We start from the raw sequence: 57671 nt of genomic DNA on the forward strand, positions 1-57671 counted from the left end.
CGAGATTTATGAGCGGGTTGACCACTTTATGAGCGGCTACTGGGATTTTTGAGCGTAAGGCCTGGTTCAGGCGTGCGGGAGCTGGGTTCAGGCGGTAATTCCAGTTTGCAGGCGGTCGGGAGCTGGATTCAGGCTATATGATTAATTTGCAGGCGCTCCTGAACATTTTTCAGGCGGTAAACACGATTTGCCGGCGATATCTCACTCAATTCAGGCGCTCCGCTAAAAGGCATAATAAAAACACGCCTACAAAGTAGGCGTGTTCTCTTTATTATGATGATAGCGACGATTTTACATCGTTTGTTGATTTGTTGTCTGGTGTTTCTTCAGCTTCTTCGTCTTTTACGCGTTCGATGTTAGCGCCGATTCCTGCTAATTTTCCTGCGAAGTCGATATAGCCGCGGTCTAAGTGTTTTAGTTCTGTCACACGTGTGTAGCCGTCTGCTACGAGTCCTGCACATACGAGTGCTGCTGCTGCACGAAGGTCTGTTGCAGAAACTTCTGCGCCTTGTAATTGGGATGGTCCTTCTACAATTACAGAGCGTCCTTCGATTTTAAGATGAGCATTCATGCGACGGAACTCTTCTACGTGCATAAAACGGTTTTCAAACACAGTTTCCGTAATAACACTAGTGCCTTCTGCTTGAAGCATTAAGGCCATCATTTGTGCCTGCATGTCAGTTGGGAAACCTGGGTGTGGCATGGTTTTTAGGTCAACAGCTTTTAGCTTTTCTGGTCCGATGATGCGGAGTCCGTCATCCTCTTCCTCGATGATGACACCCATCTCTTGCATTTTCGCTACTAAGGAACGTAGGTGTTCTTGCTCTGCACCTTTTACTAATACGTTTCCTTTTGTGATCGCTGCTGCAACCATAAAGGTACCTGCTTCAATTCGGTCAGGAATGATGTTGTGCTCAGCACCATACATCTTTTCCACACCTGTGATGCGGATTGTTTCTGTACCAGCACCAACGACTTTTGCTCCCATTTTGTTCAGGTAGTTGGCAAGGTCAACGATTTCTGGCTCTTTGGCACAGTTCTCGATGACGGTTTTGCCTTCAGCCATACATGCGGCCATCATAATGTTTTCTGTTGCACCTACACTTGGAACATCTAAATAGATGCGAGCACCACGTAAACGGTCCTCACCAGTGTAAGCCTCGATAAATCCATTCCCTACGTTAACTTTTGCTCCCATCGCTTCGAACCCTTTTAAGTGTTGATCGATTGGTCTTGAGCCGATAGCACATCCGCCAGGAAGAGCTACTTTAGCATGACCATAACGAGCAAGCATAGGTCCTAATACAAGCACGGAAGCTCGCATTTTTCTAACGTATTCAAATGGTGCTTCTGTAGTAAGCTCTCTAGATGCGTCGATTGTAACTGTATTCTGATCAACTGCTACATCTGCATTCATATATTTCAATACTTCACTTATCGTGGTTACATCGGCGAGAGCGGGTACATCTTTCAGGATACTTTTTCCTTCACTGGCAATTATACTTGCGGCGATGACAGGCAGAACAGCATTCTTAGCACCTTCTACTTTCACAGTGCCAGATAATCGGCTGCCACCGCGGACGATGATTTTTTCCAAGTTCATTCCCCTCCGCGTCCATTTTCTCTATATTAATATTCACTCGTGATGATTGGCGTTCCAAATGTCAGGGTTGTCTTTCCGCCCATATCTTGTCGGAGGGCATATTGAACATTCATAATTCCCTTGTCCATATACGGAAGCGCCTGATTCCAATGACTTGTATAACCCGTGTTTGATATAAATTCATTTTCATTTAGTGTTTGTAGTTTTTCGATTTGTAGTCTTGATCTAAATTTTTCGAGCAATAAAACACCATCAATCTTACCACTGCTTTTAGTTGTTAGACAAGTGAAAATTGTGGTATTTTCTGCAAAACGTTCCGCTTTGATTGTAAGTAATCTAGGTGAAAAGTCTCTCCTTATGTCAGGATTCCAACTCTCTCCAGAAGCTTTGTACAGAACCTCAGCATAAGGTCTTACTTCTTTTGACGCAATTACTATAAATTGTTCGGAAATTCCACCAGCTTTTTGGCGGTTTAAAATATATTTATTTGATTTTTTTCCCTCTTTTTTTGTAAGCGTAAAATCAGGATATTGCGTCTGAAGCTTCTGTACATAGGATGGAATCTCTTCATGATGGATTTGTTTTTTCATGATTACTTCCCAGCTTTCAATTGGAACCTCATGTTGCTTAAGAAAATCGGAAATATCTCGGAGTGGTTGTAACGGCATTGCGTTATCCGCCTCCGCTGAAGCAAATAACTGCGCTTGAACCATGATCATCATCCATAAAATAATTGCTAGTTTTTTCATTTGTCCCGCTCCCCTTTAAAAAAATCTATCAACAGTATCGTCGGGTAACGAAACAAACATACAATTAAGTTATCGTCATCATTTGACATGGACGCTGGCTCTAAAAATCGTTTCCCTTGCCTAGAGTAAAAACTTCAGGTTTTGAGACCACTGCAGGTAATCTAAAAAGAAACGACTTACCGTTGTTCCAATTGCAATTGTGAGAAACATCATGAGTAAACGCGCTTCAAATACACGTCCTTTTTTTATGATTCCGTCTAAGTTTACGGCTTGTAGGATACGCCAAGTAATGATGATAAACACAATATGTGAAAGCATATTGGTTAGTGACTGATATCCTATTTCCTCCATATACTTCAACACCTTTCGACTTATTGCCAGGGAAATAACGACAAAGTTCACTAGTAAAACTCTGACATGGTACCTGGTAATTGTCAATCTACTCAGTGTTTTCTTTAGCTCTGTAAATCAAATACCTTTTTTCCGATGTAGTTAAACCTTAATTACTTCAAATTCGTAATATTTGTAATCTCTGGTCCACTTTTTGGCTTTTTTCCCTCTTACTAGTGGGGTTATGTATAAGACGTAGTGGTCTACTTTTTGGTTACTGCTTTCATCGAAATTTGTTCTGGTGTTTTGTGTATTAAATGTTCTGGAATAAGCTAGTGCGTATGGTTCCGTTGCTTTTGTACAGATCGGCGGGCTGTGGAACGGGTTGCTTTCCTGCTGCCCCACACGACGTGGGGTAGTTCGGTGTTGCTACAGGAAGTAGCGGATTTAACCGAACTTCATTGTTAACTTTAAAGCCTCCTCATTCGCAAGCTCTCTGCGGGGTCTCGTCACACCGTTCTTCCGCTGGAGTCAACCCGTTCCACAGCCCACCTTGGCCGAATGGTGAATAACGGAACCACAGCGATATTGAGATATCGACGCTTACGGACATTTATTTCCGATATTTGCTTTAAAACACCTTAAAAAAGACCAATTTGTCACAAATAAGGTATCTTATATCCGTAACGACTCTCGAAATTGCCTTTAAAATTCAAAATAAAGGAACAAATGTCCATAAGGGTGGAACTCACACAACTATGGTCCGTTAACCTTAATAAACGCGTGGGGGGAAGGAAACGGGAAACTCCAGTGGTAGCAAAGGGCTGACGAGATCCCGCAGAGAGCTTGCGAACGAGGAAGCTCGGCTGGTCTTCCACAGGAGGCTTGCCGTTTCAATGACCCCCACTATCTACACAAAAGTAACGGACACCTCTTAATCATCTCGAATCCGAATCTTCAACAATGGGGGACTTTTCCTGAGTTTGTAAGGATCAAAAAAACAGTGCGACTTCATTAAAGAAGCGCACTGTTTTCATTTATTTCCATAACGATCCTGTTAGCTCATTAAAATCAATATGCTGGTGATAAAAGTCCAGTAGGGTTCCTGGTAATACACCAAGAATGATGGTTCCTGCTGCGCAGATCACGAGTACTGCGGAGATGCTTTTCGGTAGTCGAATTCGCGTTTGAAATTCAGCGTGTCTGAAAAACATCTGAATGAAAATTCCAAAGTAATAAATATAGGAAATGACCGTTGCGATTAGCATGATCGCAACTAAGGTGAAGTTCCCTGGTTCTGTGAACAGGGCTCCTAAAAAGATATTTAGCTTCCCTATAAATCCAGCGGTACCAGGTATCCCTGCAAGCGATAGCAAGAAGATCGTCATTAATATTGCAAGGCCAGGTGACCGGTGAAATAGGCCGGAAAATATGGATAGGTCCTCTGATTCTGATTGTCTGATTAGGACTTGTAGCACTGCAAATGCTCCAAGTGTCATAAACATGTAGGCAATCATGTAGAACCACATGCTTTCAAATGCCATCGGGGATAAGGCGACAAACGGAACAAGAAGGTAACCGGCGTGCGCTATGCTTGAGTACGCAAGCAACCGCTTCATGTTTCGTTGCCTCAAAGCGATGGTATTTCCAATGATCATCGTTAAGGATGCGAGTACACCTATAAAAATGATCATGGACTCAAGGAAAGTCTCATTCAGTCTAATCCCTGCTATTCCTCCAAAAATGGACATGAAGACTCTAAGAATGATGATAAACCCTGCTGCCTTTGAAACAACGCTTAGAAAGGCTGTAACGGGTGTAGGTGAGCCTTCGTACACATCAGGCGTCCACATGTAAAAGGGAACGGTTGATATTTTGAAGGCCAACCCTACGAACGTAATGAGGAACGCCATAATGGCAAGCCCTTCAGCACTACTTTGCGTGATATTTGATAAATTTTGGGCAATCACGTTTAGCTGTGTGCTGCCTGTTAATCCATAAATGTAACTGAAGCCAAAGAGCGTAATTGCCGTGGAAATACCTCCATTAATGATATATTTCATCGCACTCTCATTAGAACGCGTAGATCTTTTTTGAATCCCAGCCAGAATATAAGATGGGATCGCGAGCATTTCTAAGCCAACAAATAGGGTGATGAGGTCCGCGCTCGATGCCATCATCATTCCACCTAGAAGGGCAATGAGAATAAGATAGTAAAACTCTCCTCGATACCCTCCTTCCCCCGCTTCCTTATAAGAGTGAGATAGAAGCAGAACCAGAAACGTTCCAGCTAACAAAACGAATTTGAAGCTGATTGAGAAAGGATCAAAACGGTACGTATCAAATAAAATCATGGAGCTCTCATGACCGAGTTGGGAGAGTAAGAAAACAAATGATAAGGCGATACCTCCCATAGCCAGCCACGCGAAATGATTTCGGTTAACTTCTTTTCTTAAAAACAAGTCTAAAAGGGATAACACCGTTGCGACGATTAAAATTGTAAATTCAGGAGCCATTAAACTCCACTCGAATTGAAGTAATGTATCGAGATCCATTTGTTACCCTCCCATCCCGATTAAAATGGTTTCTAGCGTCGTGCTAAGCATGTCTGTTAGAACAGTTGGATAGACACCTATTAAAACGATCATTCCAAGTAAAATGAAAACCGGCCAACCTTCAGTGCCAGATAAAGGTCTTAAATTTTCCGGATACGTGGGTCCTTCACCAAACGTAATGTTCAAAACAGCTCGGAGCATGTACACGGCTGTCAGGATCAACCCTAGTGTTCCTATCGCGGCAAGTATCGGTAAGGTTTCAAACAGGCCTAAGAATGCCATGAACTCACTCACAAAACCGCTCATACCTGGCAATCCTAGAGAAGCAAGTGCAGCTGTAAGCAACACCCCAGCGGTAACAGGCATCACTTTAGCTAAGCCTCCTAGTTTTTTCAGCTCCGTAGTGCCGGTTCGTTCGATTAATACACCAACAAGTAAGAAGAACAAAGCGGCAATCAATCCGTGCGATACGGTTTGAAAAATGGCCCCTTGCACACCCGCTTCATTTACCGCTGCGATGCCAATCAGTACGATACCCATATGCGATACACTCGAGTATGCCAGAATTCGTCTTAACTCCTGCTGAACTAATGCAATAAAAGCGCCATACAGCAGATTCACTATACCCAAAATGGCAATAAGAGGCGCCATGTTCTCGAATTCAGCTGGGAAAAATCCTAATCCAAATCGGATCAATCCATAAGCTCCAATTTTTAAGAGAACCCCAGCATGAATCATGACCAGTGCGGTCGGTGCGTACACATGCACCCGAACCATCCACGTGTGTAAAGGGATAATCGGTAGCTTCACTCCAAATGCCAGGAGCAAGCCGATAAACGCCCCCATACGAAACCCGTCATCTAGCTGTGGAACTATGGTCATTAACTCGGTCATGTTGCTCGTGCCAGTTTTGGCAATGAGCGCTACGAACACAATTAGGAGAGCAGCCGAGCCAAGTCCGTTATAAATCAAGTAACTATAGGCTGCTTTTTCGCGCTCTAACCCTCCCCATTTTCCGATTAACAAGAACATCGGCAGTAACGTTAATTCAAAAAAGATAAAGAACAAAATGAGATTTTCTGCAGCAAAAACCCCTAGAATTCCAAGCTCTAATAATAGACATAGGATGTAGTACGATCTCCATGAAGTTTTGACTTGGGTCCTTGCGATTACCATCGACAGTAACGAGATTAAAGTTGTCAGCAGGAGTAAAATGAGCGAAAACCCATTTACTCCAAGCTCATAGTTTATTGTGAATTGAAAAGCGTCTTGTCCTAGTGTCATCCAGGTGAGCTTTTCGGATAATTCATTGCCAGCGTGGAAGGTTTGGAAAACAATCAAGGATAATAAAAACGGTATCACCGCACCAATCACGCCAACCAGTTTTGCCATATTTGCATTATGTTTCGGCGTTATCGTAAGCAAAAGTATCCCTATGAGAGGAGAGAACACCAATAGTGACAGCCAACTCATTGAAACACCCCTCCTTGCATGACAGCTACAGCTAGGATAATAACAAGTCCCACAAATACAACGGCTCCGTATGTTTGCACCTGCCCATTTTGTAATTTGGATCCTTGTTTTCCGATTCCTTGTACAATTTCGCTACATAAACTCGCAATCACATTGACAATGTATTTTTCAAGAAACACCCCGAGATAGCCTAATGCACGAGCTCCATATCCTACAGTCATCTGATAAAATTCATCGACAAAATACCGGTTGTACATGACGGTATAGGCGATGGGAAAGGTGGAGGATAAGAAATCTCGTTCGAGTGACTTTTTGTGATAAATCACATAAGCTAAATAAATGCCCCCGAGTGACAACAAAATCGTTACGAGCATGATCCAGATCGGCCCTTCTGCATGGTGTGCCTCGACAAACCCATTCCCAGCAGTTAACCAATCCCCTAGAAATGTACCGAACCAAGGTGTATTAAGGTAACCCGCTACAACCGCTAATGCACCAAGTACGATCATCGGGAATGTCATCGATTTTGGAGATTCTTTTACTACATTGTTTGTTTTAGCGGGTGAGGTGAACACCATGAAAAATAGGCGGAACATATAAAAAGCGGTAAGAAAAGCCGCAATCAGTGCTAGAACAAATAAGACATAATGTCCTTCTCCCCATGCAGCGAGTAGGATCTCTTCTTTACTAAAAAAGCCTGATAAAAGCGGGAATCCACTTATGGCTAACGCTCCGATTAAAAATAAGGGCCCCGTCCATTTCATCTTTTTCCATAAGCCACCCATTTTCTCGATGTTTTGGGTGTGAACAGCATGAATGACACTACCTGCTGCCAAGAACAAAAGAGCTTTGAAAAAGGCATGCGTCATAAGGTGAAAAACACCAGCAACATAACCTGCAGACCCAAGTGCAAGCATCATATATCCAAGTTGGGATACGGTCGAATACGCTAAAACGCGCTTGAGATCCTTTTGTACCAAAGCAATTGTCGCAGCAAAAATGGCGGTAAAAGCCCCGATCGTTGCGACGACAAGCATGGCGGTTTCACTTGCTTCGTATAAAGGAAACAGTGTTGCCACTAAGTACACGCCTGCTGCTACCATCGTCGCTGCGTGGATTAGTGCTGAAACCGGAGTTGGACCTTCCATCGCATCAGGAAGCCATGAGTGAAGCGGGAACTGACCTGATTTTCCGATTGCTCCAACGAAAATGAGGATAGCGATCAGCGTGATCATCCCTTCTTCCATAGCTCCCGCTTCCACGGCTGCGAAAATCGAGGTTAACTCTAGACTTCCTGTCTGCCAAAATAGCAAAATAATTCCGATCAGTAGCCCAATATCGCCGATTCGCGTCATGATAAAAGCTTTTTTCGCAGCTTGTCTTGCTTCTTTTTTGTAAAAATAAAAACCAATTAATAAAAATGATCCGAGTCCAACGAGCTCCCAGAACATATAGATCTGAAGAAGGTTAGGCGACAGAACCAGCGCAAGCATAGCAAAAGTGAACAAACCAAGATAAGCATAGAACACGTTCAGGCGCGAATCCTCTTTCATATAACCCATGGAGTAAATATGTACAAGAAAACTCACTAACGATACGAGCACAAGCATCATGGCGTTTAGCGGGTTTACGAGGTAGCCAACCGTTAATTCTATATTCCCAATCGATAACCAACTAACTGATTTTATGAGGTTCCCTTGCGACATTTGTGCCAAGAGTACAACCCCAGAAAGAATAAGGGACACGCCTGATAACCCGATACCAATATAGCTACTTTTGTCTGTTACGGTCTGGCGTAGTAAGATCAAAAGTACAAAAGATAGTAGCGGGAAAACCGGAATGATCCATGCATATTCCAACATCCTTAACAGCCCCCTTCTGTATAAGGTTTTTTAATGCTTCATCGTATTCATTTCATCAACCTGGACTGTACGACGATTTCTATATAACGCGATGAGAATGGCTAATCCGACAGCCGCTTCAGCTGCCGCAATCGTAATTGTAAACAAGGAAAAAATCTGTCCTGTAATTGAAGGATTAATTCCGTATTTACTAAAGGCGACTAAATTAATATTTACAGCATTCAACATCAGTTCAATGGATATGAGCACAATGACGGTATTCCGCTTTGTCAGAGCTCCGAACAATCCGATACAAAACAGCATGAGGGCAAGCATGAGGTACACTGAAACAGGAACTGCACTCATTCTTCACTCGCCTCCTCCCCATCATCTCGTTTTGCTAAAATAATGGCGCCAACTAAAGCAACCAATAATATAACAGACACCATTTCAAACGGAATGATGTAATGCGAATACAACGCGATCCCGATTTGTTCTGTGTTATTAACATGTAGATTTTCAGCCTGCCCGCCAAAATTCACATCTCTAATAACTCTGTACATCACGAGAAAGAAAACAACTGATCCGATGCCAACCAGCACGTTTCGAGGTGAACTTTTGGTAGCTTGTTGTTTATCGTTATGTTTGGTAAGCATGATGCCGAAAATCATGATGATGGTAATCGCTCCAGAATAAATCAACACTTGAACGGCCGCTACAAATTCCGCTGAGAGTAAAACAAAGATGCCGGCAATCGATAAGAACGTCATGACAAGAGCCAACAGCATGTGGATGACTTTTGTCAGGTTCAACATGAGAATGCCACCTAATACGGAGAGCGTCGCCAGGATTAAAAAAGCAAAAACTCCCCCACTCATGGCTTATTCTCCTTTCGCTTATTTTCATCATGTTCGTCGAGGTATTGGAGGTCCTTAAAGAGATCATCTCTTGAGTATTCAGCGAGCTCAAAGTTATTCGTCATAATGATCGCTTCAGTTGGACAAACCTCTGTACATAAATCACATAGAATACAAATTTCAAAATTAATATCATACGTATCAATGATTTTGCCTTTTTTGTTCGGGTCTGGGTGCTTTTTCCCTGTAAGTTGAATGCAATCAGTTGGGCAAATATTCACGCACTGATTACAGACGATACACTTTTCCGGATAAAATTTTTGAATACCACGAAACCGATCCGGCATAGGAACAGGTTCTTCCGGATAGGAGTACGTCATTTTTTCTTTGGTTAGATTTTTCAAGGTGTATTTAAATCCTTTGGCTAAACCGAGCATGTTGTCTCACCACCCCTTTTAAAACCAAATTGAGTAAAGTTCTTTTACAATGGCAGATAAAAAGATATTTGCTAATGCAACTGGGAGTAGGATCTTCCAACCGAACTCCATCAGCTGATCCGCTCGAATGCGCGGTAAGGTAATGCGAATCCAGATAAATAAAAACACGACAATCATAAATTTGATACTGAACCAGAATGGATCTGGAATAAAGCCAAGCCCAGGAATCGGGTTCCATCCTCCTAAAAACAGGACGGTAATGAGCGACGCCATCGCGAACAAATACACATATTCGGAAAGCATGAAAAAGGCCCATCTGAACCCTGAGAATTCAACGTGATAACCCGCCACAAGCTCCGATTCCGCTTCTGGCAAATCAAAAGGTGTACGATTAAGCTCTGCGTTAGCGGCAATAAAGAAAATGATAAAACCAACTGGCTGAAGGAAGATGTAGGCTACGTGTTTTTGTGCTTCTACAATCTCTGTTAAGTTCAACGTTCCAGCAAAAAGAATGACACCAATCACAGACATAACAAGTGGGACTTCATAGGAAATCATTTGTGCTGCTGAACGCATTCCACCCATTAACGCATACTTATTATTGGATGCCCATCCTGCTGTCACGATCCCTATCGTGGAAATGCCTGATATCGCGATATAGTACAGTAATCCAACCCCTATATCAGAAAACTTAAATGTATCTGTAAAAGGAATAACGCTAAGTATGATAAAAGCGGGTGTGAATGCGATAACAGGTGCTAGAACGAATAGCGGCTTATCTGCAAGCTTTGGACGAATATCTTCTTTCGTAAGTAGCTTCAAAATATCTGCTACCGTTTGAAGCAAGCCAAACCGCCCACCAACACGGTTGGGTCCATGACGCAGTTGCATATACCCCATCACTTTACGCTCAGCTAGTATGGCAAATGTGACGAAGCCTAGTACTAGGCTCAACATGCCACCCCCTAGCATCAGTAAGTAGGCCATGTTTTCAAGCGTGGGAGTAGATTGCAAGAAGCTCTCGATCCATGTCATCAACCATCCACCTCCCCGAGGACAATATCCACGCCACCTAAGATCGTAATTAAGTTCGCCATATTTTCACCCTTCAGCAATTTGGGAAGGATCTGAAGGTTATAAAAAGATGGACGTCTGAATTTCACGCGGTAGGGTTCTTTTTTGCCTTGGCTATTGATGTAACACCCGATCTCACCGCGTGGCGACTCGATTCGAACGTAAGCTTCTCCCTTAGGGGCTTTGATAACTTTTGGCACCTTCGCCATAATTGGGCCTTCTTCAGGGATTTGCTCGACAGCCTGTTCGACAATTTTAAGCGATTCTTCGATTTCAGCCATACGGCATTCATAGCGACTCCAAGCATCTCCTTTTGTTCTCGTTATGACATCAAAATCAAAGCGATCATAGATGGAGTATGGCTCATCTCTTCTAAGGTCCCAGTCAACTCCAGTACAGCGCAGGTTCGCACCACTCAGGGCATACTCCAAGGCGTCCTCTCTTGTATAAGTCCCTACATCTTTAACACGGTTAAGGAAAATCTCATTACCCGAAACGAGGTCGTGATACCCTTTTAGCTGCTCCCGCATGTACGGAACAAATTCTCTTACTCTATCAACCCAGCCTTCAGGAGCATCCCATTTCACGCCACCAACACGCATGTAGTTAAACGTAAGGCGTGCCCCTGACAATTCATTCAGGAGATTAATAATGACTTCCCGCTCACGGAATGCGTAAAGGAATGGGCTCACGGCACCAATATCCAATAGATAAGTACCAAACCAGACAAGATGACTGGCAATACGTCCAAGTTCCATCGATAGGATGCGCAGGTATTCAGCTCGCTCTGGAATCTCAAGGTCCATCATGGTTTCCACTGCATGCACAATGACGTAATTGTTTGTCATGGCTGAAAGGTAATCCATGCGGTCTGTGTACGGGATGATTTGTGTGTACTGAAGATTTTCAGCAAGTTTTTCTGTCCCTCGGTGTAAATATCCAATCACAGGTGTCGCTTCCTTAATCATTTCTCCATCAATTTTGACAACCAGTCGGAATACCCCGTGCGTACTTGGGTGTTGGGGGCCGACATTCAAAAGCATTTCTTCGGTTCGAAGCAAGGGCTACACCTCCACATCATACGGTTCATAATCTTTTCTAAGCGGATAACCCACCCACTCTTCTCCAAGAAAAATTCGCTTGAGTTCAGGATGGTTTTTAAATTTGATACCGAGTAGATCATACGCTTCACACTCCGGCCAGTTCGCTCCTTGCCAAAGTGGGGTCAGCGAGTCAATTTCAGGTTGATCCCGGTCGATATTTACTTTTAGGGCTACAGGTTGTTTATTTTTGAATGAAAAAAGGTGAGTGTATAGTTCCATGTGGGTTTCAAAGTCGGTTCCATGTAGTTCTGATACATATTCGAACCCTAGCTGTTCATTGAATTTCAAAAACTCGGCAACTTGAAAATACGTTTCAGGCTTTGTGACCAAGGTTGGCACGTGCTTGGACAATCGGTTAATATAAAAATCCTCTAAAACGTGTTCTCCTAAGTGCTCATGGATGACTTTTGTGTATTTATCCAGGAGAGGTTGGTTGTGTGAAGGCTGTTCCTCAGACTCTTCGGATGGTTGTTTGGATGATTGGGACTGTGCTGCTTGAGCCTTTGCTTTAGCTGCAGCGGCTGCTTTCGCTTTTGCCTTGGCAGCGGCTGCGGCTTTGGCTTTATCATCTTCTGGAGCGTCTGATTGTGAGTCTTGTTTTGCTTTTGCGGCTGCTTTGGCCTTTGCGGCTGCTGCGGCCTTGGCTTTGGCGGCCGCCTTTTCTTTTTCTGATGCGTCTGGTGATTGTTCTTGGGATTTTTCTTTTGCTTTTTGTTTCGCTAGGGCGGCTGCTTTCGCTTTCGCAGCTGCGGCGGCCTTAGCTTTAGCGTCTGCTTTTTCTTTTTCTGGTGATTCTTGTGATTCTTCTTGGGCCTGCTCTTTGGCTTTTTGCTTGGCTAGTGCAGCGGCTTTGGCCTTCGCTGCTGCGGCTGCTTTGGCTTTAGCGTCTTCCTTTTCCTTTTCAGGGGAGTCTGGTGATTCTTCTTGAGACTGCTCTTTTGCCTTTTGCTTGGCTAGGGCAGCGGCTTTGGCCTTGGCTGCAGCGGCTGCTTTTTGTTTGGCAAGGTCTTTGTCCTCTTCCTTAGAATCTGATTTATTCATTTCAGCTGCTTTTTTCTTTGCTTCTTCTGCAGCTTTTCTTTTTTGTTCCTCGATAGAATCTTCATTTTGGGAAGCCGCTTCTTTTTCTTTTTTCTTTTTTAAAGCTTCTGCTTTAGCTTTGGCGGCAGCGGCGGCTTTCTGTTTTTCTAAATCTTTTTCATCGCTCATTCGCTCATCACCCTCTTCCCAGTTTTAGCTTCGTAGCGAATTTTTTCTTGTAATTTGTTGATTCCGTAAATAAGAGCTGCTGGGTTTGGCGGGCATCCTGGGATGTAGACATCTACTGGGACGATCTGATCCACCCCTTTTACAACAGAATAGGAATAGATATAAGGACCTCCCGCTGTAGCACATGAGCCCATGGCGATCACCCATTTTGGTTCTGGCATTTGGTCATAAAGTCTGCGCAGAACTGGGGCCATCTTTTTCGTAACCGTTCCTGATACGATCATCACATCTGATTGACGAGGGGATGTTCTGAAAAAGGATCCAAAACGATCGGAGTCATAATATGATGAGCCTACTCCCATCATTTCGATTGCACAACAGGCTAGTCCAAATGTCATTGGCCACAAGGAATTGCTTCTGGCCCATCCTTTTACTTGTTCAAGGGTAGCCATAAAAACATTTCTTTCTAACTCGGCACGTTCGTCCGGCGTGATTCCATCAAGATTTAATTCCATCGTAGCACCTTCTTTTTCCAAGCATAGATTAAACCGATCAAAAGCATCGTGACGAAAATCAACATCTCTATCAATGCAAAAATGCCTAGCTTGTCATACGCAACTGCCCATGGATAAAGAAAGACAGTTTCCACGTCGAAAATGACAAACATAAGGGCGAAGATATAATAGCGAACATTAAATTGTACTCTAGCATCTTGGAATGGTTCGATCCCACTTTCATAGGTGGTAGACTTCTGTGAGGATGGGTGGTTTGGGCGTAGAATCCGACCAGCGGTTAGCGCGACAATCGGTAAAATGATTCCTAAAATGAGAAACACAACGATAGCGAGGTGGCTGTTCCAATACGTATGTAATGATTCCATTGCACTCCCCCTTGAATTTAATTTTCAGAATTATCTGTAATCGTTTTCATTATAGCAGACCTCTGAAAGGGTGTCGATATTAGCATGATCCTTCTATGCATGTCTATGGTGGGAGAGTTGGAATTATGACTGTGTTTGGGTTTTTCTGGGGAGGGTTTGATAGATTTTGGGGCTTTGGTTATTTTCGAGGTGGGTGGGTGTTTGTTTCTCTGGGGTTGGGGTTGTAGTTGTTTTCGCTCGGGGTGGTGTTGGTTTCGCTCGGGTAAGCTTTGCTTTCGCTCGGGTGCGCTCGGGTTTGCTCTGCTTTCGATCGGGTGCGCTCTGCTTTTGCTCGGGTGCGCTCTGTTTTCGCTCGGGTTTGCGCTGCTTTCGATCGGGTACGCTCTGTTTTTGCTCAGGTTTGCGCTACTTTCGCTCGGGTTTGCGCTACTTTCGCTCGGGCGCGCTCTGCTTTCGATCGGGTTTGCGCCGCTTTCGCTTGGGTGCGCTCTGCTTTTGCTCGGGTACGCTCTGCTTTTGCTCGGGTATGCGCTGCTTTTGCTCGGGTTGGTGCTTTTTTCCCTCGGGTACGCTTTGCTTTCGCTCGGGTTTGCGCTGCTTTCGCTTGGGTACGCTCTGCTTTCGCTCGGGTATGCTCTGCTTTCGCTCGGGTATGCTCTGCTTTCGCTCGGGTACGCTCTGCTTTCGCTCGGGTACGCTCTGTTTTTGCTCGGGTTTGCGCTGCTTTTGCTCGGGTACGCTTTGCTTTCGCTCGGGTTTGCGCTGCTTTTGCTCGGGTACGCTCTGTTTTTGCTCGGGTTTGCTCTGCTTTCGCTCGGGTTTGCGCCGCTTTCGCTCGGGCGCGCTCTGCTTTCGCTCGGGTGCGCTCTGCTTTCGCTCGGGTGCGCTCTGCTTTTGCTCGGGTACGCTCTGCTTTCGATCGGGTATGCTCTGCTTTCGCTCGGGTTGAAGCTACTTTCCCTCGGGTTTGAGCTGTTTTTCTCTCGGGTATGCTCTGCTTTCGCTCGGGTATGCTCTGCTTTCGCTCGGGTTGAAGCTACTTTCCCTCGGGTTTGAGCTGTTTTCTCTCGGGTTTGCGCTGCTTTCCCTCGGGTTGAAGCTGCTTTCCCTCGGGTTGGTGCTGTTTTCCCTCGGGTTGGCGCTACTTTCCCTCGGGTTGAAGCTATTTTCCCTCGGGTTGGCGCTACTTTCCCTCGGGTTGAAGCTATTTTCCCTCGGATTGGTGCTACTTTCCCTCGGGTCTCAGCAATTTTCCCTCGGGTTGAAGCTGTTCTCCCTCTGGTCCTAGCTACTTTCCCTCCGCGCATCAGCACCTTTTCTCGTATTGCTGCCCAATAATGAAAAAAGCCTAAGCTAACAAAATGTCAGCTTAAGCTTTTTCTTTTACATCTATGCGGTTGATTGCACGTTGTAGTGCTAGTTCTGCGCGCATTAGATCGATGTCGGATGCGCCTGAGTTTACGCGACGTTCTGCACGTTCTTTTGCTTTTTGCGCTCGTTCGATATCGATATCGGAAGGGAGCTCAGCAGATTGTGCTAGAATCGTTACTTTCTCTGGGCGGACTTCAACGAAGCCTCCGTTTACAGCGATGATGTCGGCTGAGTTTTCGCTCTTCAGACGTACACCGCTAATTGTTAATGGTGCTACTAGAGGGATGTGTCCTGGTAAAATACCAAGTTCACCACTTTCCGTCTTACAGCTTACCATATCGTAGTTATTTTCTATAACTGGGCCATCAGGAGTGACAACACTCACAGTTAGTGTTTTCAAGTTTAACCCCCCTTGGGCTAGAATGAAGCGGCATCTGTTTAGACAAACGCCGCTTTATATTCTACTCGTTACTACATAGATTTTGATTTTTCTACTACTTCTTCAATACGTCCTACTAGACGGAATGCGTCCTCTGGAAGGTCGTCATATTTACCGTCTAAGATCTCTTTGAATCCTTTTACTGTTTCAGATACTGGAACGTAAGAACCTTTTTGTCCAGTGAACTGTTCAGCAACGTGGAAGTTCTGAGATAGGAAGAACTGAATACGGCGTGCACGAGATACTGTAAGTTTGTCCTCATCAGAAAGCTCGTCCATACCTAGGATCGCAATGATATCCTGAAGTTCTTTGTAGCGCTGTAGTGTACTTTGTACGTTACGTGCTACTTCGTAGTGCTCTTCACCAACAACAGCTGGGTCAAGCGCACGAGATGTTGATGCAAGTGGATCCACGGCTGGGTAGATACCTTGCTCAGAAAGTTTACGTTCAAGGTTTGTCGTCGCATCTAAGTGAGCGAATGTTGTAGCCGGTGCCGGGTCTGTGTAGTCATCGGCAGGTACGTAGATCGCCTGGATAGATGTGATGGAACCTTTGTCTGTAGATGTGATACGTTCCTGTAATTGTCCCATCTCCGTTGCAAGTGTTGGTTGGTAACCAACGGCAGAAGGCATACGACCTAGTAGGGCGGAAACCTCTAGACCACCTTGCGTAAAGCGGAAGATGTTGTCGATGAATAGAAGTACGTCTTGTCCTTCTTCATCACGGAAGTATTCAGCCATTGTAAGACCAGAAAGTGCTACACGCATACGTGCTCCAGGTGGCTCGTTCATCTGACCGAACACCATCGCTGTTTTCTTGATAACGCCTGAATCTGTCATTTCATAATAAAGGTCGTTACCTTCACGTGTACGCTCACCAACACCTGCGAATACGGAAATACCACCGTGCTCTTGTGCGATGTTGTTGATTAATTCCTGGATTAGTACGGTTTTACCTACTCCGGCACCACCAAATAGACCGATCTTACCACCTTTGATGTATGGAGCAAGTAAGTCAACAACTTTGATTCCTGTTTCAAGAATCTCAGTTTCTGTTGAAAGGTTTTCGAATACTGGTGCTTGACGGTGAATTGGATCACGACGTTGGTCACTGGATAGCGGTTCGTCAAGATCAATGTTTTCACCTAGTACGTTAAATACTCGGCCTAGTGTAGCTTCACCTACTGGTACGGAAATTGGTGCACCTGAGTCCACTACATCTAGTCCGCGAACAAGTCCTTCTGTTGAAGACATGGCTACAGTACGTACGGCGTCGTCACCTAAGTGTAGCGCTACTTCCAAAGTAACATCCATGCTTACTTCGGATTCGTTCTTCGCTTCATAACGGACAGTTAATGCGTTATTGATTTCTGGGAGATGACCGCTTTCAAACTGAACGTCAACAACGGGTCCCATTACTTGTGTAACGCGTCCTTTGCTCATGGATTTCCCTCCTAACTTACTTTCACGTTTACCCTGTTACTCGAGGGCAGCGGCTCCGCTGACAATCTCGGTAATCTCTTGGGTAATGGATGCCTGACGTGCACGGTTATATTTAAGCGTTAAGTCGCCAACTAACTCGTCAGCATTATCTGTTGCAGCTTTCATGGCTGTCATACGGGCAGCGTGCTCACTTGCTTTACCGTCTAACAATGCACCATAAATTAAGCTTTCAGCGTATTGAGGTAAAAGAACTTCAAGAATCTCTTCCTCATTTGGCTCATATTCATAAGAAGTCAATGATTGTCCTTCAGATGAAATGTTGGTTAACGGTAATAGTTGCGTAGCCGTAACCTCTTGTGTGATTGCACTTACGTAATGGTTGTAGTAAATGTGAAGTTCATCAATTTTCTCATCCGTGTAAAGCTGAACAGTTTGCTTCGCGATATCTGCAATATCAGCAAAGTTTGGCTGATCGGCCACACCAGTGATTTCGTGCTCAACTGGCATGTCACGTTTTTTGAAAAAGTCACGACCGATACGTCCAACAGGGATGGTGGTGTACTCATCCTTGGAGTTGTGACGATCTTGAATCGTTTGATAAACGTTTCTCAAAATATTACTGTTATAAGCTCCCGCAAGACCACGGTCTGATGTGATAACAAGGTAAGCTGTTCTCTTCACCTCACGCTCTTCAAGCATTGGGTGACTTGCATCAGTACCATTTGCAATGGAGGCTACAACTTCTTGGATTTTGTTCATATACGGAACGAAATTTTTTGCATTTTGTTCCGCCTTGTTCATCTTGGAAGCTGATACCATTTCCATCGCTTTTGTGATCTGCATGGTTTTCTTCGTTGAAGTAATACGAGACTTAATATCTCTAAGGGATGCCACGTCGTTTCACCACCCTTTCTTCAAAGGTTGCTAGCAGATTAATTTCTTAGGATACAACGAAAGTTTTCTTGAACTCTTCGATTGCAGCGTTGAAATCATCTTTTTCTGGTAGCTGACCAGTGTTTCGAATGTGTTCGTAAAGTTCAAGTTTATTTTTACCAATCCAGCTTTGTAGCTCAGACTCAAAGCGTGTGATGTCTGAAGTTGGAATATCATCAAGGTAACCATTAACTAGAGAGTAAATGATTGCTACCTGTTGTTCTACTGGAAGTGGCTCATGTAAGCCCTGCTTCAGAATTTCTACTGTACGCTCACCACGGTTCAGTTTCGCTTGTGTTGCTGCATCAAGGTCTGATCCGAACTGTGCGAATGCTTCTAGCTCACGGAATGATGCCAGGTCCAGACGAAGTGTACCGGCTACTTTCTTCATGGCTTTGATTTGTGCGGAACCACCAACACGAGATACGGACTGACCAGCGTTAATCGCGGGACGTACACCTGAGAAGAACAAGTCAGATTGTAAGAAAATCTGTCCGTCTGTGATGGAAATTACGTTTGTTGGGATATAAGCTGAGATGTCCCCTGCTTGTGTTTCGATAAATGGAAGTGCTGTTAAAGAACCTCCACCTTTAGCGTCACTTAACTTCGCTGCACGCTCTAGTAAGCGGGAGTGAAGGTAGAATACGTCACCAGGGTAAGCTTCACGACCTGGAGGACGACGAAGCAATAGGGAAAGCTCACGGTATGCTGACGCCTGTTTCGTAAGGTCATCGTACACAACGAGTACGTGTTTACCGTTGTACATGAACTCTTCACCCATAGATACGCCTGTGTAAGGAGCTAGGTAAAGAAGTGGTGCTGGTTGAGATGCACCTGCTGTTACAACGATTGTGTTCTCAAGAGCGCCATGTTGACGTAGCGTTTCTACTGTTCCACGAACGGTAGATTCTTTCTGACCAATCGCTACGTAAATACAGATCATGTCTTGATCTTTTTGGTTAATGATTGTGTCGACTGCTACTGTTGTTTTACCAGTCTGACGGTCACCAATGATTAGCTCACGCTGACCACGACCGATTGGTACAAGTGCGTCAATGGCTTTGATACCTGTTTGAAGTGGCTCATCTACGGATTTACGATCCATAACGCCTGGTGCTGGAGATTCAATTGGTCGAGTTTTGCTCGTTTCAACTGGTCCTTTACCATCAACAGGTTGCCCTAGTGGGTTAACAACGCGTCCTAAAAGCTCATCTCCTACTGGAACCTGCATGATGCGACCAGTACGACGAACTTCGTCACCTTCGCGGATATCTGTAAATTCACCTAGGATTACAATACCTACGTTGTTTTCCTCTAGGTTTTGTGCCATACCCATGACACCGTTTGAAAATTCAACTAGCTCACCTGACATTACGTTGTCAAGGCCATGCGCACGAGCAATACCGTCACCAACCTGGATAACAGTACCAACATCGTTGACTTCAATTTCAGAATCATAGTTTTCGATTTGCTGTTTAATCAGCGCACTAATTTCTTCAGCATTGATGCTCATGCAATTTCACCCCTATCATCATTTGTTTCCAGATGTTAATTTACGCTCGATACGCTGAAGCTGATTGCTTACGCTTCCATCATAAATGCGGTTTCCGATTTTAAGCTTTAAGCCACCTAAAATGGATGGGTCTACAATGTTATGAATGCGGATCGCTTTCTTGTTAAGCTTTTGAGTGAATACGGATTGAATCGACTTCTGCTCCTCTTCACTAAGCTCACGAACGGAATAAACATCTGCGTCTGCAATTCCACGTGCTTCATTCGTTCTTTTTACAAATTCGTTAACCATTGTCGGGATAACGCCTTCACGGTGACGATCTAAAAGGATATCCAACGTGTGCATAACCTCTTTGGAAACACCTTTGAAAGCTTCATGAATCATGTTTTTCTTTTGATCCAATTCAACGGCGGGATGTTGTAAGAACGTGTGAAGTTTTTCATTTGAGCGAAATACTTCGCGGATTGTTGTTAATTCATCTTCGAATTGTTCAAGCTTAGACTGTTCTTGTCCGATTTGAAAAAGAGCCGTTGCATAGCGTTTTGCTACTATTTCATTACTCATCGCTCTTCTCCTAACTCTTGAATGTATTCGTTGATTAGTTTCTCTTGATCTTGCTCAGTTAATTCTTTTTCAATAACCTTGCTTGCAATGTGTACGGACAAGGAAGCCACTTTGTCTTGAAGGGCTTGGATCGCTTTTTCTTTCTCATTCTCGATATCTTGTCGAGCGGACTCTTTGATGCGCTCAGATTCAGCACGAGCTTGTTCAACAATCTCTTGTTGTTGCTCTTTACCTGCCTTTTTCGCATCTTCGATAATCGTTTGAGCATCTTGACGAGCATTTTTCAGCTCTTCTTGTGCTTCTTTCGTCATGCGCTCTGCATCTTGACGATTCTTTTCTGCTGTATCGATCTCATTTGCAATGTGATCTTCACGTTCTTTCATCATGTTCATTAGAGGTCCCCATGCAAACTTACGCAGTAATGCTAAAAGGATAATGAACATAACTAAAGAAAATATCATATCTCCAACTAGAAAACCGGCTCCAGCGTTTAGGGCCAGGTTTGTTGTAAATAAATGCACACCATTCACTCCTTTCACACTTATCGGTAACAAGCTTTACATTAGAAAAACTCGGCTTTTAGCTACCTTTGATAGCCAAAGTCGGGTTTTTGAATAAATCTTTATGGAAGTTTTGAAACCATTTGAGTAAAGGAAAGGCGAAGATTCTAATAAGACGAATCTCGCCCTTGCCTTTTTAGTTATAAAGCTATTATTGACCCATTACGATAAATGCGATTACAACTGCGATGATTGGAATCGCCTCTACTAGTGCAACACCAATGAACATTGTTGTTTGAAGGGCACTACGTAGTTCTGGTTGACGAGCGATCCCCTCTACTGTACGACTTACGATTAATCCGTTACCAATACCTGCACCAAGTGCTGCTAAACCTACTGCGATAGCTGCTGCTACTGCTCCAGTCATGATAAAATTCCTCCTCTTATTTTATATCTTAAAAGATATTTAGTTTATAAAATTAATGGTCTTCGCTCACTTTGTGAGACATATACACCATCGTTAACATAGTGAAAATAAATGCTTGAATTGCACCAATGAAGGTACTAAATCCTTGCCAAGCTAGCATTGGAATGGCTGCACCTAATGTACCTGCAATTCCAGTTGTGGCTAATCCAGCCAATAAGCCAAGTAAAATCTCCCCGGCATAGATGTTTCCGAACAAACGTAAACCTAACGTTAACGTGTTCGCAAACTCCTCAATAATTTTCAAAGGGAATAAGAAAGGCATTGGACGGAAAAATTCTTTTCCATACTCTTTCACACCCTTCAGTTTTATACCATAATAGTGCGATAAAGCGACTACTAGGGTAGCTAGTGTCAATGTTACCCCTGGATCAGAAGTTGGTGACTTCCACCATAGATAATGATCTCCAGTTACGACCATAAACATTACACCCAGCATGTTCGCTACAAAAATATAAGTTAGTAGCGTTAATCCTAATGGCAAAAACTGCTTTCCTGTCTTCCAATCCATGGTACTTCCTACAATACCTTTAACGAAATCGACAACCCATTCCATAAAGTTCTGTAGACCTGTTGGTTTTCGTTGAAGGCTCTTCGCACTTGCAACACCTAAGATAAACACAATGACAGAAGCAATGAATGTCATGAGTACTGTAGACAAGTTAAAATCCAACCAACCGATTCCCCATAGATTTTCGAGTAAAGGTGCCTTATGATCCAAAATATTCACCTCTCTTCCTATGACTAATCTTTAAATCTAGAAACTAAAAATTCTATCATAATAACAACATAGGTTGTCATTAAACCCAATACAACTGCAATAAGATGGAAATGTTGTTGAAAGCGTAGTGCTATAAGAATGGCTAAACCTGCTGCAGCCATGCGAGAAAAAGTTCCGAACGCCCTTGATGTTCGGTTTTCTTCTGCAGCTTGTCCCATTTGGTTGATCTTTCGCTGCATAAGCCAGAGGTTGAAAAAGCTTAGTACAGCTCCAAGGATTAAGCCGAGGAAAATCTCTTGATACGGTAGAAAGCCCCATCCAAGCACAAACAAGGCTAGAAGGTAGATCATCCATTTTCTTTGACGTGTAATCATGGTTTTGTATTGTGGGTCCGTCATGTTTGATCTTCTCCTGTGTATTTGCGCACGAGTAGAATGGTGCCATATGTACCTGCGGCCAGCCCTAAGAAAAGACCTAGGATTAAAAAGAGTGGTGTTGTGGTAAACTGGTTATCAAGCCAACGTCCAAAGAAAATTCCTACCAACGTACAACCTGCCAATTGTGAAAGGATCCCACTCGTCAATGCCATTGCTTTAAAAGGGTTGTTCTGATTTGAGGACACGGAAACCGCTCCTTAAGTTTTCATAAATTTTCTGACGCGAAAAATGTCGATTTATGAAAGCCTTATCATTCCACACTTAGTAAGAATACATTAGGGGTTTTCTAATGTCAATCCGTTTGTGAGGAAAAGTAATCGGTGGAAAAAATTATTACATTTGTGACACATTTTCGTCACATTTTGACACCCAAATGAATAGACCTTTTGGGCGCAAAAAAGATGATTGTGCATATTTCACAATCCCATAAAAATTGTACTACATTTTTAAAATGAATACAAAGGTTTTTACTATGTCCATGTTAAAAAAGCTCACCTATTTAGGTGAGCTTTTCATATTTTAGAAAAGTTTTCATTACGGATATTCTGTCCCAATGATTATTTTCGTTTCAAACGTTTGCTTCATGTTGCCTTTTTTAATGGTTAATACCGCTAAATACACCCCATCTTCCCCTACTTCATCTTTTGTTAAGTTTCCTTTCACGACACCACGTTTTACATCTTGTTTAGAAAGGATTGTGCGGTTATAACGTAGTGTGTCTGGATTATAAAGATCAATCTGAAGCTCATCTGCTTTCAGCGGAAGATACACTTGGTATTGATACGTTTCTTTTGTGAACGGCTTTAATGTGAATTCTAATCCCATGACTCTTGGAAAATCTGTTTTCTTTGTCAGGAATAGGTATGGTAATTGATAGGTATTGTGTTCATCATGTAATGTAATCCAACCCTGGTGGAATGGTTTTGAAAGGTCGATTTGCCTTTGGTCTACTCTCACTTTAACTTGGACTTCTTTCTTTTCACCAGCTCCCAATGAAAAACTCATTGGCACTTCCCATTGCAGACCATCCATTTGATTTGGTGGCTTAAAGTAGTATTCCTGTTGTTCATCGGTGCGGTTATGGATCGTAATTGTAGCTTCTCTTGTTTCTACACCTTTCAATACTCTACCGAATGTGAGACGACTATTATAGATTAGAGTCTGGGGATCAATGGCTTTTTGTGGTTGAATACGCCCCATGCCTTGAGCAATCGGTTCATAAAGTTTACCTACCTCATTTTTGATTGGTGACGCAGTTGTTAAAAGAGCTGCTTTTAACTGATGAGGTCCCCAATCTGGATGAGCCTCTTTAATGAGAGCTAGTGCTCCAGCTACGTGAGGTGCGGCCATACTTGTACCCTGAAGTTCTTTATAACCTCCAGGCACTGTGCTTTTAATCGCTACACCTGGTGCCAAAATGTCAGGCTTGATGTCCCAGTTCCATGTGACAGGTCCCTTTGAGCTAAAATCTGCTAGTGTATCCTGAACGGTTTTGTATTTTGTTTCTAGCCACTTTTGATCAGGAATTATGTTTTCAATGATCCATTCGCCTGACTCTTTTGTGATCGATGCAACTGGAATCGTGACCTTCTCTTCTAACCCACCTTGAAAACGTCCTTCTTCATTATTATAGATTACGGCTGCTACAGCTCCTGCTCTTTCTGCTGCTTTTGCTTTTTGAGTAAATGTGACTTCTCCTCTTTTAATTAGTGCGATCTTGCCGTGTAAGTCTGGGACCTTTCCTTTTGCTAATTCTATGTTTTGAAGAGGATAATCTTTTTGTAGATCCCAAGCTGGAGATCCTACAAGAGGTGTGATTGAAACCTTCTTTCTTTCAAAATGTGCATATAAATAAGGAAGTTTTAGTGGAGGGGTTGAAGCTCCTACGCCTATTGCATCAACTGCAGTCGCTGGCGATCCTACCGTCCACACTCCTGGTCCCGAGTTCCCATTTGAGATGACCATCGACACGCCCATCTCCACCGCTTTGTTAACAGCTATACTTGTTGGCCAATCGGGTCCATTAATTGTGTTGCCTAGCGATAAGTTGATGATATCCATATCGTCTTCCACAGCTTGTTCAATCGCGGCAATCACCTGTACCGACGTCCCCATACCACCTGGACCAAGTGCGCGGTATCCGTAGAGCTCAGCATCCGGCGCCATGCCTTTGAATTCCCCATTAGCTGCAATGATGCCTGCCACGTGAGTGCCGTGCAACGTTGGAGCCCCTTGATGCTGCTTGGTCTCCATGGGATCTCCATCCAAGTCGACAACATCGTACCCCCCTTTGAAATTTTTTCGTAAGTCGGGGTGCTCATAATCTATCCCTGTATCGATCACTCCTACCTTTACTCCCTTTCCTGTGTAAGGAAGTCGCTCTCTTTGGGTGTGCTGATCAAAAAGGTACGACATACTATCGTTTGTGTGCACCTGATACTTTTGAACAGGAAACATTTGCTTTACAAACTCTGCTTGCTCAAGCTGCTGCAATTGAGATTGTGATCCTTTTACAGCAAGTGCTTGAAGGAGAGTGTCATAAACTTGAACAACTTCGATTCGTGGATAGTATTTTTCTACATGGGTTTTCCATTTGTTTGCGTCGCCTTCAACTTCGATGATCATTGATTTTTGTTCGCCGATTGCGTTTGTTTGGACTGGTGATACGAGTAAAGTGATGGCTAGGAGAAGAGTCAGTATATGCAGCTTTTTCATTTGTGGCACACCTCTTTTATTCGTGAATCCTTATCTTGTTAATTTGTCCAGGGGAGGTGGTTTTTATTAGATATTTTATGGGGGTGTGGTGGGGTGAGAGGGTCTTTTTTCTGGATTGGGGGGGATTTCTTTTGGATAGACGCTCTGTATTTCTGGATAGAGCGCTTTTTCTTTTGGATAGATGCTCTCTAATTCTGGATAGAGTGCTTTTTCTTCTGGTTAGACGACTTCTAATTCTAGATAGAGCGCTTTTTCTTTTGGTTAGACGCTCTCTAATTCTGGATAGAGCACTTTTTCTTCTGGTTAGACGCTCTATATTTCTGGATAGAGCGCTTTTTCTTCTAGATAGTCCCCTAACAATTCTACATTCAAGATTCATCCCATAAAAAAACCAAGGAGAGTTTCCCCTCCTTGATCATCAGCTTAGTCTTCTGTTGTAAATGCTTTTGGTCTTTCTTCTGTATGGTTGAAGAAATAGCGTATCGCTTCGGCAATACGGGCTGAGGCTTGTCCGTCTCCATATGGATTGGACGCGCGGGACATAGACTTGTACACCTCTGGATCGGATAGCAGTTCGTTTGCCATGTTGAAGATGTTCTCTTCATCCGTACCAGCAAGCTTCAATGTACCTGCATCGATTCCTTCAGGACGTTCTGTTGTATCGCGTAATACTAGAACCGGTACGCCAAGAGATGGTGCTTCTTCCTGTACACCACCACTGTCCGTTAAGATCAAGTACGCTCGAGAAGCAAAGTTATGAAAATCGATAACATCTAATGGTTCGATTAAATGAATACGATCATCATCACCAAGGATCTCTTTTGCCGTGTCTTGTACAACCGGATTTAGGTGAACCGGATAAACTACTTCTATATCATCATGTGTGTCCACTAAGCGTTTAATTGCACGGAACATTTGCTGCATTTTATCACCAAGGTTTTCACGACGGTGTGCTGTGACAAGTACCATTCGTTTCCCCTCAGCTTTCTGCAAGATACTATGTGAGTAGTCATCCTTCACAGTAGTGTTTAACGCATCGATCGCTGTATTCCCTGTTACAAAGGTGGAATCCTCAGGTTTGTTTTCATTCAACAAGTTTTGCTGAGATTTATTCGTTGGTGTGAAATGTAGATCCGCCATTACACCTGTCAGCTGACGGTTCATTTCCTCAGGGAACGGTGAAAGCTTGTTCCAAGTACGAAGTCCTGCTTCTACGTGACCTACTGGAATTTGGTTATACATCGCAGCCAAGCTTCCCGCAAATGTTGTCGTGGTGTCGCCGTGAACCAAAACAACGTCAGGCTTCGTTTCTTTCATAACACCATCTAATCCTTCAAGTGCTCGTGTTGTAATTTCAGCAAGGGTTTGTCTGGATTTCATTATATTTAAATCAAAATCGGGCTCAATACCGAAAATATCTAACACTTGGTCGAGCATCTCACGGTGTTGTGCAGTTACCGTAACAATTGGTTCAAATTGGGTATCACGCTTTTTCAGTTCAAGAACGAGGGGCGCCATTTTGATCGCTTCTGGTCTTGTCCCGAATATCGTCATAACTTTAATGGGCTGACTCATGTCGTTCCCTCCAAACTTACCGTTATTTCGTTCCGAATAGGCGGTCCCCAGCGTCTCCTAGTCCTGGAACAATGTAACCTTTTTCATTTAGCTTTTCGTCAAGCGCAGCTAGGTAAATGTCTACATCAGGGTGAGCTTTCTGTACTTCCTCTACCCCTTCTGGAGCGCCAACTAAACACATTAGGCGGACCTGCTTAACACCACGTTTTTTCAAGGATTCAATTGCTTCGTTGGCGGATCCTCCTGTTGCAAGCATTGGGTCAATCACGATGAATTCACGTTCTTCAACATCGCTAGGAAGCTTTACATAGTATTCAACTGGTTTTAGCGTTTCAGGATCACGATATAAACCAACGTGTCCAACTTTCGCAGCTGGAATAAGGCTAAGCATGCCGTCTACCATGCCAAGTCCAGCACGTAGGATTGGAACAATGCCTAGTTTTTTACCTGCAATCACTTGAGATTTTGATTCCGAAACTGGCGTCTGAATCGTTACATCTTCTAGAGGTAGATCACGTGTAATTTCGAATGCCATAAGTGTTGCCACTTCATCGACAAGTTCACGAAATTCCTTTGTACCTGTTTCGTTCTTTCGTATGTACGTTAGTTTGTGTTGAATTAGGGGATGATCAAATACGTATACCTTACCCATGAGCCGATCTCTCCTTTTGAATAGTTTGCATCCTTAAAATTGTACTGAATAATTTCGGATGTTTCAAGAATTTATATCAATCTTAGTGTATCCAATTCTTGTGGTTTCATTTTCTTTATATCTTTCGGACTTATAAGGGTATTTTTGTCTTGTCCTAGCAAAAGAAAATCCCCCAACGAAATGGAGGATATAAGTTATGCTTCTGTTTTGGTTAATAACTGTTCCGATAGCAACGATAAATTGTCGGTTGTTCCGTGAATGTCTTGAATGGCATCTACGATGGTATCCAAGTCGGCTTTATTTTCAGCAAACATTTCGAGATATTGATTCATTTCCATACGTACTGTAGCAAGACCTTGGTTCACTTGCTTCATATCAGACTGAGAGCGCATGGTAGATTCATTCATGTTTTGCATAGATTCTAAAAGCTCATGGATATTGTCATTACTTTCTTTTGTAATCCCGTTAATCTGATTACTCATTTTCTTCGAGTTTTCTGCTAGTTTACGTACTTCTTCTGCCACTACCGCAAAACCTTTTCCACTTTCGCCAGCACGAGCCGCTTCAATCGATGCATTAAGAGCAAGCAAATTTGTTTGATCCGATATATCCTCAATCTGGTTAGTAATCGAGGTGATTTGTTTCGAAAGCTCCTCTAAGCGCTCCATCGTTTTCATGCTTTTGTTAAACTGTTCAAGCACGTCCTCATATGAACTCATCATCTCATTTACTTTCCTGTCATTATGGTCGGTTAGGCTAATCAGGTTTTGGCTACTCTTTTGCGTGTTCTGAGTGGCTTTGCGAATGCGTTCAGCTTTTACAGATGTTTCATTCATAGAAGCGCCTGTTTGTTGAACGGAAGCTGCAACCTCCTGGCTAAGAGAAACCATTTCTTGGCGTAATTGTTCATTTTGAGAGTTGGCCTCTTCGATCTGGTTCATGCGAACTTCTACATAATAATCAACAATAAGCTGTGCATCTAAGTTCAGAATGTTTGTAACGGCTACCAAAGCGTTCGATAGTTCTGCCGGGCGATCCTGAAAGTATTCAACTACTTTTGGAATCAGGAGTGAGCTAAGTGCTGAATATGTTGCCAAAAACCAAGCAATCGGGAGTTGAACTCCATTATGTGTGCTCCCGATACGTTTGCGAAGCTGGAGATACGCCTCATCAATGTGACCAGAAAAAATGCTATCAAAATACATGGTGAATACTCGTTTTAATGCTTCATTAGAACTGTGAGCTTTCGCAATCGCACTCAACTCAGGGTGATGATGCAAGTGATCGAGTACGCGGTCTAAAAGCTCGTCGGTCAGTTCCATTACGATTGGCTTCATTTCTTTTAAGCTATTTAAATGCTCATTGGTTAGGTGCATGTATCGAATGCGTCCATTTAAATCTTCATCTGATGTATGTACATGTTGTACAGGTTGTTTATAGTGAATATCTGCTTGAAAACGGGGATCAGGACGTTTTTTTGTGAATAATTTCATGAATAACCCTCACTTTTGTATATGTTTTGAATAACTTTTGTATACATTATCTACCTTTGGTCCCAAATTTTCAAGCATATAGTCCTACAATTTTTGAACTATTGTATAAGGAGGTTATTCTTCACACATAAAAAACCCCCATTCATTAGAATGAGGGTTTTCCATTATTGATAAAGCGAGAACTGGCCTGTTAGTTTCAGGACGCGTTCTTTCGCTTCTTTTAATTTTTCTTCGTCTTCGTGGTTGTTTAATGTGAACGCCATGATCGAGGCTAGTTCATCCATTTCCTTCTCACCAAAGCCGCGTGTTGTTACAGCAGCAGTACCAATGCGAAGGCCACTTGTAACGAACGGACTTTCTGGATCGAAAGGAATTGTGTTTTTGTTCGTCGTGATTCCAATATCGTCTAGCGCTTGTTCAGCAATTTTCCCCGTTAGGTTCATAGGACGTAAATCTAGTAGTAGCAAGTGATTATCCGTCCCACCTGATACTAGGCGAATGCCTTCTTTTTGCAGCGCTTCACCTAAGCGTTTTGCGTTCGCAATGATATTCTCAGAGTATTCCTTGAAGCTTGGGTCTAACGCTTCTTTAAAGCTTACGGCTTTTGATGCAATGACGTGCATCAATGGGCCACCTTGCATACCAGGGAATACGGATTTATTAATTTTCTTCTTGTATTCTTCTTTACAAAGAATCATACCGCCACGTGGACCGCGCAGGGTTTTGTGTGTTGTCGTTGTAACAAAATCAGCATGTTCAACTGGATTTTGGTGAAGACCTGATGCCACTAGTCCAGCAATGTGCGCCATGTCTACCATTAAGTATGCTCCGACTTCATCTGCAATCTCGCGGAACTTTGCAAAATCGATTTGGCGAGGGTAAGCGCTCGCGCCTGCTACAATCATTTTCGGCATAACTTCTTTGGCTTTCTCACGTACCGCTTCATAATCGATTTGTTCTGTAGATTCGTCTACACCATAATCCACAAAGTTGTATAGAGTACCACTGAAGTTAACTGGGCTACCGTGTGTTAAGTGTCCACCATGGTTCAAGTTCATGCCTAGCACAGTATCGCCTGGCTCTAGGACTGTAAAATAAACAGCCATGTTCGCCTGAGCGCCAGAGTGAGGCTGAACATTCGCATGATCTGCACCGAATAGTTTCTTCGCACGTTCAATGGCTATGTTTTCAGCGATATCTACGTATTCGCAACCGCCATAATAACGGCGTCCTGGATAACCTTCTGCATACTTGTTTGTTAAAACAGAGCCCATCGCTTCCATTACAGCTTCAGACACAAAGTTTTCTGAAGCAATAAGCTCTACTTTATCCTGTTGACGTCCACGCTCTAGATCAATGGCTTCCATAATTTCTGGATCAACGTTTTGTACATGTTTCAATTCGTACTCCCCCTTGAATTCATTTATCTAATCACAATGTTCAGATTCGGCTACCTCGTAAACAGCTCGAGCACCACCAATAAGTTTCGGTCGCGTTCTTGCTGAAGTGACATGGGCATAGCCGATTGACTTCTGTTTCAATCGAACGGGAACTGCCACTCTTTTAAGATGCATGCCAATTAATGTGTCTCCAATATCGAGGCCCGCGTCTGCAGTGATTTCTTCCACCAAAACTGGGTCATCGAAATGTTTATATGCATAAGAAGCCATGGAGCCACCAGCTTTTCTTACTGGAACGACTGCGACTTCATCTAACCCTTTTGCGTTTAAAACGCCTCTTTCTATAACGAGCGCTCGATTGATGTGCTCGCAACCTTGAAAGGCAAGGTGAACCCCTGTTTCTTGCTTAAAAACTTCCATCTCTTCAAATAAAGCTCGTGCGATTTGTTCATTTCCTGAAGTACCGATATGCTCACCGGCCACTTCACTTGTCGAGCACCCTACTACAAAAATATCACCCTGTTTTAGGTAGTTGAGCTCTTTCCATTCTTCAAATGCGTGTCGTGTATCCTGTTGAACCTGTTCAATTGAGAGCATAACTCACCCTCCTATTAAAGAAGGAGAAGACACACTTCTCCTTTTTATGAAAGATTTATCCTAAGCTTTTTCTCTATTATTGATTCAATTTAAATCGCTGTATCTGTTGTTGTAAGCTTTGTGCGTTCTCAGATAAAGCATGCGATATTTGATCGATATTTTCAATTAAAGTGGTTTGCTCTTGGACAGATGCATTCACCTGTTGGGCGCTTGCCGATGTTTCTTCAGCAATGGCAGAAACCTCTTGAGATTGTTGGGATGTTTCCTGTAATGATGTAAGCTGTTGATCAACTAGTGAAGTGATCTCACTCACTGCTGTTGCAACTTCATTTACAGAAGAAGACATATTTGCAATCGCATTATTTGTTTCTTCCCCTTTGTTTGCTTCAGTACGAGCGAATTCCACTTGTTCTGATATTTGTTTTACAACCTGAGTTACGTCTTGTTGCATATTGGATATTAGATCGGAAATCCCTTGTACAGCATTCGCACTTTCATCAGCTAGCTTTCTCACTTCTTCCGCTACTACAGCAAACCCTTTTCCATGTTCTCCTGCACGAGCTGCTTCAATGGATGCATTTAATGCAAGAAGGTTGGTCTGTTCTGCAATATCTCCGACAAGTGAGATAATGTCATCAACTTTTTGTGCATTGGTTTCCAAACGGTTTACCGCTTCGAGCGAAAGTTCTTGTTCTTTCGCTATACTTTGTATTCCCGATACAAGTGAGTGGATAACATCCTTACTATTTCCTAAGGTATCCAACATATGCTTGGACATATTCTCAGAGCTTTGCGCTTTTTCCTGAACTTGTGTCGCAAGCTGTGTCGTTTGTTCCACAGCTTCAGCCGTTTGCTGGATCGCCATGGATGAATTTTCGGCTCCTTGGGAGATGTCCCCAATTGTGTCACCGATAATCTGCGCCTGCTGAGTAGCTTGTTCAGCAGCTCTTTTGATTTCTTGAACAGAGTGGTTGGTGTCTTCAAAATTTTGCTCAATATTATGTACCATATCTCTAAGGTTTGAGAGCATCGTTTCAAATGCGACACCTAGTGAACGAACTTCATCGTCCGATTTGGATACCACAAGCTCATTCGTAATTTCACCACTAGCAGCTAACGTAGCTGCTTGTTCTAAGTTATGAAGTGGTTTCGTAATAAACCCTGCAGCTAAATAAGCTAAAATCCCTGACCATATGATCCCCAACAATAAAGTCAGAATGGTGAACATCATCTCTGACATCCCCAATAAGTTTTGAACTTTGTCATAAAGTCCATAGATAAAAAAAGCACTTGTTGAATACGTAATCACCGCTAAAACGGATATAAGCATAACCAGTTTTAAGCGAAGACTCGCCCGATAACGCTTTTTCATGTAGCACATCCCCCTATTATTGAACTCTAAGAAAAAGTCTAAGATGCTACTCGTAGATGTCTAGCTCCAGCGCCTAGCGACTAGTGTACATCCCTCACCTCCGTACGATAAGTCAACATCGAATCACTTCGTTCTTCGTGTTTCCTATATACGTTTAGCAATTATGAAATTTTAACATCGAAGAGATTCGACGTCGTGAAAATTTCTAAGTGAAAGTACCACGACAACTAAGCTTCTGTCTGCGCCTATCGGCTTGCCAATCAGCAAGTTTAGTTAATCGCACTGCGGCTCAGTCCTGTCCATACGTCGCTGAACAGGCGCTTACGCTTTTCCATTCCCCTTATTCATTGTCTAATTTTTTGACCAAAAGTTCAATATGTTTTTCTATTTCTGAAAGCGTTCTTTCATAGGTGTCAAGACTTCCTCCAAAGGGGTCTGAAACATCAATATTTGGGAGGGTTGATTCGATCTCTTTAATGAGTTCAATTTCCTCTTTAAGATGTGACCATAAAGCTTTTTCAAGTTCTGTATTGTTATCATATTTGTGTTTATTCTTCTGTAGAAAAACAGTCTTTTTATCTTCTAATGTGGAGTAGACTTGTTTTAATCGTTCCCAGTCTCCTTCATGACCTTCAAGCACGTATTCTTTTAGGGTGAAAATGATCTCTTCGAATTTCGGGAACTCTAGTATTAAATTTTGTTTATGCTGTTTTGTCATTGTCAGCACAATATCTGCCCATTGTAAAAGCTCTTTCGTTACAGGCTGAGAGCGATGATTCAACTCAACACCCTGTCCTTTTAAGGCTTCTACGGTCCCTTGTGATGCAGGTGATCCATTATGTGCAAAAATCCCTGCAGATCTTACTTCGATATTAGGGTCTTTTTTCTTCAACAATGCCTCTGCCATAGGGCTCCGACACGTATTCCCTGTACAAACAAATAATATATGTTTCATCTCTTGAACCCTCCAAACTCCAAACTCCAAACATTCCTCATCTTATTATAACAAGAAAAAATATTGCCGTCTTTATAAAGAAAATGCCAAGCTTTTTGGGTTTGTTAGTGTTGAACTTAGCCACTCTTCTATAATCCAAAACCTCAAACAAAAAAGGCACCGTAAATACGGTACCTTTTAAGAGTTTCAATTCTATACCGCACAACGGTTCGGGCCAACTTCCATTTCGCGGCGTTCGTCTTGGTCTGGTTCTTGTTTGCCCATGTTTGTTTTGCGGATTTGTTCGTGACTATTTGGCTGAGGAGGTAGATTGTCCGTAACAATGTGACGGAATTCTTCTGCGTCATTCACCTGTAAGCGATCATTATTACTATATAACTCATCTAATTTCGCTTGAACAGTTCCATCATCGTTGATCTCTTCCATTTTACCAAAGTGGGATGGAAGCACGATAAGCTCTTGGGACAATTCTTTATAGCGATCATATAACGTCTTTCTTAGGTCATCTACCCAAGCATCAGCTTTACCCGCCAAGTCTGGTCGACCAATGGATTCTACGAATAGAATATCTCCTGTCATTAAGAATTGTTGGTCTACAATCAGGCTAGTACTTCCAATTGTGTGTCCAGGAGAATAGAAGGCAGAAATCGTAACAGTTTGATTGCCCAGTTGAACATCTGTACCATCTTTAAGCGGGCTATAGTCAAACTCTAATCCTTCATCATCCTTTGGAGGGAACCAGTAATTCGCGCCCGTTTCATCAGCTAGTGTCTTTCCACCTGAAATGTGGTCTGCATGAAGGTGTGTGTCAAAGACATGCTTAATCGTTAACCCTTTTTCTTCAGCAAACGATTTATATTCTCCAGTCATACGGTTTGCGTCAATAACAGCCGCTTCACCATCTGCAGCTACGACATAAGATAAGCAACCTTTTCCGATACGAAGGAATTGATATAGCTCTCCTCCTCCTTTAAGGTTCGCAACTTTAACTGGCTCAATGTGCTCGCTCCATGCAGTCATGCCACCTTTTAAGTAGGTAACATCCTCTACGCCAGCTTCTTCTAAAAGCTCTACCCCTTTTTGTGAAGAAATCCCTTTCGCACAAACGACATAGACGGGTTGATCGTTTGGTAATTTCGGTTTTACATCTTCAACACCATTTTTCAGCTGTGTAAAAGGGATATTAAGGCTTTGGACTGTTTCACCGTCAATCGCCCATCCCTCATAATCCTCTTCTTTACGGATATCTAGTAAGAATACGTCTTCCTTATTTAAAATTTTCTGTGCTAGTTCTTTTACCGTTAGGGGTTCCATAGCCATATAGACTCCTCCTTTTTATTTTTAAAATAAAATACCCCACCATACTTTGACTGCTGTGCCGATTATTAAAATAGCTAATATCACCTGCAGAATCTTTGTGTTAGCATTCTTACCTGTTTTTGCTCCTAATGGTGATGCAATCGCACTTCCTACAGCGACTACAATAGCAGGGAATAAAGGAACGTCACCTGAAAACAACTTACCTGATACGGCTCCAATCGATGAAATCACCGTTATAGCAAGTGATGATGCAATGGTAACTCTAGTGGGGATATGAAGTACGGATAACATGATTGGAACAAGAAGGAATGCACCCCCTGCTCCTACAATACCCGCTCCGATTCCTACCAAAAATGCTGATGTGGCAGCAATCCCTTTGTGAAATGATTGAAGATCTTTTTCATATGAAACCTCTTTAGTAGGAATAAACATCATGACTACTGCAATCAAGGCTAGTACACCATAAATGATGTTAATGATCTGCTCCGATAAGAGCTTCGCCCCAAATCCACCTATCAAACTTCCAATTAAAATACTAATTCCCATGTACTTTATGAGAGGCTTATGCAAGTAGTTTCCTTTTCGATATCCCCATGCCCCACCAAAAGAAGCGACTAACACCTGTACTGCTACAACACCGGCAGCGGTATGGGAGCTAAACCCATCAAATCCAAAGAGAGGTGGAATGTACAGTAACATTGGATAATTGACAATGGCTCCACCGATTCCAACTAGACCTGATACGTAGGAACCGATTAAACCAAGTATAAAAACAGTCAATAAAAATAAAATATCCACAGACTTACACCTCTTTTGGTATTCCAGTGATCTTCATCTCTTTAAAAATCTTTCATAGCTTGTCTTACTCAAAGTAATCTATTCAATTTAAGGTTTCCATAATACCCGTACCACCACTTGTATCCAGATAAACATATAAATGCCGTGTAGGATCTACACGGCACCTAACAAGATTATTAATTTAAGATCAATTGGAGACCAAATGAACAAAGAATGCTTCCCCCAAGCATTTCACTATATTTCCCTAGTACGCCTCTAACTTTTTTACCAAGCAATAATCCTCCCCAAGTGAGTATCGTGCTAAATGCACCAAATAGAATTAATGTGAGGGCTGTGCGAACATTGGACATCCCAAGACTCAACCCCACCGAAAAGCTATCGAGACTCACACTTAAAGCAAAGACTATTAAGCCCATACCGATTGGCTTGATCATGGGTCCAGCATCATCTTTAAATGATGAAAGGAACATTTGCACTCCTAAAATTAAAAGAAGTATTCCACCAGCATATGTAGCGATTGAACCTAAATGGCTGGATAAAAAATGACCTAAAATTATTCCAGCAAAAGGCATAATGACATGAAAGAGCCCGACAACAACCCCAATAGAAAAAATGCGCCGAAGTCGTAGTGGGATCATCCCCATTCCTAATCCAACTGAAAATGCATCCATTCCCAATGCAATTGCCATTAGCGACAATGTTATAAATTCACCAATATATGCTACAGACAACATAAGTGATCCCCCTAGGACATGCTAGTTCAGCATATGCGTACCTAGAGGGATTTAGAAGTTTGAACTATGTTTGACTAATTTTTTGTGTAGCTGCTTTTTTTAACCGGTTCATCACAGCTTGTCCTACACCATCTTCAGGAAAGCTTTCACATAAAATCACATCAACATCCTCTTGATCAAAAGAGCGTAAGGCATGATACAGCTGTACCGCTACTTCTCTTAAGTCTTCTTTAGATCCACAAGTGTGTATGACAGCACCTTCCAACTCAGAAGCATGTTCATTGCTCACAATGACACCAACTCGCTTGCCACTTTGTTTTAATTGTTCAATCTGACTCTGGAAAAATTTCAGATCTCCTTCAATTAACCACATTGGGGCATCAGGTGCGTAATGCTTGTACTTCATACCAGGGGATTTAGGCTTACTACCTTGATTGGAAAGTGCCGGATCCACATCTACTTCACCGATCAATTCTTCTAAATCTTGCTTTGTGACGCCACCCGGACGCAAAATCACTGGTTTTTCACCACTGCAGTCTAAGACCGTTGATTCCACTCCCACTCCTGTGGGACCACCATCAATAATACCTGCAATTCGACCATTTAAATCGTCATAAACGTGTTCCGCTCGCGTTGGGCTCGGCTTTCCTGACAGGTTAGCACTTGGTGCGGCTAAGGGTAGTCCACACTCATCTAAAATAGAGATCGCCACAGGGTGATCTGGAATTCTCACAGCAACTGTGGATAACCCTGCTGTAACATTTTGCGCACAACGGCCATTGCTTTTCAGAATAAGTGTTAATGGACCTGGTAAAAAGCGATCAATTAATTTGTGTGCTATATCTGGTATATGTTGAACAACTTCATGAATTTGTTCTTTTTTCGCCATGTGGACAATTAACGGATTATCCGCAGGGCGTCCTTTAGCTTCAAATATTTTTTTTACAGCCTTTTCACTTGTCGCATCTGCCCCTAATCCATACACGGTTTCTGTAGGGAAAGCTACGACTTCTTCCTGTTGTAAAAGTTCCGCTGCTTGTTGTAGTGACACATGGTCTACATGGTCACGCATATTCCAATATTTCGTCTCAAACGTACTCAAATTGGAGCACCCTTTCCTTTCAATCTACTGTTCATTATGAGGCTTTACCAATAGGAATAGCAAGTGGATAACCTATTCAGAAGCGTAAATCTGTGTGAAACGGGTAACCATATACTGTGTGCATTTTATCAATTTAATGGAGGGATTTTCATGAAACCATTATACACAGCGCAAGCAACAGCAGAAGGCGGACGAGACGGAAAAGTATCCACATCCGATAACACGCTTCAAGAAAACCTAACTGTACCAAAAGAAATGGGCGGTTCTGGTGGAGAAGGTACAAACCCTGAACAACTATTTGCAAGTGGCTACGCAGCTTGTTTTGATGGTGCACTAAACTTAATTGCTGATAAAGCAGGAGAAAAAATCGAATCCAAGACGACCGTTGACGTTCATATTGGAAAAGAAGGTGACGGATTCGGTTTAGCAGCAACGATTAACGTTGAAGTGAATGGTGTTGATCAAGCTAAAGCCGATGAACTTGTCCAAAAAGCTAACGACTTTTGCCCTTATTCTAAAGCAACAAAAGGGAATATTGAGGTATCTGTGAACGCAAAAGCAGTGTAAATTAAGAAAAACGCAAGCGCCCGTTCGTTGCTGGGCGCTGGAGCTAGACATCTGGACAATAAAAAAGAAGCATCCAGCGGAGTTATCCACTGGATGCTTCTTTAATTGTGTATAAATCATTGGTTATCCATAAGAAAAACACAAGTTATTAACACTACTTATCCACAGTTGTTAATAACTTTATGATTTCTCCACACGATAACACCACCATTTCCCATCTTCTCTTGGTTGATTTTCCAGAGAATCAGGGATGTCATCCTCGTTAATAGGGGCATATTGTTGGGATTGTAGCAGTGTATCTAACCTTGCTTGGTGACTAAATACATAGATGTTGTGGATATCATGTTCTTTCGCATAAGCTTCAACGAGTTCAAAAAGTGAAAGAACCACCCTCGGGTCCACACCAGGTTGTAAGTATAAAGATTTTAACCATACGCTCTTCTCTTCTGCTGGCTCAAGGGCAAAGAACCCTTTTCGATCTCGATCGATCTCCACATAGTACCCATGTTCATACAAACTTTCCTCATCATCCAACTGTTCCATTCGTACTCCAAAAAAATCTTTCATCGTCTGCAGATCATAATCACGAACTCTTTGTATCGCTAGCATATTTCACTCTCCCTATTTTTCTTTACTAGTAAATCTATGTGTGGGGAATGAAAATATGCTAGATTCTACAGAAAAGTTATTAACTAAACAAAGAACCGAACCATTCAAATAAGAAAAACTTCACTTCTACATCCTTTTCTCCTTCTGCAGAGGCAACTTCCTCTTCTTTATCCACAGGGTCTTCTTCAGCTGCTGCTACAGATGTGCCGTTTGAAAAATCTAAGAAGCATAAAGGTGGGAATAATACACACCACCAATTGGCGCCTTGGCCTTCGCCAAGTTCAATTAAGATCGCTTCATATGTTCCTGCCGGATAAATATATGAACCGTACAATTTTGTGGGAAACTCTACATTTTCATCAAAATCTACTGAGTAAGATTGACTTACATTGTTCTCTTCTAACACGTTATCCACAATAGCTTCTAACTCATCTAAACGAGATTCAATAAGATCTCTTGCTTTCTCAATAGAAGTTAATTCTTCAACCCATTCTGTAATCTCAGCATTTACTGCATCACGAACTTCTCTTTTAATTTCTTGATCCTCTTTGTCATCACTATCTGCTAGAATACGAAGACGAATCGCTTCATCCGGGATCACCTGGTATTGGTTTATATTATTTGTATCTTGTTTACCTTGAAGCGTCATTGGAAACACCGTCACCAAAAGTGCTACAACTACAATTCCCCAAATTATTTTTTTCTTTTTCATATTGCCCGCCCCTTCCGTAACTTGTTCTTAATCCAAGTATGGTCGGGGAATCTAGTATTTATACTTTGAATCTAGCAAAAAATTTAAATGTTAGAGATTGTGATTGATATAGGTGGGAAAAGAGACTGTTGCTTGTTCCATTAAAGCTTCCTTATGTGGAAGAATGGGAAACGAAATAAGTTGGGAGGAGTCCGTTACTTTTGTGAGGAGTTAGGGGGTCAGTGAAACGTCGATACTCCTGTGGAAAGGGCGAGCGAGATCCCGCAGGAACGTAGTGACGAGGAAGCTCGATCGGTCTTCCGGGGAAAGCAACCCGTTCCACAGACGCCGCTCTCTATTTGGCAACGGAACCCCCCCGCACCAGCTCATTCAACATAACTGCCAGATACTGAATAACATTGTTTCCGTTGAATACCTCAACCTAAACAAAAAACAACCCGAGATGAACCTCTTTGTGAAGAGGGTCATTCAGGTTGTTTTTTATATCCAGGCAAAAATCATTCGATCTTTTCCGTTAATATCTTTTTCGACCTGAGGTTCAGATTGTGGATAAGTATCCTTAATGATGTTTGATACAGCTTCACCTTGATCATGTCCAATTTCAAATGCGAGCAATGCCCCTTCATTCGCAACCTGAGGCACTTGCTTCATGATCTTTTTGTATGCAGCTAAGCCATTATCATCTGCAAACAACGCCATGTCTGGGTCATACTTTTCCACAACATCCTCTAGGGATTCACGGTCTCTTTCAGGAATGTAGGGTGGGTTAGATACAATCAAGTCCATTTTTTCGTTATGTTCCATGAGGGATTCAAGGAAATCACCTCGGGAAAAGTGCACATCTGCATCTAATTGCCTTGCGTTCTCCCGGGCAACGTTTAATGCATCAATGGAAAGATCTGTTGCATGTGTGGATAACCCTTCAATTTCTAGGGCAAGGGTTATCGCAATAATGCCACTACCTGTTCCGATATCAACACCTCTTAAAGGGCGCTCTTTTTGTCTAAGTCGGTTGATAACACCTAATACCAGTTCCTCTGTTTCCGGTCGAGGTATAAGAACGTGATTGTTTACGTTGAATGTTCGACCGAAAAACTCTTCGGAACCAATTAAATGCTGAACTGGCACTCCTGTTTCAGCATGTTTTTCTATGTCTTTTTGGAATTGGGACCATGTCTCTTCTGGAAGCTCCGAGCGAGATTCCGCTAACAATTGAGCGCGCGACATACCCATGTGATGTTGAAGTAAGAGCATTCCGACATTTGTTTCTCGATTGTTCTCTTCTAAAAAAAGAGAAGCCCAGCGCCGGGCTTCAAAAATTGTTTTTGCCATCGTTATTCACCCAATTGTTCGAGTGCTTTTGTTTGTTCTTCAATAAGAAGAGCTTCCATGATCTCTTCTAGGTTACCTTCTAGAATTTGATCAAGCTTTTGAATTGTAAGACCGATACGGTGATCTGTTACACGGTTTTGCGGGAAGTTGTACGTACGGATACGCTCAGAACGGTCACCAGAACCTACCGCAGATTTACGATGCTCATCATACTTCGCTTGTTCTTCTTGCTGAACTTTTTCGTAAATACGTGCACGTAGTACTTTCATGGCTTTTTCTTTGTTTTTGATCTGAGATTTTTCGTCCTGACAGGATACAACGGTTCCAGTAGGCTCGTGTGTTAAACGTACAGCAGACATTGTGGTGTTAACACTCTGTCCTCCTGGTCCACTTGAAGCAAAGGTGTCGACACGAATATCTTTTTCATTGATATCCACTTCAACTTCTTCAGCTTCAGGAAGAACAGCAACTGTTGCTGTAGACGTGTGAATACGACCGCCTGATTCTGTTTGAGGAACACGTTGCACGCGGTGCGCTCCATTTTCGAATTTCAGCTTGGAGTAAGCTCCAGATCCGTTCACCATAAAGATAATCTCTTTATAGCCGCCTACTTCGCTTTCGTGTGCTTCAATCACTTCTGTTTTCCATCCATGAGACTCAGCATAACGGGAGTACATGCGATACAGGTCCCCTGCGAATAGTGCAGCTTCGTCTCCACCTGCTGCTCCGCGAACTTCCATAATAACGTTCTTTTCGTCATTTGGATCTTTTGGAATAAGAAGAATCTTAAGACGCTCTTCCAGGTTGGATTTTTGCGTTGAAAGATCACTTACTTCTTCCTTCACCATTTCTTTCATCTCGTCGTCATCTAGACCATCATCTAGCATGGCTTTGGCGTCATCTAGTTGTTGAGAGATGTCCTTATATTCACGGTACGCTTGTACGGTTTCTTCAAGACCCGCTTGTTCTTTGGAATACTCGCGTAATTTGTTGGAGTCATTGACGATTTCCGGGTCACTTAGCAATTCATTAAGCTTATCATAACGATCTTCTAAGGTTTGAAGTTTTTCTAACACTTGCAACCACCTCTTTATTTGTCCATAACAGTATAATTATAGTATAGGCGTTATAGAGAGTCAAAAGAAGCTCAATTGGGAAGTTTTTTTATGAGAACCAGGTCACCGAATACTTACCCACCAATATAAGACATTTCAATTTTGGGTTTGTTTTGAGTTCCCTCCGTTCTGATTTCAGAATAGCGATCATCTCGTTTGTTCCAGCGATTTCGTACCAAATCCGAAATTTTCTCATCTGACTGATTAGAACGTAAGTGTTCTTTTAAGTCGTACCCGATTGATGCAAATAAACATGTATAGAGCTTTCCTTCTGCAGATATTCTTGCTCTTGTACATGATCCGCAAAATGTATTGGAAACTGAAGAGATAAAACCAACCTCTGATTTGCTGCCTTTAAAGCGGTACCTTTTCGCTACCTCCCCAAAATAGCTTGGATCCATGGCTACTAACGGATATTCTTTCCGAATCATGTCATACAGTTCTTTTTTCGTCACCACCTCATTTAAATTCCATCCATTAGAAGATCCAACATCCATAAACTCAATAAAACGCAAAGTAATGCCCTCTTCCTTAAAGAAGCGCACCATCGGAAGAACTTGTTCTTCATTTAATCCCTTTTTGACAACCATGTTCACTTTCACTTCTAACCCAACATCTCTTGCTGAAAAAATCCCCTTAAGTACTTGATTAACATCCGTTCCCATATTATTAATACGTTTAAACAACTCATCATCTAAAGAATCTAAGCTGACATTCACTCGACAAATCCCTGCTTCTTTTAATTGCTTGGCATATTTAGCTAGAAATGCACCATTAGTAGTTAAAGTAATATATTTTATACCATTTACTTTATTTAATTGTTCAACGAGTTTAGGCAGATCTTTTCTTAATAAGGGCTCTCCTCCGGTCAACCGAATCTTCTCAACACCTAGCTCCGCAAATATCTTAGCCAACCGAACAATCTCTTCGAAAGATAAGAGTTCATCTTTATTCATAAAAGGATATTCAGCATCGAATATCTCTTTAGGCATACAATAGCTACATCTAAAATTGCATCTGTCTGTAACAGATATCCTTAAATCCCGTAAAGGTCGATTATGCGTATCGATTACTCTCACTTTACTGCACTTCCCTTCATTCCCATTTAACAGCTAAAGAATAACACAGAGTCTATATCAGAATGGTGATGTTTATCACAGTTCACAAAACCGCCTTATTTTGTTCATAAAACATTACTTTTTACAGTAAGATACTCCATTGTTTCTAATATCACGGAATGTTACTCTAAAGGAAACATTTGGAACGATCCCATTTCGGAGGTGAAGAGTTTGTTGGAAAGCACGAATAGAAAAAGTGATTTAGAATGTATTTCAGATGACCTGACCTCCCTTCTTCAATCAATCAGCACAACCAAAACAATCGACGCAAGAACCTTTTTGTTCCAAGAAGGGGAAGAAGCACATGAATTATACGTCATTCAACATGGTCTTATCCAAATTAGTAAATTAACTCAAGAAGGAAATGAGTTGAATTTGCGCACTTGTCAAGAAGGCGATATTGTTGGTGAGTTAACCTTGTTTACGGATGAAGCCAAATATATGCTGAATGCATATGCCTTAAAAAAATGTAAAATCTTAATTATTCAAAAGGATCAACTTGAGAAGGAATTGCTTTCAAATTCCAGACTAACTTTTGAGTTTATGAAGTGGATGACAAACCTCCTCCGTATCAATCAATCGAAAATAAAAGACCTGGTGATGAATGGAAAGAAAGGTGCCCTCTACTCAACCCTCATTCGCTTTTCAAACAGCTATGGTATTCAGCAAAAAGATGGAAGGTTAATTGATATGCATTTAACTAACCAAGAAATTGCTAAGTTCTGTGCAGCTACCCGTGAGAGTATTAATCGAATGTTGAACGACCTTAAGAAAAAGGGCATTATTCAAATAACTAAGGAAAGCAAAATACTCATTAAAGATATTCATTATTTACGAACAGAAATTGGATGTGATCACTGTCCAATAGATATTTGTGTTATTGATTAATAACGATAAGCTGGCAAACCTCTTTTGGGTTGCTAGCTTTTTTGAAGCAAACAAAATCACTTATTCATGTGAAGATTATCACAGATCTTTTCTGATTTTGTCTTTACCATGGTTGTATAAAGGTTAGTGAAGGAGAGGGTATCGTGCTAAAGTCTGAGTACGTATTTAACTTAAAAAATATAACCATCTTTCAAGATATCGATCACGACGTATTTAAACGAGTATTTAATGCATCCAAATTAATCGAATTTCAACCCTCAGATAACCTAGGCTCTTTATTATCGGATGATGATCTACTCATTATTTTACAGGGTGAACTAGCTCTTTATTTTATGACAAAAACTGTTTCTCATCATGTTTGTACCATGAAACCTGGTGATACTGTTTCGAAAGCCACCTTACTTTTGACCGATACCCATGATCCTTTACTCTGTGCAATATCTGAAACAGTTTGTTTACAAATACCTATTCACCTTATTAAAGAGTTAACAATAAGCCACCCCTTATTAAAAAGAAATCTATTACGCTCGTTACAAAATAAATTAATTCTTTCATTTGAAACATTGACGAAGCAAATTGAACAATCCAAAGAATAAAATCTTGTTCAAAAAGTGTCCACATTCCATGTGATATACTTCACACACAATTAACTCCCTCTTTGGTAAGATTCAAGTATCAAAGGTACGAAAGGGGTTAATTAAGGTGAAGAATTCAAATGTTTCTCACAATCATACTTCAGAATCAACTCTTAAATCTTCAAGAATAAATCAATGGGATCCTGAAAATGAAACGTTTTGGGTAACAGAGGGTAAAAGGCACGCTAACCGAAATCTAACCATATCTGTAATAGCTTTATTCCTAGCTTTTGCAGTTTGGCAAATTTGGTCTGTCGTTGCTGTTAACTTAAACAGTGTTGGCTTTAATTTTACTAATAGTGAGTTATTCACACTCGCTGCTTTACCAGGGTTAGTAGGAGCTACATTCCGAATCTTCTTTACATTTATGCCTGGCATAGTTGGTGGGAAAAATTGGACTGTGATTAGCACAGGGGCTTTATTAATCCCTTCCATTGGAATAGGGTTTGCGGTGCAAAACCCAGAAACACCTTTTGTAACCATGGCAATCCTTGCTGCCCTTTGTGGTATTGGTGGAGGTAACTTCTCTTCTTCTATGGCAAATATTAGCCCATTTTTTCCAAAGAAGCTTAAAGGAACTGCCAATGGACTAAATGCCGGACTAGGAAATCTAGGTGTTAGTGCTGTTCAATTCATTACTCCCATTGCACTTGGGTTTGGTTTTATTGGAGCAATGACAGGTGGTTCCCAAACATTAGATGAAGGTAAAACCGTTTGGATTCAAAATGCAGCTTTTATTTGGGTAATTCCGATTATTCTCATTACACTTATCGCCTTGTGGGGAATGGATAATCTTCCAGGTACGAAGCAGTCCTTTAAAGAACAATCCATTATTTTCAAAAACAAGCATACATGGATTATGACATGGCTCTATACAATGTGCTTCGGATCTTTTATCGGTTATTCTGCTGCTTTCCCATTACTAATTAACTCTGAATTCTCGCATGTGGATGGAGCTGTAGGCTTAGCATTTTTAGGACCTTTACTTGGTGCTGGCATTCGTCCAGTCGGTGGTTGGTTATCAGACAAGGTGAAAAGCGGTTCTTTGGTTACATTCTGGGACATTGTCGTCATGATTGGCGCTACGGTCGGAGTCGTTTACTTCTTAAATGCCCAAAACTTTACTGGTTTCTTAATTATGTTCCTGATCTTATTCCTAACAACTGGAATTGCGAATGGTTCGACGTTTCGTATGGTTCCATTTATCTTCCCTGAAAAACAGTCTCCACCAGTATTAGGCTTTATTGCTGCTATTGCTGCATATGGTGCTTTTCTAATACCTAAAGTATTTGGATGGTCTATTGACTCAACTGGTACTGCCAATTTAGCTTTATATATCTTTATCATCTACTATGTCATCAGCCTGTTCATTACATGGTTTTGGTACTCCAGAAAAAATGCTGAAATAAAGTGCTAACCGAGCGAGATTAAAAGAAAAGGAGGATGAACCATGAGGTTGAAAAGTTTCTTGAAAAGCGGCCACACTCCAACGCTCGCTTCATCATTTTTATATTTTGATATAAGTTTTATGATTTGGGTTATTTTAGGGGCTACAGGTAATTTTATTGTAGAAGATCTAAACTTGACAGCTGCTCAGAAAGGGATGATGGTTGGCATCCCTGTTTTAGGAGGTGCTTTACTCCGAATTCCAATGGGTCTCTTAGCTGATAAATTTGGTGGCAAAAAGATGGGGTTAATTGGAATGACGTTAACCATGATTCCTCTTGCATGGGGATGGTTGTTTGCCGATTCTCTAAGTGAAGTCTATTCACTTGGTTTCTTGCTAGGTGTAGCCGGAGCTAGTTTTGCAGTCGCTTTACCGCTAGCGAGTAGATGGTATCCACCTGAGCATCAGGGCTTAGCAATGGGAATTGCGGGTGCTGGTAATAGTGGAACCGTTATTGCAACCTTCTTCGGACCAAGGTTAGCCGAAATATATAGTTGGAACTTCGTATTTGGAGTTGCACTAATCCCTTTAATCATAGCTTTTATTGTATTCGCTATTTATGCTAAAGACTGTCCATCTGCGAAGCGACCTCAGAATGCCAAAGAGTACTTTAGCGTTATTAAACGAAAAGAACCTTGGCTGTTTGCTTTCTTTTACAGCTTATCCTTCGGCGGATTTGTAGGTTTGACTAGTTATTTAACGATATTTTTCTTTGATCAGTATGGTGTAAGTAAAGTGCAAGCTGGTGATTTTGTGACACTCGTTGTATTTGCAGGAAGTTTTGTACGTCCAATTGGGGGCTTTTTAGCAGATAAATGGGGAGGGATGATTATGCTTGTCTTCCTCTTCTCAGGGGCTACGATCTGCTTGGGGATTGTTGGTATGTTACCGCCTGTTTACATTGCACTAGCAATGTTATTCCTTACCTTAGTCTTTTTAGGGACAGCGAATGGTGCTTTGTTTCAGGTTATTCCAGTTAAATTCCCTAAAGAAGTTGGGCTTTTAACTGGATTTGTAGGGGCAGCAGGTGGTTTAGGAGGATTCTTCTTACCAAACATCCTGGGAATTTTCAAACAGGTCACTGACTCTTATTCATATGGATTTTGGTGGGTTGCAACAACCATTTTAATCGCCATGATTATGTTATACACGATGTATCGCAAAGATCAACAGGAACGTTTAACACACCAACTTTCACATACAAATAGAGTAAATAGTAGAGTTTAATTTAGACACATAGACTATTATATAAAAAGAGCTTCTTATTTATTTAAGAAGCTCCTTTTATTAGATTAATGTAGAATGTAAATACATGTTGCTCCCTCTCATAATACCGACACAATCCTTACCCTTCCCCTTAATCGTCCTTACCTATAAATATCCTTGATGTAACAAATATCACAGACGGTTTCGTTTACAATCTTCTATAATAAATATAAGAATATGATATGTGCATAAAAACGTGACATAAGGAGGCTTACACAGATGCTATCAGTTGAACTCCACACACCAGAATCAAATGAAACAGAAAAAATACTGAAGTCAAATGGTTTTCAAGAGAGTAACGGACACATGGTGTACAAACCGAACAAACAAGAACAAATTACCGTTATACTTAATAAGACAAACCAGAAGATTACACTAACGTTCTCACCCCAACTCAACCTTGAACAATTCACCACCATCCATCAAAAGATCATGGAGCTCATACAGTGTTTCGATAGTAAATACGATGACTCGAACAGCTTATTAGGATACTTAAAAGACGGTGAGGGCGCTTATATCATAACCAACTGGTCGAAATGGTATAAATTGCTGCAGGACGCTAGATTGAAAACACTTGAGGGGCAGAAGGTTCGGATTCTCGACCAAAAGGAAAACGAACTCGGTTCAGGAATATTTGTAGACTACAAAAGGGACACTGAACATTTAACCATAATTGAATGTTCAATTATTACGTTATTTGGAGAGAAGGCTTATTCAGGTACCAATTTAAAAATAGAACCGACGAATGAATGGTAACGAACGGGTAATTTTTAATGAAACAGAAAGTTCTTTGTTTGAAGAAATTAATACGTAAACCTCGCTCTCTATATGTATCACTAATTTTAAGAATACTGAGGTTGATAAGGTTTTAGGCTATACTATATAGAAAGAGTTTGTGAAAGAATGTACTTACACTAACTGGCACTGGCAGGATTCTTGAAGACTTGAAACTGAGAGGATTCCGTTGCTGTTGAGAAGTTTGTTACGGTCAGTGAAACGGCAAGCCTGTTGTGGAAGACAAGCCGAGCCTCCTCGTGCCTGCGGGGTCTCGTCTTGCCTTTGTTACCACGACAGTTTGCCGTTTCCTTCCCTCCACGCGATTATGGAGATTAACGGACCATAATATTGACTTTCTCAACTCATATTGATTGGATATCATATTCAGAGAAGTTGCTCAGAACCTTGGCATGATAGTGTTACACTACCTGGAATCCGACCACCTCATCTCAGAACTACGGCGGTTCCGTTAGTCTCCATTCGGCAAAGGTGGGCTGTGGAACGGGTTGACTCCAGCGGAAGAACGGAGTGACGAGACCCCGCAGAGAGCTTGCGAATGAGGAGGCTTTAAAGTTAACAATGAAGTTCGGTTAAAACCGCTACTTCCTGTAGCAACACCGAACTACCCCACGTCGTGTGGGGCAGCAGGAAAGCAACCCGTTCCACAGCCCACCGATCTGTACAAAAGCAACGGAACCATACGCACATTATCTCGAAACCAAGTCTTCTACATAAGGGGGCTTTAGTTGAAGAACAAGTCAATTAAAAGAGTTCACTACGGATAGATAACCTTTATCCGTAGTGAACTCTTTTTTCCTTGTTCTATCATTTATATTCTTGCTTACGCCAGCGCCAAAACGTTAGCACACATATTAGAGAAGATACAATACTAACAATCGAATATGTGATGACATGTTCGTATTCTTCTCCGAAAAACGATTCGATCGTCCATTGTAGTGCAACTACATTCACAGCTAGTGTAATGAAAATGATGATCCAATAGATTTTTTTACCCATGTCGGATCTGCCTTCCTACTGCATACACAACTCCATTTTCTACTTGAATATCAATTAAAGGTAACTCTCTTTGTGGAGGACCTGCTAAAGGGTGACCGTTATCGACACTGAAGAATCCCCGGTGACATGGGCACAGTAGGACAGATTCCTCTTTTTCATAGAAAACAGGACATTGTAGGTGTGTACACTTGTTATTGTAAGCTTTTAATTCTCCATCCTTTGTATGAACTAAAATGGCTGGCTCACTCTCAGTAGGATACTGAAAATTTATCGCACTGTCTTTAGGAATATCAGCAAGCTTCGCAATCTCTTTTCTATTATCATCCTTTTCCTTATCCTGAAGGGCTAGAACAGAAAAAGGTAAAGTAGCTACACCTAGTGTGACGGTTGCTCCAACGGCAGATTTCAGAAAAGATCTTCGGTTAAATTTCAAATCTTCATCACGTTCTAGGTTGTGGATGAGCCCAACCATATCCTCTCTTGTTTCTTTTTGATTTCGTTTTCCTTTTTGCTCTTTTGACAAGATGCACAGCCTCCTTATTAATCCGTATAAACTCCAAAGAATTCAGGAACATACTCCCACTTGTTTCCTTCTTGAGGCTTTTTACCCTCTACCAGATTCATTTGGGAACGTCTTCTTCGCAACTGTTGCATCTCATCAAAATCAATAAAGCGAATCGCATCGCTCGGACAAACAGATGCACACATTGGAGCAATATCATGTTTGGATCGATCGTAACACATGTCACATTTATACATTTTATTCTCTTCAAAATCGAACTTCGGAATCCCGAATGGGCATCCAAATGTACAATTGCGGCAACCAATACATTTTTCTTCCATTGCTGACAGAACAACGCCTTCATCCGTAATTTGAATCGCATTAGCGGGACAAACACGTGCACAAGCAGGGTCTTTACACTGCATACAAAGCATTGGGTACGTTTGACGACTCTCTGTAAAATCTACATACTCTACGTAATTTCGTTCCTTAGCATCATGGTCACCACACTCACGACAAGCTGCTTGACAAGCTCGGCACCCGATACATCGTTCAAACTCCAAGTACATAATTTTATTCACGAGTTATCCCCTCTTTCTTTGCAGGTAATTTTTCCATCTGTAGCGCGCACACTTTAAATTCGGGCATTCTAGATATAGGATCTAGACAATCACTTGTTAGTTGGTTCACCGCTAACTCTTTCCCCCAGTGATAAGGGACAAACACTGTATCTTTCCGTATGGCTTTCGTGATTTTCGTTTTGACAGTCATATGGGAACGTGGTGTTTTCAGTTTTACCATGTCTCCATCTTCTAGTTGATATCGACTTGCTAACGCCGGATGCATTTCAGCAAAAGGCTCAGGACATTGTTCCATTAAGAAATCCACACGTCTTGTTTGATTACCTGATAGATAATGGAAAACGACACGCCCTGTAGTTAGAAACAGTGGATAATCTTTGGTTGGTACTTCTCCTGCCTCTTTCCATCCCACTACCCCAAGATTCGCTTTCCCATCCTCTGTATAAAAGGATTCTTCAAACATTGTTGGTGTCCCTGGATGGTCCTCTGCAGGACATGGCCAGAATACACCGTTTTCTCTATCTATGCGATCCCAAGTGATTCCGTAGTAATCGGCTTTTCCACCTTTTGTTGCTAAGCGAAATTCATCAAAAATCTCACCAGCTTCATTATATAAAAAGTGCTTCCCTTTCCCCATTCTTTCAGCAATTAAGCTTAAAATCTCCCAATCTGGTTTTGACTCCCCTATGGGATCTGTTACTTTACGAATTCGAATAACTCGACCTTCAATATTGGTCGTCGTCCCTTCATCTTCCGCCCACGTTGTAGCTGGTAATACCACATCCGCAAAGGAAGCTGTTTCAGATAAGAAGAAGTCACTTACAACTAGAAAATCTAGCTTCTTAAAACCATTCCAAATATGCTCGAGATTTGGTGCCGAAACAGCTGGGTTTGAACAAATGACATGCATGCCACGGATATTACCCTTCTCAATCTCTCCAAACATTTCATAGGCTGAGACTCCTGGCTTCGGCATTTCACTTGGATCGATCCCCCAAATACTTGAAATGTATTCCACGGCCGCTGGATCTGTTAGCTTACGATATCCTGGTAATAAGTCCGATTTCTGACCATGTTCTCTCCCGCCTTGACCATTCCCCTGTCCTGTGAATGTAGCTACACCAGATGCGAATTTTCCTACCTGTCCTCTAAGGAGTGCCATTGAGCTATATAAGCGAACATTATCTACCCCTTTAGATTGTTGTTCTACTCCTCGTGCAAACATGACAACAGAACGTGGGGACATCCCATAAATATGTGCTGCTTTAATAAGTTTCTCCACTGCCACTCCTGTAATCTCAGAGGTATATTCAGGAGTGAATTTATCTACATTTTGTTTTAACTCTTCGAAGTTATTGCATCGCTTTGAAACGTACTCCTTATCCACATATCCCTCTTTAATAATTAAATGAAGCATACCATTCGCAAGCGCAGAGTCCGTACCAGGTTTTAAATCTAAGTGAACGTCTGCCACTCGAGCTGTCGGTGTCTCACGTGGATCCGCTACGATGAGTTTAGCTCCTTTGTCCTTTGCTTTCCAGAACCATTGGATACTTGTTGGATGACATTCTGCTGTATTTGAACCTGCTAAAAAGAAGCAATCACTGTGTTCAAGCTCTGTCCAAGGTAGCGTGGATCCACGGTCTACACCAAAAGTTTGAATAAACCCTCCGGCTGCTGAACTCATGCAGAAACGTCCATTATAATCAAGGTAACGAGTCCCTAGTCCGACACGAGCATATTTACCAACCAAATAACACTTTTCATTTGTCATTGATACCCCACCAAAAACTGACAGAGCATCTTTTCCACTTTCTTCTTGAAGTCTTTTAAAGTTCTTTTCAATTAAATCGAGAGCTTCTTTCCAAGAGGATTCTACAAATTCCCCGTTCTTTTTAATCAGAGGCTTTGTAATACGGTCCTGGTGATCAATTGTTTGATAAGCAGTTACGCCTTTCGGACACATTTTCCCATTCGTAACAGGCCAGTCGTATCTTGGTTCTACTCCCACAACTTTTCCTGAACTTTTATTCACTCGAATATGCATTCCACATTGCATACCGCAATAACAACAATGTGTTGTAATTAACTTTTCACCTGGTTTATGAAGATTCTGAATGCCTTCTTTTGCTATGAAATCACTCATCGCTCGTTTCCTCCCTCTTCTTTATGCTGTTCCAGCTCTTTTTGAACGTGATCTGGAAAATTATAATAATCATCTGTTCGTCTGCTACCAAAACCGGACATTTCAGAACCATTGCGCGTTAAAATCGGGTTATGTCCCTGTTGAAGGTGTGGCTGATTATTTAATTGCTTCATAACACGAATCCTTCTTCTACAAGCTGGACAGTAATCAGATAGATACGAACCATCCTCTAGTTGTAGATCAAACTGTTGCACGCTCAAGATTTCCTTTACGTCACTTACCTGTGGATCTGAACTGTACACTGTACCACATCGCAAACATGGTCTGGTGTCCACTTTCCACTCCTCTTGATAGTTCATCGGAACAGCCGTTGTAAGTGGTCGAATCGGTAAATGAAATAGCTTTCCAAACGGGAAATAAATCAGTAAAACCACAACGGTTACCTGGTGTACAAGTGTCATATAATGATGCATCCAACCATCTAATAAGACGTAAGAAACGGTTAACAATAGCCCTGTAACTGTAACGGCTAATAAAAGGAATAATGGAAATAAGTCAAATTCAGCGCGTTGTGTTACCTTGACATCCTCATTTATAATCCTCCTAGTCAATGCCATACATACACCAATTAAAACCATTGAAGCTGTAATATTTAATCCGTTATAAACCATTTCAGCAAAGAGACCATGAGCAGCCATTGATATGGTTTCAACCCCCATTACGACAATCGTATAGGTTTCTGGATCCACTAGTTCAAAGTGCATCCAACCAAAGGTAAGGCCAAACGTGATAGCGAATGACCCTATGCACCCCCATGCGATTAGAAAGTGCTGTACGCCTCTATAAATTCCTCTTTTAAAAATAAATTTCTGTAAAAATATATTTTCAAAAGCTGTTTTCAAGATTGCTTTCATATTTCTCCGCTTATATTTGCGTTGCCTCAAATTCTTTAAGCTACGCTGGATCACTTGTCTTGTAGCCGGTCGTAGTAACCAAGAACTCATACGAATCGTCAAACCAATAGCAAAGATAAGGGAAGAAATGAGGTATCCCATTAACGCCATATCAAAATGCAAAAAATTCTCTGTTCCTATCCATATGGAGAAAAACAGGAGTAAGACAACAATGAAAGAATATTTACTGCTCTTGGAGTAAAACGACCTCTCTAAAGACTTCATTATTTATAAGCCCCCTTGTGACATTTTTAACATCCTATTGATACATCATTTGTTACATTATTTATAAACACTACGTCCTTAGCGCTATGATCAACTATCCTAAGTGTACAAAAATGTAATTTTTAAGACTGTGAAATACATCACAGGAAAAGGATTTTTTCTAAAATTATGAATGAGGTGTGAACAATGTTATCAGGAGAAGTTATTGCTGTAACAAGTGGAAAAGGTGGGGTAGGAAAGTCAACCGTTTCCGTCAACTTAGCCATTGCTCTAGCTCGTAAAGGATTGGATGTCGCGCTTATAGACCTTGATATTTACGGGTTCAGTGTTCCTAAAATGATGAATCTTAGCAATCGACCGAAAACCTTCAATGGACGAATTATTCCAATTGAGTCACATGGCGTAAAGGTTATGTCTATGGGATTCCTCGTAAAAGATAATGACCCCGTCGTATGGAGAGGACCGATGCTTGGAAAGATGGTTGAACATTTTAAAAATGATGTAACGTGGGGGAAATTAGACTATTGTATCATTGATATGCCACCAGGCACGGGAGATGTTGCTTTAGACTTACATCACCATATCCCACAAAGTAAAGAAATTATCGTTACAACCCCTCATCAGACGGCATCACTTGTGGCTGAGCGAGCAGGAAAAATGACGATTAAAGCCAATCATGACATTTTAGGAATCGTAGAAAACATGTCTTATTTTCAACCCAAGGATCAGAGTGAAAAATACTATATTTTCGGAAAAGATGGAGGAGACCTATTAGCTGATACATTAAACTCAGACGTATTAGCTCGATTACCAATTGAAGAACCAAATGAGTCGTCTCAAACCCCATCCATTTATGCAGAAAACACAAACCTTTGTCACCATTATGATCACTTAGCTACAAGAGTTGATGAGAAGATTGCACATAAAGCTCATTAATACGAAACCCATGTCCAACACAAGAAGGGACATGGGTTTTTAAATGGATTTATCTAGACCAAAACCTACAACAATATCATTAAAACAACAAGGAAATACAATGAATTTATAATCTCGATAATACCAGTTTGCATAATCGTAAGTTTCTTGCCATATAGAAAAAAAGCTCTAATCATACTTGGTATAAAGGGGGTCATCCAGATGAAAGAACCCGTAATTATGATAGGTCCCACGATTAATAGAATGTGATACATCCAAGAGTACCATCTAAATTTTACATTCTTCTTTTCCCGAATCATGGTTTTAATAAAAAATGTACTCCCTAAGAAAAATAAAAATGATAAAAGAACTACACTCCACCCTTTCAAATCCAATATTCCTGCCCCAAGATAATAGCTTGCTGCTCCACCTACACAAAACACAATAATGGCTGTTACATCATTAGCAAATGCACGCTCTTTTTTCTTCTTAGTATAGTAAATATTAATGAGAAATAAAGGCAACATGAACAACCCAAAGATCATCATTCTCCATTCATTAAGGAGTACGACAACAAGAAATAGCATAGCAATCCCCATATAAATTCCTGTCCATTTCAAATGAAGGTCCCTTTTCTTCCCTTTAATAAGCATAAGAATGGGATACGTAGATAAATAAAGTCCCAACCAGCCAATCAGTAGTGGAATGTGAACCCAGGTGAATTCACTTGACGTCATACCTAAAATAAAGGGAACAAGTAGCATGGCCCATGCTCCATGTTGTTTCGGTAATAATAACTTCATCTCTTCACCTTCTTTTATAAGTATAGGTTTATTATAAACTCAGAAGCAGATTGAGGATGTGATGTATTTCACTTACTTTGAACCTATCTTTTTATACGATTGACTAAAAGATAAGTGGGAGTGGTTTAGATGAAGAACAGAGACTTTAATAAAAATCCTTTTATTGTAATCTGGGAATTAACAAGAGCTTGTGAATTACATTGTCTTCACTGTCGAGCAGAAGCCCAATACAAACGTCATCCACTAGAACTTGATTTTGAGGAAGGTAAACAATTAATTGATTCAATCTATGAAATGGATAACCCCATGTTGGTCTTTACCGGTGGAGACCCGTTAATGAGACCAGATGTGTATGATATTGCCTCCTATGCGATCCAAAAGGGGGTTCGTGTATCTATGACACCTAGTGCAACCCCAAATGTGACCAAAGAAGCCATCAAAAAAGCGAAAGATATTGGTCTGTCACGATGGGCTTTTAGTTTAGATGGACCGAATGCTGAGATCCATGATCATTTTCGAGGAACTTCAGGATCATATGATTTAACAATGAACGCCATTGACTATATCCATGAACTAAAACTTCCATTACAAATAAACACGGTTATCTCCCGATACAATATCGATTTCTTAGAGGACATGGCCTCGTTAATTGAACAGTTAGATTGTGTGCTTTGGAGTGTCTTTTTCCTTGTTCCTACCGGAAGAGGTCAAAGCAAAGATATGATCTCACCAGTCGAGCACGAAAAAGTTTTTCGCTGGCTTAATGATTTAAGCAACCGAGTATCATTTGATATCAAAACCACTGCTGCCCAGCACTATAGACGAGTGGTGATTTCAGATAAAATGCGTAGAAACAATGACAAGGATAAAGAAATTATGTACTCCAATGCTTTGCATGAGGGGAAAACAGGACAATTTGATGGCCTTGGACGGGCACCACATGGTGTGAATGATGGAAATGGTTTTGTGTTTATCTCTCATATTGGAGATGTTTATCCAAGTGGCCTTCTACCCATTAAGGCGGGAAATGTACGAGAAACACCTTTACCAGATATTTATAGAAATTCACCTATTTTTAAAGAATTACGAAATCCCGACTTATATAAGGGAAAATGTGGTCAATGTGAATTCCGCTATGTTTGCGGTGGTTCTCGATCTCGGGCATACGCCTTAACAGGGGATTATTTAGAGAGTGAACCTGCATGTGTTTATATTCCACAAAGTATGAGAGGAAACAAGACTACATCTGAATCAAATCAATAGAGAGGTGTAAAAGAATGAATCGTAATGATGTCAAAGATCATTTCCGAACTGTACCCTTATTTAAAGAATTATCAGAAGCAGAACTAGACCCTTTCATTGAAATCTCATCTTGTCGAATCTATAACCCTAGATCTATCGTGTTTATGCAAGAGGATAAACTAGATCGAGTATTTTTCATACATTCCGGAACTGTAAAGATTTACAAAACGGATCATACTGGCAAGGAACAAATTGTGTCTGTTTTACAAGCCGGTGAGATGTTTCCTCACGCAGGGTTCTTTAGGGGAGGTGATTTTCCAGCCAATGCAGAGATCGTGGAAAAGGCTCAGTTAATTGTGACGCCAATCAAAGAATTTGAGAATATTCTTATTTTACATCCGGAGCTTTGTATCAAGTTATTTCGCGTACTCGGAGAAAAGATTATTGATTTACACGATCGCCTGGAAGAAAAAATCCTAAATAATACGTATGAGCAAGTCATCAAGCTATTAATTCGCCTCTCTAAAACGAATGGTCATAAATCAGGTGATTATTATACCATCACGACACACTTCACAAACCGAGAACTTGCCAATATGATTGGTACAACAAGAGAAACAGTTAGTCGAACAATAAACCAATTAAAGAAAAGAAATCTGTTACAGATGGATGATAAGGAATGTTACATCATACACCCAGATACATTAGAAAGGGAGATTATCGTCTAAACCTCATGGTGTTCACAGAATGTTAGAAAATCTACCGACGAATTGTGACTCATATCACAAGATCGTAAGCGTATCATTGATATGCTTTTTCTAGAAACACATTCAAACCATTTATGGAGGGATCATCATGCAACAAACCTTTAGCGAAGCGTCCATCATCCGAGATATTGTCACTCAATTCCCAAAAGCCAGTGATCTGTTTAAGTCCTATCGAATTGATTTCTGTTGTGGGGGTAACCGCCCGCTTGTTGAAGCGATCCAGGAAAGAGGATTATCTTCTGAGGAAGTAGTGAATCAATTAAACACACTCTATAAAGATTCAAAGGCATTACAAGAAACAAACATTGATTGGAATTCATCTTCTTCGCAAGAATTAATTGATCACATCATTCAAAAACATCACAAGTACTTAAATGAAGAATTGCCACAGCTAAGCCCCTATGTCACTAAAGTATTCCGTGTACATGGGCAATCACAGCCACACCTGGGCACAATCCATATACTATTTAATGAACTCAAGAAAGAGCTTGAGCAACACCTTATAAAAGAAGAATCAGAAGACTTCCCTTTACTTCTTGAATACGAACAAATTCCAACCATTGAAAATCGAGAGAAATTAATGAGAGTGGTGGAAAGCTTAGAGGAAGAACATGCGCATGCTGGAAATCTTCTTAAGGAGATTCGTCAAGTTACGAATGACTTCACACCTCCCCAAGATGCATGTGGCACGTATCGCCTCGTCTATCAACGACTAGAAGCACTGGAACAAGATTTATTCGAGCACATTCACTTAGAAAATAATATCTTATTTCCAAGAGCCGTTTCCTAAACGAAATCGAATAAGCACGACAAGAAACTCTAGCAA

At 41.6% G+C, this 57671-nt stretch carries 58 protein-coding genes; 11 read left to right on the forward strand and 47 right to left on the reverse strand.

Annotated elements, in window-relative coordinates:
* Positions 1–271 precede the first annotated feature (271 nt).
* The 14 genes from murA to H514_RS0115815 all read right to left on the reverse strand — a co-directional run bounded on the left by murA (position 272) and on the right by H514_RS0115815 (position 14111).
* Positions 272–1597, reverse strand: a complete 1326-nt coding sequence (gene murA, locus H514_RS0115750) for a UDP-N-acetylglucosamine 1-carboxyvinyltransferase (protein ID WP_027447822.1) — start codon at positions 1595–1597, stop codon at positions 272–274.
* Between the two features lie 32 nt (positions 1598–1629).
* The gene (locus H514_RS0115755) at positions 1630–2352 is read right to left on the reverse strand and encodes a YwmB family TATA-box binding protein (protein WP_027447823.1); all 723 of its coding nucleotides are present in this window, start codon (positions 2350–2352) and stop codon (positions 1630–1632) included.
* Positions 2353–2472: 120 nt separating this feature from the next.
* Positions 2473–2703 (reverse strand): DUF1146 family protein, encoded by a 231-nt coding sequence (locus H514_RS0115760; RefSeq protein WP_027447824.1) that lies wholly within the window; start codon positions 2701–2703, stop codon positions 2473–2475.
* 1016 nt (positions 2704–3719) lie between these two features.
* Positions 3720–5237 (reverse strand): NADH-quinone oxidoreductase subunit NuoN, encoded by a 1518-nt coding sequence (nuoN, locus tag H514_RS0115765; protein WP_027447825.1) that lies wholly within the window; start codon positions 5235–5237, stop codon positions 3720–3722.
* 3 nt (positions 5238–5240) lie between these two features.
* Positions 5241–6710, reverse strand: a complete 1470-nt coding sequence (locus H514_RS0115770; protein ID WP_027447826.1) for a complex I subunit 4 family protein — start codon at positions 6708–6710, stop codon at positions 5241–5243.
* A complete protein-coding gene (gene nuoL, locus H514_RS0115775; RefSeq protein WP_027447827.1) occupies positions 6707–8572 on the reverse strand; it encodes an NADH-quinone oxidoreductase subunit L in 1866 nt (621 codons plus the stop codon). Before nuoL ends, H514_RS0115770 begins: the two co-directional genes overlap by 4 nt.
* A 30-nt stretch (positions 8573–8602) precedes the next feature.
* Complete coding sequence (gene nuoK, locus H514_RS0115780; RefSeq protein WP_027447828.1) at positions 8603–8917, reverse strand: NADH-quinone oxidoreductase subunit NuoK; 315 nt, start codon at positions 8915–8917, stop codon at positions 8603–8605.
* Positions 8914–9429, reverse strand: a complete 516-nt coding sequence (locus tag H514_RS0115785) for an NADH-quinone oxidoreductase subunit J (protein WP_027447829.1) — start codon at positions 9427–9429, stop codon at positions 8914–8916. Before H514_RS0115785 ends, nuoK begins: the two co-directional genes overlap by 4 nt.
* Positions 9426–9845 carry an NADH-quinone oxidoreductase subunit NuoI gene (gene nuoI / locus H514_RS0115790; protein WP_027447830.1) on the reverse strand — a complete coding sequence of 140 codons (420 nt, stop codon included), beginning with the start codon at positions 9843–9845 and terminating at the stop codon, positions 9426–9428. The genes H514_RS0115785 and nuoI overlap by 4 nt, the downstream gene beginning before the upstream one ends.
* Before the next feature lie 18 nt (positions 9846–9863).
* The gene (gene nuoH / locus H514_RS0115795; RefSeq protein ID WP_051255182.1) at positions 9864–10832 is read right to left on the reverse strand and encodes an NADH-quinone oxidoreductase subunit NuoH; all 969 of its coding nucleotides are present in this window, start codon (positions 10830–10832) and stop codon (positions 9864–9866) included.
* 47 nt (positions 10833–10879) lie between these two features.
* The gene (locus tag H514_RS0115800; protein ID WP_027447832.1) at positions 10880–11980 is read right to left on the reverse strand and encodes an NADH-quinone oxidoreductase subunit D; all 1101 of its coding nucleotides are present in this window, start codon (positions 11978–11980) and stop codon (positions 10880–10882) included.
* A 3-nt stretch (positions 11981–11983) separates the two neighbouring features.
* Positions 11984–13231: an NADH-quinone oxidoreductase subunit C gene (locus H514_RS0115805; RefSeq protein ID WP_027447833.1), complete on the reverse strand. Its 1248-nt coding sequence runs from the start codon at positions 13229–13231 to the stop codon at positions 11984–11986.
* Positions 13228–13746: a NuoB/complex I 20 kDa subunit family protein gene (locus tag H514_RS0115810; protein WP_027447834.1), complete on the reverse strand. Its 519-nt coding sequence runs from the start codon at positions 13744–13746 to the stop codon at positions 13228–13230. The genes H514_RS0115805 and H514_RS0115810 overlap by 4 nt, the downstream gene beginning before the upstream one ends.
* A complete protein-coding gene (locus H514_RS0115815; protein ID WP_027447835.1) occupies positions 13737–14111 on the reverse strand; it encodes an NADH-quinone oxidoreductase subunit A in 375 nt (124 codons plus the stop codon). Before H514_RS0115815 ends, H514_RS0115810 begins: the two co-directional genes overlap by 10 nt.
* A 269-nt stretch (positions 14112–14380) precedes the next feature.
* Between H514_RS0115815 and H514_RS24745 the strand changes: the two genes are divergently transcribed.
* Entirely contained in the window at positions 14381–15082 is a 702-nt protein-coding gene (locus H514_RS24745) for a hypothetical protein (RefSeq protein ID WP_154657395.1), read from the forward strand.
* Between the two features lie 398 nt (positions 15083–15480).
* On the opposite strand, the gene H514_RS0115830 is transcribed toward H514_RS24745, so the two are convergent.
* From H514_RS0115830 to H514_RS0115945, 22 genes are all read right to left on the reverse strand, one after another.
* The gene (locus tag H514_RS0115830) at positions 15481–15882 is read right to left on the reverse strand and encodes a F0F1 ATP synthase subunit epsilon (RefSeq protein WP_027447836.1); all 402 of its coding nucleotides are present in this window, start codon (positions 15880–15882) and stop codon (positions 15481–15483) included.
* 71 nt (positions 15883–15953) lie between these two features.
* Entirely contained in the window at positions 15954–17363 is a 1410-nt protein-coding gene (atpD, locus tag H514_RS0115835; protein ID WP_027447837.1) for a F0F1 ATP synthase subunit beta, read from the reverse strand.
* Between the two features lie 36 nt (positions 17364–17399).
* Positions 17400–18257, reverse strand: coding sequence for an ATP synthase F1 subunit gamma (gene atpG / locus H514_RS0115840; protein WP_027447838.1), 858 nt, complete (start codon positions 18255–18257; stop codon positions 17400–17402).
* Positions 18258–18303: 46 nt separating this feature from the next.
* The gene (atpA, locus tag H514_RS0115845; protein ID WP_027447839.1) at positions 18304–19809 is read right to left on the reverse strand and encodes a F0F1 ATP synthase subunit alpha; all 1506 of its coding nucleotides are present in this window, start codon (positions 19807–19809) and stop codon (positions 18304–18306) included.
* 18 nt (positions 19810–19827) lie between these two features.
* Positions 19828–20373 carry a F0F1 ATP synthase subunit delta gene (locus tag H514_RS0115850; protein WP_027447840.1) on the reverse strand — a complete coding sequence of 182 codons (546 nt, stop codon included), beginning with the start codon at positions 20371–20373 and terminating at the stop codon, positions 19828–19830.
* Positions 20370–20894, reverse strand: a complete 525-nt coding sequence (gene atpF / locus H514_RS0115855; RefSeq protein WP_027447841.1) for a F0F1 ATP synthase subunit B — start codon at positions 20892–20894, stop codon at positions 20370–20372. The genes H514_RS0115850 and atpF overlap by 4 nt, the downstream gene beginning before the upstream one ends.
* A gap of 190 nt (positions 20895–21084) precedes the next feature.
* Positions 21085–21300, reverse strand: a complete 216-nt coding sequence (gene atpE, locus H514_RS0115860) for a F0F1 ATP synthase subunit C (RefSeq protein WP_027447842.1) — start codon at positions 21298–21300, stop codon at positions 21085–21087.
* Between the two features lie 52 nt (positions 21301–21352).
* Positions 21353–22078, reverse strand: a complete 726-nt coding sequence (gene atpB / locus H514_RS0115865) for a F0F1 ATP synthase subunit A (protein WP_027447843.1) — start codon at positions 22076–22078, stop codon at positions 21353–21355.
* Positions 22079–22101: 23 nt separating this feature from the next.
* On the reverse strand, positions 22102–22476 hold the full coding sequence (locus H514_RS0115870; RefSeq protein ID WP_027447844.1) for an ATP synthase subunit I: 375 nt from the start codon (positions 22474–22476) through the stop codon (positions 22102–22104).
* Positions 22473–22700: an AtpZ/AtpI family protein gene (locus H514_RS0115875; RefSeq protein WP_027447845.1), complete on the reverse strand. Its 228-nt coding sequence runs from the start codon at positions 22698–22700 to the stop codon at positions 22473–22475. Before H514_RS0115875 ends, H514_RS0115870 begins: the two co-directional genes overlap by 4 nt.
* A 349-nt stretch (positions 22701–23049) precedes the next feature.
* Entirely contained in the window at positions 23050–25230 is a 2181-nt protein-coding gene (locus H514_RS0115880; RefSeq protein WP_027447846.1) for a S8 family serine peptidase, read from the reverse strand.
* 423 nt (positions 25231–25653) lie between these two features.
* Complete coding sequence (gene wecB, locus H514_RS0115890; RefSeq protein ID WP_027447848.1) at positions 25654–26805, reverse strand: non-hydrolyzing UDP-N-acetylglucosamine 2-epimerase; 1152 nt, start codon at positions 26803–26805, stop codon at positions 25654–25656.
* A 22-nt stretch (positions 26806–26827) separates the two neighbouring features.
* The gene (gene upp, locus H514_RS0115895) at positions 26828–27457 is read right to left on the reverse strand and encodes a uracil phosphoribosyltransferase (RefSeq protein WP_027447849.1); all 630 of its coding nucleotides are present in this window, start codon (positions 27455–27457) and stop codon (positions 26828–26830) included.
* Positions 27458–27651: 194 nt separating this feature from the next.
* Positions 27652–28950, reverse strand: coding sequence for a globin-coupled sensor protein (locus H514_RS0115905; protein ID WP_027447850.1), 1299 nt, complete (start codon positions 28948–28950; stop codon positions 27652–27654).
* A gap of 164 nt (positions 28951–29114) precedes the next feature.
* Positions 29115–30350, reverse strand: coding sequence for a serine hydroxymethyltransferase (locus H514_RS0115910; protein ID WP_027447851.1), 1236 nt, complete (start codon positions 30348–30350; stop codon positions 29115–29117).
* Between the two features lie 27 nt (positions 30351–30377).
* The gene (locus tag H514_RS0115915) at positions 30378–30947 is read right to left on the reverse strand and encodes a TIGR01440 family protein (protein ID WP_027447852.1); all 570 of its coding nucleotides are present in this window, start codon (positions 30945–30947) and stop codon (positions 30378–30380) included.
* A gap of 76 nt (positions 30948–31023) precedes the next feature.
* A complete protein-coding gene (locus H514_RS0115920) occupies positions 31024–32319 on the reverse strand; it encodes a methyl-accepting chemotaxis protein (RefSeq protein ID WP_027447853.1) in 1296 nt (431 codons plus the stop codon).
* A 340-nt stretch (positions 32320–32659) separates the two neighbouring features.
* On the reverse strand, positions 32660–33274 hold the full coding sequence (locus tag H514_RS0115925) for a low molecular weight protein arginine phosphatase (RefSeq protein ID WP_027447854.1): 615 nt from the start codon (positions 33272–33274) through the stop codon (positions 32660–32662).
* A gap of 192 nt (positions 33275–33466) precedes the next feature.
* Positions 33467–34594: an MBL fold metallo-hydrolase gene (locus H514_RS0115930; RefSeq protein WP_027447855.1), complete on the reverse strand. Its 1128-nt coding sequence runs from the start codon at positions 34592–34594 to the stop codon at positions 33467–33469.
* A gap of 21 nt (positions 34595–34615) precedes the next feature.
* Positions 34616–35392: a sulfite exporter TauE/SafE family protein gene (locus H514_RS0115935; protein ID WP_027447856.1), complete on the reverse strand. Its 777-nt coding sequence runs from the start codon at positions 35390–35392 to the stop codon at positions 34616–34618.
* A gap of 176 nt (positions 35393–35568) precedes the next feature.
* Positions 35569–36123 carry a manganese efflux pump MntP gene (locus tag H514_RS0115940; RefSeq protein ID WP_027447857.1) on the reverse strand — a complete coding sequence of 185 codons (555 nt, stop codon included), beginning with the start codon at positions 36121–36123 and terminating at the stop codon, positions 35569–35571.
* A gap of 67 nt (positions 36124–36190) precedes the next feature.
* Complete coding sequence (locus H514_RS0115945; RefSeq protein WP_027447858.1) at positions 36191–37198, reverse strand: L-threonylcarbamoyladenylate synthase; 1008 nt, start codon at positions 37196–37198, stop codon at positions 36191–36193.
* Positions 37199–37378: 180 nt separating this feature from the next.
* Here H514_RS0115945 and H514_RS0115950 point away from each other — a divergent pair, with 180 nt between their 5' ends.
* Positions 37379–37795, forward strand: a complete 417-nt coding sequence (locus H514_RS0115950; RefSeq protein ID WP_027447859.1) for an organic hydroperoxide resistance protein — start codon at positions 37379–37381, stop codon at positions 37793–37795.
* 180 nt (positions 37796–37975) lie between these two features.
* Here the strand turns inward: H514_RS0115950 and H514_RS0115955 are convergent, their stop codons facing one another.
* From H514_RS0115955 to moaA, 5 genes are all read right to left on the reverse strand, one after another.
* A complete protein-coding gene (locus tag H514_RS0115955; RefSeq protein ID WP_027447860.1) occupies positions 37976–38404 on the reverse strand; it encodes a GNAT family N-acetyltransferase in 429 nt (142 codons plus the stop codon).
* Positions 38405–38483: 79 nt separating this feature from the next.
* Complete coding sequence (spoIIR, locus tag H514_RS0115960) at positions 38484–39116, reverse strand: stage II sporulation protein R (RefSeq protein ID WP_027447861.1); 633 nt, start codon at positions 39114–39116, stop codon at positions 38484–38486.
* A 480-nt stretch (positions 39117–39596) separates the two neighbouring features.
* Positions 39597–40448 carry a peptide chain release factor N(5)-glutamine methyltransferase gene (gene prmC / locus H514_RS0115965; protein ID WP_027447862.1) on the reverse strand — a complete coding sequence of 284 codons (852 nt, stop codon included), beginning with the start codon at positions 40446–40448 and terminating at the stop codon, positions 39597–39599.
* 2 nt (positions 40449–40450) lie between these two features.
* Positions 40451–41524, reverse strand: a complete 1074-nt coding sequence (prfA, locus tag H514_RS0115970) for a peptide chain release factor 1 (RefSeq protein WP_027447863.1) — start codon at positions 41522–41524, stop codon at positions 40451–40453.
* A 113-nt stretch (positions 41525–41637) separates the two neighbouring features.
* Positions 41638–42675, reverse strand: a complete 1038-nt coding sequence (gene moaA / locus H514_RS0115975; RefSeq protein ID WP_051255173.1) for a GTP 3',8-cyclase MoaA — start codon at positions 42673–42675, stop codon at positions 41638–41640.
* A gap of 180 nt (positions 42676–42855) precedes the next feature.
* Between moaA and H514_RS0115980 the strand changes: the two genes are divergently transcribed.
* The 5 genes from H514_RS0115980 to H514_RS0116000 all read left to right on the forward strand — a co-directional run bounded on the left by H514_RS0115980 (position 42856) and on the right by H514_RS0116000 (position 47673).
* A complete protein-coding gene (locus H514_RS0115980) occupies positions 42856–43569 on the forward strand; it encodes a Crp/Fnr family transcriptional regulator (protein ID WP_036842231.1) in 714 nt (237 codons plus the stop codon).
* A gap of 143 nt (positions 43570–43712) precedes the next feature.
* Entirely contained in the window at positions 43713–44165 is a 453-nt protein-coding gene (locus H514_RS0115985) for a cyclic nucleotide-binding domain-containing protein (RefSeq protein WP_027447866.1), read from the forward strand.
* Positions 44166–44271: 106 nt separating this feature from the next.
* On the forward strand, positions 44272–45621 hold the full coding sequence (locus tag H514_RS0115990) for an MFS transporter (protein ID WP_051255174.1): 1350 nt from the start codon (positions 44272–44274) through the stop codon (positions 45619–45621).
* A gap of 33 nt (positions 45622–45654) precedes the next feature.
* Positions 45655–46878 carry a nitrate/nitrite transporter gene (locus H514_RS0115995; RefSeq protein ID WP_027447868.1) on the forward strand — a complete coding sequence of 408 codons (1224 nt, stop codon included), beginning with the start codon at positions 45655–45657 and terminating at the stop codon, positions 46876–46878.
* 258 nt (positions 46879–47136) lie between these two features.
* Positions 47137–47673, forward strand: a complete 537-nt coding sequence (locus H514_RS0116000) for a hypothetical protein (protein WP_027447869.1) — start codon at positions 47137–47139, stop codon at positions 47671–47673.
* An 846-nt stretch (positions 47674–48519) separates the two neighbouring features.
* On the opposite strand, the gene H514_RS0116005 is transcribed toward H514_RS0116000, so the two are convergent.
* Genes H514_RS0116005 through H514_RS23270 form a run of 5 tightly spaced genes read right to left on the reverse strand, consistent with a single transcriptional unit; the run spans position 48520 to position 53118 of the window.
* Positions 48520–48711: a hypothetical protein gene (locus H514_RS0116005; protein ID WP_027447870.1), complete on the reverse strand. Its 192-nt coding sequence runs from the start codon at positions 48709–48711 to the stop codon at positions 48520–48522.
* On the reverse strand, positions 48704–49234 hold the full coding sequence (locus H514_RS0116010; RefSeq protein WP_027447871.1) for a QcrA and Rieske domain-containing protein: 531 nt from the start codon (positions 49232–49234) through the stop codon (positions 48704–48706). Before H514_RS0116010 ends, H514_RS0116005 begins: the two co-directional genes overlap by 8 nt.
* A 17-nt stretch (positions 49235–49251) precedes the next feature.
* Complete coding sequence (locus H514_RS0116015; protein WP_027447872.1) at positions 49252–49794, reverse strand: 4Fe-4S dicluster domain-containing protein; 543 nt, start codon at positions 49792–49794, stop codon at positions 49252–49254.
* Entirely contained in the window at positions 49787–51940 is a 2154-nt protein-coding gene (gene fdhF / locus H514_RS0116020) for a formate dehydrogenase subunit alpha (protein ID WP_027447873.1), read from the reverse strand. The genes H514_RS0116015 and fdhF overlap by 8 nt, the downstream gene beginning before the upstream one ends.
* A complete protein-coding gene (locus H514_RS23270) occupies positions 51937–53118 on the reverse strand; it encodes an MFS transporter (protein WP_197063085.1) in 1182 nt (393 codons plus the stop codon). The genes fdhF and H514_RS23270 overlap by 4 nt, the downstream gene beginning before the upstream one ends.
* 186 nt (positions 53119–53304) lie before the next feature.
* On the opposite strand from H514_RS23270, the gene H514_RS23275 reads away from it, so the two are divergent.
* Positions 53305–54054 carry an Mrp/NBP35 family ATP-binding protein gene (locus H514_RS23275; RefSeq protein WP_051255175.1) on the forward strand — a complete coding sequence of 250 codons (750 nt, stop codon included), beginning with the start codon at positions 53305–53307 and terminating at the stop codon, positions 54052–54054.
* A 65-nt stretch (positions 54055–54119) separates the two neighbouring features.
* On the opposite strand, the gene H514_RS0116035 is transcribed toward H514_RS23275, so the two are convergent.
* Positions 54120–54836: a YwiC-like family protein gene (locus H514_RS0116035; RefSeq protein ID WP_027447874.1), complete on the reverse strand. Its 717-nt coding sequence runs from the start codon at positions 54834–54836 to the stop codon at positions 54120–54122.
* 129 nt (positions 54837–54965) lie between these two features.
* Here H514_RS0116035 and H514_RS0116040 point away from each other — a divergent pair, with 129 nt between their 5' ends.
* From H514_RS0116040 to ric, 3 genes are all read left to right on the forward strand, one after another.
* The gene (locus H514_RS0116040; RefSeq protein WP_027447875.1) at positions 54966–56099 is read left to right on the forward strand and encodes a TIGR04053 family radical SAM/SPASM domain-containing protein; all 1134 of its coding nucleotides are present in this window, start codon (positions 54966–54968) and stop codon (positions 56097–56099) included.
* A gap of 14 nt (positions 56100–56113) precedes the next feature.
* A complete protein-coding gene (locus tag H514_RS0116045; protein WP_027447876.1) occupies positions 56114–56806 on the forward strand; it encodes a Crp/Fnr family transcriptional regulator in 693 nt (230 codons plus the stop codon).
* Positions 56807–56933: 127 nt separating this feature from the next.
* The gene (gene ric / locus H514_RS0116050) at positions 56934–57635 is read left to right on the forward strand and encodes an iron-sulfur cluster repair di-iron protein (RefSeq protein WP_027447877.1); all 702 of its coding nucleotides are present in this window, start codon (positions 56934–56936) and stop codon (positions 57633–57635) included.
* Positions 57636–57671 lie beyond the last annotated feature (36 nt).

The sequence above is a fragment of the Pontibacillus marinus BH030004 = DSM 16465 genome (assembly GCF_000425225.1).
In the GTDB taxonomy this organism is placed as follows: domain Bacteria; phylum Bacillota; class Bacilli; order Bacillales; family BH030062; genus Pontibacillus; species Pontibacillus marinus.

Excerpts from the sequence above, each read along its gene's own strand:
- H514_RS0115755 (WP_027447823.1), bottom strand. The coding sequence starts at position 2,352 with ATGAAAAAACTAGCAATTATTTTATGGATGATGATCATGGTTCAAGCG.
- H514_RS0115760 (WP_027447824.1), bottom strand. The coding sequence starts at position 2,703 with ATGGAGGAAATAGGATATCAGTCACTAACCAATATGCTTTCACATATT.
- nuoN (WP_027447825.1), bottom strand. The coding sequence starts at position 5,237 with ATGGATCTCGATACATTACTTCAATTCGAGTGGAGTTTAATGGCTCCT.
- H514_RS0115770 (WP_027447826.1), bottom strand. The coding sequence starts at position 6,710 with ATGAGTTGGCTGTCACTATTGGTGTTCTCTCCTCTCATAGGGATACTT.
- nuoL (WP_027447827.1), bottom strand. The coding sequence starts at position 8,572 with ATGTTGGAATATGCATGGATCATTCCGGTTTTCCCGCTACTATCTTTT.
- nuoK (WP_027447828.1), bottom strand. The coding sequence starts at position 8,917 with ATGAGTGCAGTTCCTGTTTCAGTGTACCTCATGCTTGCCCTCATGCTG.
- H514_RS0115785 (WP_027447829.1), bottom strand. The coding sequence starts at position 9,429 with ATGAGTGGGGGAGTTTTTGCTTTTTTAATCCTGGCGACGCTCTCCGTA.
- nuoI (WP_027447830.1), bottom strand. The coding sequence starts at position 9,845 with ATGCTCGGTTTAGCCAAAGGATTTAAATACACCTTGAAAAATCTAACC.
- nuoH (WP_051255182.1), bottom strand. The coding sequence starts at position 10,832 with ATGGCCTACTTACTGATGCTAGGGGGTGGCATGTTGAGCCTAGTACTA.
- H514_RS0115805 (WP_027447833.1), bottom strand. The coding sequence starts at position 13,231 with ATGAGCGATGAAAAAGATTTAGAAAAACAGAAAGCCGCCGCTGCCGCC.
- H514_RS0115810 (WP_027447834.1), bottom strand. The coding sequence starts at position 13,746 with ATGGAATTAAATCTTGATGGAATCACGCCGGACGAACGTGCCGAGTTA.
- H514_RS0115815 (WP_027447835.1), bottom strand. The coding sequence starts at position 14,111 with ATGGAATCATTACATACGTATTGGAACAGCCACCTCGCTATCGTTGTG.
- atpD (WP_027447837.1), bottom strand. The coding sequence starts at position 17,363 with ATGAGCAAAGGACGCGTTACACAAGTAATGGGACCCGTTGTTGACGTT.
- atpA (WP_027447839.1), bottom strand. The coding sequence starts at position 19,809 with ATGAGCATCAATGCTGAAGAAATTAGTGCGCTGATTAAACAGCAAATC.
- H514_RS0115850 (WP_027447840.1), bottom strand. The coding sequence starts at position 20,373 with ATGAGTAATGAAATAGTAGCAAAACGCTATGCAACGGCTCTTTTTCAA.
- atpE (WP_027447842.1), bottom strand. The coding sequence starts at position 21,300 with ATGACTGGAGCAGTAGCAGCAGCTATCGCAGTAGGTTTAGCAGCACTT.
- H514_RS0115870 (WP_027447844.1), bottom strand. The coding sequence starts at position 22,476 with ATGACGGACCCACAATACAAAACCATGATTACACGTCAAAGAAAATGG.
- H514_RS0115880 (WP_027447846.1), bottom strand. The coding sequence starts at position 25,230 with ATGAAAAAGCTGCATATACTGACTCTTCTCCTAGCCATCACTTTACTC.
- wecB (WP_027447848.1), bottom strand. The coding sequence starts at position 26,805 with ATGAGTCAGCCCATTAAAGTTATGACGATATTCGGGACAAGACCAGAA.
- upp (WP_027447849.1), bottom strand. The coding sequence starts at position 27,457 with ATGGGTAAGGTATACGTATTTGATCATCCCCTAATTCAACACAAACTA.
- H514_RS0115905 (WP_027447850.1), bottom strand. The coding sequence starts at position 28,950 with ATGAAATTATTCACAAAAAAACGTCCTGATCCCCGTTTTCAAGCAGAT.
- H514_RS0115915 (WP_027447852.1), bottom strand. The coding sequence starts at position 30,947 with ATGCTCTCAATTGAACAGGTTCAACAGGATACACGACACGCATTTGAA.
- H514_RS0115920 (WP_027447853.1), bottom strand. The coding sequence starts at position 32,319 with ATGAAAAAGCGTTATCGGGCGAGTCTTCGCTTAAAACTGGTTATGCTT.
- H514_RS0115925 (WP_027447854.1), bottom strand. The coding sequence starts at position 33,274 with ATGAAACATATATTATTTGTTTGTACAGGGAATACGTGTCGGAGCCCT.
- H514_RS0115930 (WP_027447855.1), bottom strand. The coding sequence starts at position 34,594 with ATGGCTATGGAACCCCTAACGGTAAAAGAACTAGCACAGAAAATTTTA.
- H514_RS0115945 (WP_027447858.1), bottom strand. The coding sequence starts at position 37,198 with ATGCGTGACCATGTAGACCATGTGTCACTACAACAAGCAGCGGAACTT.
- H514_RS0115950 (WP_027447859.1), top strand. The coding sequence starts at position 37,379 with ATGAAACCATTATACACAGCGCAAGCAACAGCAGAAGGCGGACGAGAC.
- H514_RS0115955 (WP_027447860.1), bottom strand. The coding sequence starts at position 38,404 with ATGCTAGCGATACAAAGAGTTCGTGATTATGATCTGCAGACGATGAAA.
- spoIIR (WP_027447861.1), bottom strand. The coding sequence starts at position 39,116 with ATGAAAAAGAAAAAAATAATTTGGGGAATTGTAGTTGTAGCACTTTTG.
- prmC (WP_027447862.1), bottom strand. The coding sequence starts at position 40,448 with ATGGCAAAAACAATTTTTGAAGCCCGGCGCTGGGCTTCTCTTTTTTTA.
- H514_RS0115995 (WP_027447868.1), top strand. The coding sequence starts at position 45,655 with ATGAGGTTGAAAAGTTTCTTGAAAAGCGGCCACACTCCAACGCTCGCT.
- H514_RS0116000 (WP_027447869.1), top strand. The coding sequence starts at position 47,137 with ATGCTATCAGTTGAACTCCACACACCAGAATCAAATGAAACAGAAAAA.
- H514_RS0116005 (WP_027447870.1), bottom strand. The coding sequence starts at position 48,711 with ATGGGTAAAAAAATCTATTGGATCATCATTTTCATTACACTAGCTGTG.
- fdhF (WP_027447873.1), bottom strand. The coding sequence starts at position 51,940 with ATGAGTGATTTCATAGCAAAAGAAGGCATTCAGAATCTTCATAAACCA.
- H514_RS23270 (WP_197063085.1), bottom strand. The coding sequence starts at position 53,118 with ATGAAGTCTTTAGAGAGGTCGTTTTACTCCAAGAGCAGTAAATATTCT.
- H514_RS23275 (WP_051255175.1), top strand. The coding sequence starts at position 53,305 with ATGTTATCAGGAGAAGTTATTGCTGTAACAAGTGGAAAAGGTGGGGTA.
- H514_RS0116035 (WP_027447874.1), bottom strand. The coding sequence starts at position 54,836 with ATGAAGTTATTATTACCGAAACAACATGGAGCATGGGCCATGCTACTT.
- H514_RS0116040 (WP_027447875.1), top strand. The coding sequence starts at position 54,966 with ATGAAGAACAGAGACTTTAATAAAAATCCTTTTATTGTAATCTGGGAA.
- H514_RS0116045 (WP_027447876.1), top strand. The coding sequence starts at position 56,114 with ATGAATCGTAATGATGTCAAAGATCATTTCCGAACTGTACCCTTATTT.
- ric (WP_027447877.1), top strand. The coding sequence starts at position 56,934 with ATGCAACAAACCTTTAGCGAAGCGTCCATCATCCGAGATATTGTCACT.